The 56,735-nt window shown below is 60.6% G+C and carries 56 protein-coding genes, 5 tRNA genes and 1 other RNA gene (2 of these 62 only partly in view); 31 read left to right on the top strand and 31 right to left on the bottom strand.

Features of this window, described 5'->3' with window-relative positions; all coding sequences use genetic code 11:
• Together H6866_06450 and H6866_06445 are read right to left on the bottom strand one after the other, a co-directional pair.
• Window positions 1-815, bottom strand: partial view of an AMP-binding protein gene (locus tag H6866_06450; GenBank protein USO07072.1) — the 5' portion only. Its footprint begins 589 nt before the window's first position; the window shows 815 of its 1,404 coding nt (coding positions 1-815); the start codon lies at window positions 813-815; its stop codon lies off the left edge, out of view.
• Window positions 812-1,531 (bottom strand): thermostable hemolysin, encoded by a 720-nt coding sequence (locus H6866_06445; GenBank protein USO07071.1) that lies wholly within the window; start codon window positions 1,529-1,531, stop codon window positions 812-814. The genes H6866_06450 and H6866_06445 overlap by 4 nt, the downstream gene beginning before the upstream one ends.
• A gap of 148 nt (window positions 1,532-1,679) precedes the next feature.
• Between H6866_06445 and H6866_06440 the strand changes: the two genes are divergently transcribed.
• From H6866_06440 to H6866_06430, 3 genes are all read left to right on the top strand, one after another.
• The gene (locus tag H6866_06440) at window positions 1,680-2,321 is read left to right on the top strand and encodes a porin family protein (GenBank protein ID USO07070.1); all 642 of its coding nucleotides are present in this window, start codon (window positions 1,680-1,682) and stop codon (window positions 2,319-2,321) included.
• A gap of 283 nt (window positions 2,322-2,604) precedes the next feature.
• A complete protein-coding gene (locus H6866_06435) occupies window positions 2,605-3,372 on the top strand; it encodes a peptidoglycan-binding protein (protein ID USO07069.1) in 768 nt (255 codons plus the stop codon).
• A 10-nt stretch (window positions 3,373-3,382) separates the two neighbouring features.
• Window positions 3,383-3,655 (top strand): hypothetical protein, encoded by a 273-nt coding sequence (locus H6866_06430; GenBank protein ID USO07068.1) that lies wholly within the window; start codon window positions 3,383-3,385, stop codon window positions 3,653-3,655.
• 70 nt (window positions 3,656-3,725) lie between these two features.
• Here H6866_06430 and H6866_06425 read toward each other — a convergent pair.
• The 4 genes from H6866_06425 to H6866_06410 form a co-directional block, all read right to left on the bottom strand.
• Window positions 3,726-3,801, bottom strand: a tRNA-Trp gene (locus tag H6866_06425).
• 77 nt (window positions 3,802-3,878) lie between these two features.
• Window positions 3,879-4,925, bottom strand: coding sequence for a hypothetical protein (locus H6866_06420; GenBank protein USO07067.1), 1,047 nt, complete (start codon window positions 4,923-4,925; stop codon window positions 3,879-3,881).
• Between the two features lie 84 nt (window positions 4,926-5,009).
• Entirely contained in the window at window positions 5,010-6,200 is a 1,191-nt protein-coding gene (gene tuf / locus H6866_06415; protein USO07066.1) for an elongation factor Tu, read from the bottom strand.
• Between the two features lie 152 nt (window positions 6,201-6,352).
• Complete coding sequence (locus H6866_06410; protein USO07065.1) at window positions 6,353-7,024, bottom strand: hypothetical protein; 672 nt, start codon at window positions 7,022-7,024, stop codon at window positions 6,353-6,355.
• A gap of 290 nt (window positions 7,025-7,314) precedes the next feature.
• On the opposite strand from H6866_06410, the gene H6866_06405 reads away from it, so the two are divergent.
• Window positions 7,315-7,527 (top strand): cold-shock protein, encoded by a 213-nt coding sequence (locus tag H6866_06405; GenBank protein ID USO08615.1) that lies wholly within the window; start codon window positions 7,315-7,317, stop codon window positions 7,525-7,527.
• A 94-nt stretch (window positions 7,528-7,621) separates the two neighbouring features.
• Window positions 7,622-8,533: a YihY/virulence factor BrkB family protein gene (locus H6866_06400; protein USO07064.1), complete on the top strand. Its 912-nt coding sequence runs from the start codon at window positions 7,622-7,624 to the stop codon at window positions 8,531-8,533.
• Window positions 8,534-8,809: 276 nt separating this feature from the next.
• On the opposite strand, the gene H6866_06395 is transcribed toward H6866_06400, so the two are convergent.
• The 5 genes from H6866_06395 to H6866_06375 all read right to left on the bottom strand — a co-directional run bounded on the left by H6866_06395 (window position 8,810) and on the right by H6866_06375 (window position 12,407).
• A tRNA-Gly gene (locus tag H6866_06395) sits at window positions 8,810-8,883 on the bottom strand.
• A gap of 16 nt (window positions 8,884-8,899) precedes the next feature.
• The gene (locus H6866_06390) at window positions 8,900-9,715 is read right to left on the bottom strand and encodes an SAM-dependent chlorinase/fluorinase (GenBank protein USO07063.1); all 816 of its coding nucleotides are present in this window, start codon (window positions 9,713-9,715) and stop codon (window positions 8,900-8,902) included.
• Window positions 9,712-10,506 carry a polysaccharide deacetylase family protein gene (locus tag H6866_06385; GenBank protein ID USO07062.1) on the bottom strand — a complete coding sequence of 265 codons (795 nt, stop codon included), beginning with the start codon at window positions 10,504-10,506 and terminating at the stop codon, window positions 9,712-9,714. The genes H6866_06390 and H6866_06385 overlap by 4 nt, the downstream gene beginning before the upstream one ends.
• Before the next feature lies 1 nt (window position 10,507).
• Window positions 10,508-11,494, bottom strand: a complete 987-nt coding sequence (locus tag H6866_06380) for a glucokinase (GenBank protein ID USO07061.1) — start codon at window positions 11,492-11,494, stop codon at window positions 10,508-10,510.
• A complete protein-coding gene (locus tag H6866_06375; protein USO07060.1) occupies window positions 11,484-12,407 on the bottom strand; it encodes a cation diffusion facilitator family transporter in 924 nt (307 codons plus the stop codon). Before H6866_06375 ends, H6866_06380 begins: the two co-directional genes overlap by 11 nt.
• An 89-nt stretch (window positions 12,408-12,496) precedes the next feature.
• Here H6866_06375 and H6866_06370 point away from each other — a divergent pair.
• Window positions 12,497-12,582: transfer RNA gene (locus H6866_06370), tRNA-Tyr, on the top strand.
• A 196-nt stretch (window positions 12,583-12,778) separates the two neighbouring features.
• Here H6866_06370 and H6866_06365 read toward each other — a convergent pair.
• Window positions 12,779-13,129 (bottom strand): alkylphosphonate utilization protein, encoded by a 351-nt coding sequence (locus H6866_06365; GenBank protein USO07059.1) that lies wholly within the window; start codon window positions 13,127-13,129, stop codon window positions 12,779-12,781.
• A gap of 133 nt (window positions 13,130-13,262) precedes the next feature.
• Here H6866_06365 and rlmB point away from each other — a divergent pair, with 133 nt between their 5' ends.
• Entirely contained in the window at window positions 13,263-14,270 is a 1,008-nt protein-coding gene (rlmB, locus tag H6866_06360) for a 23S rRNA (guanosine(2251)-2'-O)-methyltransferase RlmB (protein ID USO07058.1), read from the top strand.
• A 54-nt stretch (window positions 14,271-14,324) separates the two neighbouring features.
• The gene (locus tag H6866_06355) at window positions 14,325-14,858 is read left to right on the top strand and encodes a hypothetical protein (GenBank protein USO07057.1); all 534 of its coding nucleotides are present in this window, start codon (window positions 14,325-14,327) and stop codon (window positions 14,856-14,858) included.
• On the opposite strand, the gene H6866_06350 is transcribed toward H6866_06355, so the two are convergent.
• Together H6866_06350 and H6866_06345 are read right to left on the bottom strand one after the other, a co-directional pair.
• Window positions 14,800-15,858: a hypothetical protein gene (locus H6866_06350; protein ID USO07056.1), complete on the bottom strand. Its 1,059-nt coding sequence runs from the start codon at window positions 15,856-15,858 to the stop codon at window positions 14,800-14,802. The genes H6866_06355 and H6866_06350 overlap by 59 nt on opposite strands.
• 264 nt (window positions 15,859-16,122) lie before the next feature.
• On the bottom strand, window positions 16,123-17,103 hold the full coding sequence (locus H6866_06345) for a magnesium transporter CorA family protein (GenBank protein ID USO07055.1): 981 nt from the start codon (window positions 17,101-17,103) through the stop codon (window positions 16,123-16,125).
• 12 nt (window positions 17,104-17,115) lie between these two features.
• On the opposite strand from H6866_06345, the gene polA reads away from it, so the two are divergent.
• From polA to H6866_06305, 8 genes are all read left to right on the top strand, one after another.
• Window positions 17,116-19,914, top strand: coding sequence for a DNA polymerase I (gene polA, locus H6866_06340; protein ID USO07054.1), 2,799 nt, complete (start codon window positions 17,116-17,118; stop codon window positions 19,912-19,914).
• A 121-nt stretch (window positions 19,915-20,035) separates the two neighbouring features.
• A complete protein-coding gene (gene gpt, locus H6866_06335) occupies window positions 20,036-20,545 on the top strand; it encodes a xanthine phosphoribosyltransferase (protein USO07053.1) in 510 nt (169 codons plus the stop codon).
• Between the two features lie 136 nt (window positions 20,546-20,681).
• A complete protein-coding gene (rpmI, locus tag H6866_06330; GenBank protein ID USO07052.1) occupies window positions 20,682-20,960 on the top strand; it encodes a 50S ribosomal protein L35 in 279 nt (92 codons plus the stop codon).
• Window positions 20,960-21,355, top strand: a complete 396-nt coding sequence (gene rplT / locus H6866_06325) for a 50S ribosomal protein L20 (GenBank protein ID USO07051.1) — start codon at window positions 20,960-20,962, stop codon at window positions 21,353-21,355. Before rpmI ends, rplT begins: the two co-directional genes overlap by 1 nt.
• A 78-nt stretch (window positions 21,356-21,433) precedes the next feature.
• Entirely contained in the window at window positions 21,434-22,516 is a 1,083-nt protein-coding gene (gene pheS / locus H6866_06320; protein USO07050.1) for a phenylalanine--tRNA ligase subunit alpha, read from the top strand.
• Complete coding sequence (locus H6866_06315; protein ID USO07049.1) at window positions 22,513-23,004, top strand: GNAT family N-acetyltransferase; 492 nt, start codon at window positions 22,513-22,515, stop codon at window positions 23,002-23,004. Before pheS ends, H6866_06315 begins: the two co-directional genes overlap by 4 nt.
• A complete protein-coding gene (locus tag H6866_06310; protein USO07048.1) occupies window positions 23,001-25,415 on the top strand; it encodes a phenylalanine--tRNA ligase subunit beta in 2,415 nt (804 codons plus the stop codon). The genes H6866_06315 and H6866_06310 overlap by 4 nt, the downstream gene beginning before the upstream one ends.
• Before the next feature lie 29 nt (window positions 25,416-25,444).
• A complete protein-coding gene (locus tag H6866_06305; protein USO07047.1) occupies window positions 25,445-26,521 on the top strand; it encodes a hypothetical protein in 1,077 nt (358 codons plus the stop codon).
• An 86-nt stretch (window positions 26,522-26,607) separates the two neighbouring features.
• Here H6866_06305 and H6866_06300 read toward each other — a convergent pair whose 3' ends face one another.
• The 7 genes from H6866_06300 to H6866_06270 all read right to left on the bottom strand — a co-directional run bounded on the left by H6866_06300 (window position 26,608) and on the right by H6866_06270 (window position 34,218).
• Window positions 26,608-28,248 carry a heparinase II/III family protein gene (locus tag H6866_06300; protein USO07046.1) on the bottom strand — a complete coding sequence of 547 codons (1,641 nt, stop codon included), beginning with the start codon at window positions 28,246-28,248 and terminating at the stop codon, window positions 26,608-26,610.
• Window positions 28,249-28,258: 10 nt separating this feature from the next.
• A complete protein-coding gene (locus H6866_06295; protein USO07045.1) occupies window positions 28,259-28,921 on the bottom strand; it encodes a ribulose-phosphate 3-epimerase in 663 nt (220 codons plus the stop codon).
• A 106-nt stretch (window positions 28,922-29,027) separates the two neighbouring features.
• Window positions 29,028-30,386: a methyltransferase domain-containing protein gene (locus tag H6866_06290; protein ID USO07044.1), complete on the bottom strand. Its 1,359-nt coding sequence runs from the start codon at window positions 30,384-30,386 to the stop codon at window positions 29,028-29,030.
• Window positions 30,361-31,242, bottom strand: coding sequence for a zinc metalloprotease HtpX (gene htpX / locus H6866_06285; GenBank protein ID USO07043.1), 882 nt, complete (start codon window positions 31,240-31,242; stop codon window positions 30,361-30,363). Before htpX ends, H6866_06290 begins: the two co-directional genes overlap by 26 nt.
• The gene (locus H6866_06280; GenBank protein ID USO08614.1) at window positions 31,242-31,559 is read right to left on the bottom strand and encodes a chorismate mutase; all 318 of its coding nucleotides are present in this window, start codon (window positions 31,557-31,559) and stop codon (window positions 31,242-31,244) included. Before H6866_06280 ends, htpX begins: the two co-directional genes overlap by 1 nt.
• A gap of 80 nt (window positions 31,560-31,639) precedes the next feature.
• Window positions 31,640-32,446, bottom strand: coding sequence for an exodeoxyribonuclease III (locus H6866_06275; protein ID USO08613.1), 807 nt, complete (start codon window positions 32,444-32,446; stop codon window positions 31,640-31,642).
• Window positions 32,447-32,460: 14 nt separating this feature from the next.
• Window positions 32,461-34,218 carry a DNA polymerase III subunit gamma/tau gene (locus tag H6866_06270; protein ID USO07042.1) on the bottom strand — a complete coding sequence of 586 codons (1,758 nt, stop codon included), beginning with the start codon at window positions 34,216-34,218 and terminating at the stop codon, window positions 32,461-32,463.
• Window positions 34,219-34,392: 174 nt separating this feature from the next.
• Here H6866_06270 and H6866_06265 point away from each other — a divergent pair, with 174 nt between their 5' ends.
• Both H6866_06265 and H6866_06260 read left to right on the top strand, forming a co-directional pair.
• Window positions 34,393-35,727, top strand: coding sequence for a hypothetical protein (locus H6866_06265; protein USO07041.1), 1,335 nt, complete (start codon window positions 34,393-34,395; stop codon window positions 35,725-35,727).
• Window positions 35,724-36,956 (top strand): hypothetical protein, encoded by a 1,233-nt coding sequence (locus H6866_06260; GenBank protein ID USO07040.1) that lies wholly within the window; start codon window positions 35,724-35,726, stop codon window positions 36,954-36,956. Before H6866_06265 ends, H6866_06260 begins: the two co-directional genes overlap by 4 nt.
• Before the next feature lie 5 nt (window positions 36,957-36,961).
• Here the strand turns inward: H6866_06260 and ffs are convergent.
• Both ffs and H6866_06250 read right to left on the bottom strand, forming a co-directional pair.
• Window positions 36,962-37,059, bottom strand: an RNA gene (gene ffs, locus H6866_06255) — signal recognition particle sRNA small type.
• A 10-nt stretch (window positions 37,060-37,069) separates the two neighbouring features.
• The gene (locus H6866_06250; GenBank protein USO07039.1) at window positions 37,070-37,297 is read right to left on the bottom strand and encodes a hypothetical protein; all 228 of its coding nucleotides are present in this window, start codon (window positions 37,295-37,297) and stop codon (window positions 37,070-37,072) included.
• 136 nt (window positions 37,298-37,433) lie between these two features.
• On the opposite strand from H6866_06250, the gene H6866_06245 reads away from it, so the two are divergent.
• The 3 genes from H6866_06245 to queA all read left to right on the top strand — a co-directional run bounded on the left by H6866_06245 (window position 37,434) and on the right by queA (window position 39,732).
• Window positions 37,434-37,508 (top strand) — tRNA-Thr (locus H6866_06245).
• 109 nt (window positions 37,509-37,617) lie between these two features.
• Window positions 37,618-38,706, top strand: a complete 1,089-nt coding sequence (locus H6866_06240; protein USO07038.1) for an AI-2E family transporter — start codon at window positions 37,618-37,620, stop codon at window positions 38,704-38,706.
• A gap of 3 nt (window positions 38,707-38,709) precedes the next feature.
• Window positions 38,710-39,732, top strand: a complete 1,023-nt coding sequence (gene queA, locus H6866_06235) for a tRNA preQ1(34) S-adenosylmethionine ribosyltransferase-isomerase QueA (GenBank protein USO07037.1) — start codon at window positions 38,710-38,712, stop codon at window positions 39,730-39,732.
• On the opposite strand, the gene H6866_06230 is transcribed toward queA, so the two are convergent.
• Together H6866_06230 and H6866_06225 are read right to left on the bottom strand one after the other, a co-directional pair.
• Window positions 39,729-40,481 (bottom strand): hypothetical protein, encoded by a 753-nt coding sequence (locus tag H6866_06230; GenBank protein ID USO07036.1) that lies wholly within the window; start codon window positions 40,479-40,481, stop codon window positions 39,729-39,731. The two genes, queA and H6866_06230, sit on opposite strands and share 4 nt — an antisense overlap.
• 55 nt (window positions 40,482-40,536) lie before the next feature.
• On the bottom strand, window positions 40,537-40,881 hold the full coding sequence (locus tag H6866_06225) for a hypothetical protein (protein ID USO07035.1): 345 nt from the start codon (window positions 40,879-40,881) through the stop codon (window positions 40,537-40,539).
• A gap of 130 nt (window positions 40,882-41,011) precedes the next feature.
• Here H6866_06225 and H6866_06220 point away from each other — a divergent pair, with 130 nt between their 5' ends.
• From H6866_06220 to H6866_06210, 3 genes are read left to right on the top strand one after another with little or no spacing between them, the layout of a single operon-like run.
• A complete protein-coding gene (locus H6866_06220) occupies window positions 41,012-41,665 on the top strand; it encodes a helix-turn-helix domain-containing protein (protein USO07034.1) in 654 nt (217 codons plus the stop codon).
• On the top strand, window positions 41,658-42,362 hold the full coding sequence (locus H6866_06215; protein ID USO07033.1) for a tRNA-dependent cyclodipeptide synthase: 705 nt from the start codon (window positions 41,658-41,660) through the stop codon (window positions 42,360-42,362). The genes H6866_06220 and H6866_06215 overlap by 8 nt, the downstream gene beginning before the upstream one ends.
• A 53-nt stretch (window positions 42,363-42,415) precedes the next feature.
• Window positions 42,416-43,342, top strand: coding sequence for an L-histidine N(alpha)-methyltransferase (locus tag H6866_06210; protein USO07032.1), 927 nt, complete (start codon window positions 42,416-42,418; stop codon window positions 43,340-43,342).
• On the opposite strand, the gene H6866_06205 is transcribed toward H6866_06210, so the two are convergent.
• The 3 genes from H6866_06205 to H6866_06195 form a co-directional block, all read right to left on the bottom strand.
• The gene (locus H6866_06205; protein USO07031.1) at window positions 43,339-44,394 is read right to left on the bottom strand and encodes an MBL fold metallo-hydrolase; all 1,056 of its coding nucleotides are present in this window, start codon (window positions 44,392-44,394) and stop codon (window positions 43,339-43,341) included. The genes H6866_06210 and H6866_06205 overlap by 4 nt on opposite strands.
• A gap of 80 nt (window positions 44,395-44,474) precedes the next feature.
• A tRNA-Arg gene (locus H6866_06200) sits at window positions 44,475-44,551 on the bottom strand.
• 60 nt (window positions 44,552-44,611) lie between these two features.
• On the bottom strand, window positions 44,612-45,391 hold the full coding sequence (locus H6866_06195; GenBank protein ID USO07030.1) for a SapC family protein: 780 nt from the start codon (window positions 45,389-45,391) through the stop codon (window positions 44,612-44,614).
• A gap of 50 nt (window positions 45,392-45,441) precedes the next feature.
• On the opposite strand from H6866_06195, the gene cysQ reads away from it, so the two are divergent.
• Window positions 45,442-46,239 (top strand): 3'(2'),5'-bisphosphate nucleotidase CysQ, encoded by a 798-nt coding sequence (gene cysQ, locus H6866_06190; protein USO07029.1) that lies wholly within the window; start codon window positions 45,442-45,444, stop codon window positions 46,237-46,239.
• Here cysQ and H6866_06185 read toward each other — a convergent pair.
• Window positions 46,229-48,199 (bottom strand): acetoacetate--CoA ligase, encoded by a 1,971-nt coding sequence (locus H6866_06185; protein ID USO07028.1) that lies wholly within the window; start codon window positions 48,197-48,199, stop codon window positions 46,229-46,231. The two genes, cysQ and H6866_06185, sit on opposite strands and share 11 nt — an antisense overlap.
• A 118-nt stretch (window positions 48,200-48,317) precedes the next feature.
• On the opposite strand from H6866_06185, the gene H6866_06180 reads away from it, so the two are divergent.
• From H6866_06180 to H6866_06155, 6 genes are all read left to right on the top strand, one after another.
• Window positions 48,318-49,346 (top strand): hypothetical protein, encoded by a 1,029-nt coding sequence (locus H6866_06180; protein USO07027.1) that lies wholly within the window; start codon window positions 48,318-48,320, stop codon window positions 49,344-49,346.
• Window positions 49,347-49,381: 35 nt separating this feature from the next.
• On the top strand, window positions 49,382-50,875 hold the full coding sequence (gene guaB / locus H6866_06175) for an IMP dehydrogenase (GenBank protein USO07026.1): 1,494 nt from the start codon (window positions 49,382-49,384) through the stop codon (window positions 50,873-50,875).
• Between the two features lie 190 nt (window positions 50,876-51,065).
• Window positions 51,066-51,659 (top strand): polyisoprenoid-binding protein, encoded by a 594-nt coding sequence (locus tag H6866_06170; protein ID USO07025.1) that lies wholly within the window; start codon window positions 51,066-51,068, stop codon window positions 51,657-51,659.
• Window positions 51,660-51,702: 43 nt separating this feature from the next.
• A complete protein-coding gene (locus H6866_06165; protein ID USO07024.1) occupies window positions 51,703-52,815 on the top strand; it encodes a YceI family protein in 1,113 nt (370 codons plus the stop codon).
• Window positions 52,816-52,891: 76 nt separating this feature from the next.
• Window positions 52,892-53,560: a glutathione S-transferase family protein gene (locus tag H6866_06160; GenBank protein ID USO07023.1), complete on the top strand. Its 669-nt coding sequence runs from the start codon at window positions 52,892-52,894 to the stop codon at window positions 53,558-53,560.
• A gap of 11 nt (window positions 53,561-53,571) precedes the next feature.
• On the top strand, window positions 53,572-54,525 hold the full coding sequence (locus H6866_06155; protein USO07022.1) for an SDR family oxidoreductase: 954 nt from the start codon (window positions 53,572-53,574) through the stop codon (window positions 54,523-54,525).
• A gap of 10 nt (window positions 54,526-54,535) precedes the next feature.
• Here the strand turns inward: H6866_06155 and H6866_06150 are convergent, their stop codons facing one another.
• The gene (locus H6866_06150; protein ID USO07021.1) at window positions 54,536-56,551 is read right to left on the bottom strand and encodes a hypothetical protein; all 2,016 of its coding nucleotides are present in this window, start codon (window positions 56,549-56,551) and stop codon (window positions 54,536-54,538) included.
• A gap of 53 nt (window positions 56,552-56,604) precedes the next feature.
• Window positions 56,605-56,735, bottom strand: the 3' end of a protein-coding gene (locus H6866_06145) for an exodeoxyribonuclease VII large subunit (protein USO07020.1). Its footprint extends 1,291 nt past the window's final position; 131 of the gene's 1,422 nt are visible here — the last part of the coding sequence; the start codon falls outside the window, past its right edge; the stop codon is at window positions 56,605-56,607.

Genomic DNA, 56,735 nt, shown 5'->3' with positions numbered 1-56,735 from the left:
AAACCATACCCTTCATAGGCGGGAAGACCCGCGGCGCGCGCGGCGACGATAAGGTCTTGCGCAATTTTCGACCCACCAACAGCGACAAAGCGAAGGAACGGCAAGGATCGCGGTGCCGCCCGCAATGTCGCCACGATTCCGCGCAGCAACTCCGGGACCAGAATCATCGTTGCAATATCGCGTTCGGCCAGCACATCCAGAAGTCTGGAAAAATCGGGCCTGAAAGGATTACTCATGCCGACCGTTTCCGGCGCCTCCACATAAAGTGCGGCGCCCGCAAGAATCCCCGCATAAACACCCGCGACGTTTTCAAGAAGGATAGACAATGGCATAACGCAAAGATGATTGCCGACGCCGATAGGCCCAACCATCTGCATAATGGATCGCGCCACCTGCTCCATTCCTTTTTCCGAAAGGCAAACACCTTTCGGCATCCCCGTCGTGCCGGACGTAAACGTGATCTTGGCCGTGCCTTCGGGCAGCGGCACGGCATGTTTTCCCGTTGGTTTCAACCCTTGGGCATCCAGCACATGATCAATTCCCGCAGCGGCAATGACGTAATCGACCTGATCCTTCGTAAAGAAGGGCGGCAGCGGCACGCAGACAATCCCGGCTTCGAGCGCCGCAAGATCCCAGAGCACCCACTCGACACCGTTGCCCAGATACAGGCCGAGGACACGTACGCGCGAAGCGGCCAGATGCGCGACCCGCGCCATTACTTCCGATACCAGCGCACGCGACGTATAGGCGCAACCCGCCCCAGCCAGCGCCAGCGCGTTCGCCTGCTGTTTGAGAGCACTTACAATCAGGCTCATGCCTGCACCCTGTGGTGCAGCCTTGTGTATAGCGTTTGCGACGCGTCCTTGTAGCTCATGCCGAGCGCGTCCTGAAGATGCCGCACGCTTTCATCAAGCGTACCGGCCAGAACCCTGGGGCTCGTTTCGTAATACGATCCCCATTTACGGCGTTCCTCCGCTTCCAGCGCCGAAGGGTCGGCCTCGCATAACACGGCAGGCTGCAAACCCATTTTGTGCAGGCGCCGGGTCAGCACGTCCGTACCCGTGATCACGGCGTGACGCACCCCGCGCGCGTTAAGAAACATCGAAAGCGCCGCGAACAAAAACAGCGAAGCGCCCTGCCCGCCCGAGGCAAGATTACCAATCTCGGCGACCTCGCCTCGTGCAACGGCATGACCGATGCGGGCTTCGAGAAGGCTTTCGACCGGCGCGCCGGTATAGCGTTCGAGAAAAAGCGGTTCCGTCTCAGCCATCCTGAATCCGCAGGCTGCCAGAATATAACCGTTTGCATCGCGGACACTCATCAGCGTCGGGTAGGTTACCGCGATATCCGCGCCGTAAGTCCTTTTGTAAACATCCGCGATAAATCCCTCGACGGCTTTGCGGGCAGGCGCGAAGCGAGAGCAGATATCGATGACCGAAGGATTAAGCGCCGCGAGACGCCCGGCAAGCCGCGCATCCAGACAAAGCTGTGCCGGCGCGCTTTCATGTTCCTGCATTGGGATAATCAGCATGTGAACGAATCCGCTTGTTGAACCTGTTCTCAGCATCAACGATCAAACTGAAGACGGCCTGAAGGCCCGCTTCAGCTTCGCTTCAGCGACGCGCGTCACAAAGAGGGCGGGATTTAAAACCTTTCAACCGTTTTCAAGGAGATTTTCAATGAGGTTCCTGAGTTTTACCGCCGCCGCATTGCTGGCCGTTCTGCCTTACGCCAGCATCGCCCACGCGGCCGATTCCTTCTATGTCGGCGCCAAGGGCGATATCGCCAACCCTTCCAATTCGAGCGTCAGCGGATCTTCCACCGGCAAAGTGAAATACGGATTCAGCAGCGGCGCAGGTATTGTGGGCGGCTGGCAACCCGAGGCCCTGAGCAGCGATACGGGCGACGTACGCTTTGAGGGGGAGGCCAGTTATCACGCCATGAAACTGAAGAATGTCCTGGCCAACACGAACCCGAGCGGCGACCTCAAGGCCATCGCGCTTATGGGCAATGCGTATTATGATTTTAATACAGGAACCGGTTTCAAACCCTATGTGGGGGCAGGTGTCGGACAAGGATTTGTGAAATTCCCGAAGGGCCAGGGTCTGGGCAACAGCGATTCGACCCAAAACGTTTTCGCCTATCAGGCCATGGCTGGCGTATCGTACACGCCAGAATCCATGCCTCAGACAGACTGGTCGCTCGGATATAAGTACATGGGCTTTGAAAAGCCGTCCTTTTCGGACGGCGCGGGCGGACATGTGAAGCTTGGCTCGCTGCATGAAAACGCGATCGAAGCAGGCATGCGTTACCACTTCTAAAGCGCACACGGCCACTGCCGGAGGCGGATGGAGGCAAGTTCCATCCGCCTTTTTCTTGCAAGCGGAGAGGAGTAAGCGATAGGGGAAGCGGCGTGCCGGGAGTGTTCTTAATTCTCCCCATGACGGGATGGGCGCCACATCAGAAAAATGGCAGGGGTTGCAGTCTTCCGATAACTGTTCTCGTGAAAGCGCCTTGACATCACGATAATAATATAGGATTATATTCATATTAAACACCACAGGTGCATCCGCGCCGTGGTGTTTTTTTGTCCGGAAAGAACCCATGAAAATTGAAATAAAACACCCTTTTGCCGCCAACAGCCCTGCGGATGAAATCGATGTGCGGCAAATCAAAAAAGCCCTTAACCGGCTGGGCTACTACAAACCATATGAAAAAACTGGAATCACGGGCATCCCGGATGCAGCTATCTTCAAAGCCCTTGAAGCCTTTCAGAAAGATCAAGGCCTCAAAGTGACCGGAACCATGAAGCCTGATGACGAAACCTCCAGAGCTTTAAGTAATGAAGCTGCCAAAACACCTGAGGGTGAATATATCTGGAGAACCGTTGGCGATGATAAAGTTCGTGCCAGCCATGCGGAACTGGATAAAACCAGACGCTCATGGGCGGATAACCCGGACCCCGGAGATGACTTCAATTGCCGCTGCTGGGCTGAGCCGGTTTCCACGGATGAGATTGACGACCCTCCTATAAGACCCGTTTATCCTGAACTGTTGCTGTTGCCATCATTACGTATTGGAAAAATAGCGCTTGGCCCAGTCATCCGTGTTTTGACCAAAATATTCCGTAGAGCGCCCAAATCAAACGGCAAGACTACAGACCATGGATCCATACGCAGCAAGCAAAGGAACATCTCTCAAAAGGACATCGATGACGCTATAGAAAGCGCGCAAAAATCAGGAAACGTAACAACCAAAACCGGCAAATACGGTACACTGCAGAAAGTCTATAAAGGTTCAAACGGTGTGGTTGTTGTGCTAGAAACCCAAGGACGGAATGCAGGTAAAGTCATTACCGTTTGGCGCAAATAAGGATTAAGCCATGACCACACAAACAAATGAGAATATCAATAACCTGCTTCAGGAAGCCGACATAGAAGGCCTGATCACCGCCGGAGCTCCCGCCGATGAGTACGATTCAGAAGCCGCAGCTATTTCACTGGCATTAAGAGAAATGGATAACGGTCAAATCAATGCAGACTCTATTACAGCTGTTATTGCAGCGATATGGGCAAAAAGTTTTCATCTGGATGAAAACGGCATTCATGCGCGTCTTCCGGCTATAAAAATTCTGGCGGAACGTATCACACGCTAGATTTAGTAAGATTGAAAAAACCGTCTTTACGGCGTTGGTTTCTCCGACCTTGATGGTATGGAAGACTAAATGGCAGGGGCAGAAGGGTTCGAACCCTCGACCTACGGTTTTGGAGACCGTCGCTCTACCAGCTGAGCTATACCCCTATTGTCCCAAGGACGGGCTTTGTTATAGGGAGTCTGATGGATTTTTCCAATCGAAAAATCGCGGGACGGCGGGGCTTTTATACCGTCAGGCTGCGGCGCAGGGCGTTGAGCGTGCTGTCCACGGCGAACGCACCGTTACGTTTTACGGCGGCGGCAACCGCGTTTTTACGCATCTGCTTGGGTGCGGCCTTCAGCACGTCATGCAGGGCATCCATTTCCGGGCGCGATTTGGAATGGGTCACTGGCACCGCCCGGCATCCTTCATATCCGTTCATTTCAAGCCAATTATTGGCAAAATCGAGAAAGCCGTTCAGGCGCTTGGCCAGAAAGGCGTCGATCACCTCGTGTACGCCGGCCTGGGTCAGTCCAGCACGATCCGGATATTTCTTGAGGTTGACAGGCCGGTGCCTGAGATAATCCTCAAGCCCGTAGATTTTCTTGACCTCGCCTTCCAGTTCCAGAATATCGCGTTTGTGCCCGGCCATCGAGATGCTGATACCGATATCCTTGGCACGCTCGTATTCGATGACGAACATCTGGCCCCAACGTTCGAACAGGATCGGAATGGTGATTTTCTGGCGGAAGGTTTCGGTCATCACGCCCGCGAAGCGCGATTGCCGCCCGTTGAAATCCGCCACCAGCTTTTTGCCGTATTTTCCCGGTACTTCGTGAAAAGGAACCAGCCCCGGCAAATCCTGTTTGATCTTGATTTCCATGCGGCGCAGAACGTGCGACCTCTTGCGCATCGGGCTTGCGATCTTGACCATGGTGAGCAGGTTCTCGACGCGGATCTCGGTATCAGCCGGGTGCCCCAGCGCGACGGTCTGAAACGTGCGGTAACGCTTGGCCCGGTCCTCGGCATTCAGCGGCGTCATGATTTTTTGTCCGTCGGCGCCGGTAATATAATGATCCTGAAAATTGTCGCGCCATTCGGCAAGTCTTTCGGCGCAATACGCGCTCCAAAGCGCATCAAGCGCCTGATAAGGCTGACCGGCGAACCCTTCGGGAAAAGTCAACGCGACCTTGACCTCGTTTTCCTCGTTGAAGGAAATGCGCACGTCGCCGCACACGGCGTGATGGAATTCGCGCGCGGCGGGCGGGGCGCTGTGGCGTGATTTGGGCATAGCCCTTTGTCTAGCGCAGCGCGTTTATTTTATGCAAATAAAAAAGCCGGGCGCGCAGCCCGGCTTTTTTACGTTCGGATGTCCTTAAGCGATGATTTTACCGACGACGCCGGCGCCGACCGTACGGCCGCCTTCGCGGATCGCGAAGCGAAGGCCTTCGGCCATGGCGATCGGGGCAATCAGCTCAACCGTGATCGTCACGTTGTCACCAGGCATCACCATCTCGGTCCCGCCGGGCAGCTCCACCGTACCCGTCACGTCCGTCGTGCGGAAGTAAAACTGCGGGCGGTACTTGTTGAAGAACGGCGTGTGGCGGCCACCCTCCTCTTTCGAGAGAATGTACGTCTCGGCCGTGAACTTCGTGTGCGGCGTGATCGATCCCGGCGCGCACAGAACCTGACCGCGCTCAACGTCTTCACGCTTCGTGCCGCGCAGCAGCGCACCGATGTTGTCACCAGCCTCGCCCTGATCCAGCAGCTTCCTAAACATCTCGACGCCCGTCAGAACCGTCTTCTGCGTCGGGCGCAGACCCACGATCTCCAGTTCGTCGCCGACCTTGCAGATACCTTGCTCCACACGGCCCGTCACCACCGTACCCCGGCCCGAAATCGAGAACACGTCCTCGACAGGCATCAGGAACGGCTTGTCCTTCGGACGCGCCGGCGTCGGGATGTATTCATCCACCGCCGCCATCAGCTTCAGAACCGCTTCCTTGCCCAGTTCAGGCTGCTTGTCTTCCAGCGCGCACACGGCCGAGCCGCGCACGATCGGAATCTTGTCGCCCGGGAAGTTGTACTTCGAAAGCAGCTCGCGCACTTCCATCTCAACCAGGTCAACCAGTTCCGGATCGTCCACCATGTCGCATTTGTTCAAAAACACCACAATCGCAGGAACGCCAACCTGACGCGCCAGCAAAATGTGTTCGCGCGTCTGCGGCATCGGGCCGTCCGCCGCCGACACAACCAAAATCGCGCCGTCCATCTGCGCCGCGCCCGTGATCATGTTCTTCACGTAGTCCGCGTGGCCAGGGCAGTCCACGTGCGCGTAGTGACGGTTCTGCGTCTGGTATTCAACGTGCGACGTCGAAATCGTGATCCCGCGCGCCTTCTCCTCCGGCGCCTTGTCAATATTGTCGTACGACGTGTACGTCGCTCCGCCCGTCTCCGCCAGAACCTTCGTGATCGCCGCCGTCAGCGACGTCTTACCATGGTCCACGTGGCCAATCGTTCCAATGTTTACGTGCGGCTTGTCGCGGGTGAATTTTTCCTTGGACATTGATTACTCCGTTTTCGCGTTGTTCGTTTTATGTTCGTTTATTCGCTGCCGTCATAAGCCAACCGCGCGAGCGCAATGATTAAAAATCGAGCCGTAATATAAGGGCCGGGGCACAAAACGCAAGCCAAGAATTCACGTTTTGCGGGCGACGTCTACAGACCGCTTGGCATTATGGGGCGCGCGGCCCGATCGAGCAGCCGACCTGCCGTGCGGCGCAGCCACGCGGCGACGACCTGGCCGTTTTCTTCCTGCTCCATTTGTTTGATCGCGCGAAGCAGCAAGTTGGGATGGTCGGTCGTGACCTTGATCTGTGGTTCGACCAGCGGCAAATGCCGGATTTGCAATACACAGCCCGGATCGTAGGATGAATGGGTCCAGTAATAGATATCGGCCGCCTTCGCCCGATCGCTCAACCCTTCAAGGCTGGCAAGCGCCGCGACGCGGGCGGACAGGTCGCGCGCCGATTGGTGAAGATGCGTATCGCACAGCGCCAGTGGCGCCCATGCGCTGACCAGCCTGACGTGATAGCCCGCCCCCTGAAGCCGGTCGATCAGCGCAAAGGTGGCGGCGGCATCCTGTAAATCCTGAATCATCAGGGACGAGCCCCGGTCAATGCCACGCTCCAGCAAAAGCGCATGTTGGTCCAGATCGCGGATTTCCAGCGTGGCCGCGCGCGCGTGTTCGGGCAGGCGTGCCGCGATGGCCCCGGCGATCCGGTCGTGCCCTGCGCCGGGCGCGCCGTGGAAAACCCAGGCTTTCAGATCTTGCGCGGTGGTATGTCCTGAACGGGCGCCGTGCAGGACGGACAGGGGGCTTTTTGTCATAGTCCGGAATATCGTTCAGCCCAGCCATTCTGTCAAGCGCCGGACAAGTGCGCCGGGATGCCGCGCCCCCTGCCGTCCCAACATATCTTGACCGGCGGACGGGAGTGTGATTGATTTATCCCGATTTACGGGGGTCGTGAGACCCGTCGTTCGCTATTGCCTTTGTTTTTCAATCGTAAAAACGCTGGGCCATGGTGGATGCGAGTTCGGTTACGCCTATCGGTACCAAAGCTTCCCCGAATGTCCGGCCACCGGGCCCGATTGCCCGGCATTTAACCAATGAGGAAACAATGGCTACTGGTAGTGTAAAATGGTTCAACAACGACAAAGGTTACGGCTTCATCATCCCCGATGAAGGTGGTGCCGATATTTTCGTGCACATCTCGGCTGTTGAGCGTGCCGGCTGGCGTACGCTGGCCGAAGGACAAAAACTGTCCTACGAGCTGCAGGCCAATCCGAAAAACGGCAAAATGTCGGCCGTGAATCTCGGCGCTTCGGAATAAGCGCGCGATACGCACGGAATTTTCGGGGCGGAGCTGCCATGCGGCTCCGCCCCTTTCCGTTTTTATTCCTTTTTTCGTTACGGGGTCGCATCTGATGCGCCGCATCGGCACGTTTTTCAGACACTGGATCACCATCGCGCGGATGAGTTCGGGCGAGCTTGCGGCGATGACCCTGCCGCCATGGGTTTTGACCGCGCTGCATGTCCGCAACGAGGTCAAACAAGACTATATCGGACTGGTCGCGGCGGGGGTCGCGTTTTATTTCCTGCTGGCCGCGTTTCCGGCGCTGGCGGCCGCGGTATCCATATTCGGGCTGGTTGTCGACCCGGTATTGATCACCGACCAGATCAACATGATGAACCACATCCTGCCCGGTGCGGTCGTCGAAACACTGACGCAGCAGATCACGCACCTGACCGCGTCGACCGACCGCTCGCTGAGCATCAGCCTCGCGCTCAGCGTGCTTATTACGCTCTATTCCGCGACGCGCGGCACCTCGGCGCTGATCAAGGGATTCAACATCGCCTATAACTGCGCGGAAACGCGCGGCCTTATCCGTCTTACGCTTCTTTCATACGGCCTTACCTTCCTGATGCTCGGCTATCTGCTGGCGTCGCTTTTGCTGGTCGCGGGGCTGCCCGCGGCGATCCAAATTCTCCACGTGCCGGACGACATCGCGGACAAACTGCAATGGCTGCGCTGGGCGATGCTGTTCGGCGCGGCGCTGATCGGGCTTGAGGTCTTGTATACGTTCGGCCCGTGCCGACGGCGGCGCGGCTTCGGCATCAGCGCGGGCGGCATTGCCGCCACGGCGATGTGGGTCGCAGGGTCGGGTGCGTTCTCCTTGTTCGTGTCGCATTTCCCCAGCTACAACCAGACCTATGGCTCGCTCGGCGCGGTGGCCGTCTTGATGATCTGGTTCTGGGTAAGCGCCCTTACCATCCTGATCGGCGCCGAAATCAACGGCGCGCTGGAAGCGCGGACCACGAAAAAGCCGAGCGGGTGATGGGAATCGAACCCCGCCCGCGCCAATGGCGCGCGGGCCACGTTATGTTTGTGGGTTCGATTTTCGAAAGATTGTCCAATCGGATGGAGCGGGTGATGGGAATCGAACCCCGCCCGCGCCAATGGCGCGCGGGCCACGTTATGTTTGTGGGTTCGATTTTCGAAAGATTGTCCAATCGGATGGAGCGGGTGATGGGAATCGAACCCCGTCCGCGCCAATGGCGCGCGGAACACGTTACGTTTGTGGGTTCGATTTTCGAAAGATTGTCCAATCGGATGGAGCGGGTGATGGGAATCGAACCCACGTAGCCAGCTTGGAAGGCTGGAGCTTTACCATTAAGCTACACCCGCATCGGCATGTGTTGTATCAGGAAGCCGGACGCCATTCAATAACCGCGCCGCCGGACGGGTTGCCAAACGCGGCGGCGGCATTGCCGCCGCGGCAGACGATTTCGGTCAGGGGGCGGCCGTTCCAGCCGCTCGACCCCGGCGAAACGCAAAATTCCCCGTCACGCACCGCGAAAATCCCGTCGGCCACGCGCGCACGCAGTGTGTGGCCGTTGACGCTGACCAACACGTCCTGCCCCTGATGCGGCGCAAGCGCCGCGCGATCGAGCGTCGTCTTCATGTTTCCGTAGCCGTCCGTGTAACAGACGCGCGCGGGCGGCACATCAGGCACGCTTGCGCGGATATCATCACCCATATCGGCGTAATCGCCGCGCGCCACGCGCGCGAAGGCGGGCGGAAACACATCGCGGGAACGGAATTGCGAGCCTTCGGCCGATACGCGCAGGCCGCGCAGCATCTCGGCCGCGTCACGCACGAAGGAAAGCGAGTAACCGGAATTGACCGCGACGATTTCGACCCCGTTCGGCAGTTTCGCATAGGCCAGCCCCTCGCCAGCGTTGCGGGCGCGAGGGTTCGGGTCATCCTTGCGCGGGGCGGTGTTGACGTAAAGTTTGTGACGCGCGCCAAGCGGCGAGTTCAAACCGATCTGCGCAGTCACGAAGCCGGTCGCCATGGTATCGAAGGCCGGGACCGCAACAGTTTCGACCAAAAAACTTCCGTCATTCAGTTCGGCATAGAGTCTTTCGCGCACCTCGGCAAAGGCCAGATCATGCAGGCCGCCGTAATCGGCGATAATGGTGACAAGGGTGTGGCGGGATTTATTCGGGTCGGTCATGACATCTCCATGAATTGCAGGCCGCGATCAAGCATGTGATCGACCAGCGCAACCACCGTATCGTGAATTTCCGCCTGATCGTGGGCAAGGATTATATGCGCGCTGTCATCGCGGGCAAGATACGGGTCGGCGTCGATGCGCGCCTTCAGGTCCGATACATCCGAAACGCCGAATTTGCCGCGATGCCGCTCGGTCACCGCCCAGTCGGAGGTCGAAAAAGTGAACATCGCATCGATCGCATCGTGCATTTCCGTCTGCGCAAAAAACGCATGGGTCACGCCCGGCGCGGGCAGGCTTGCGAAACCATGATCCGACAAAAACGCCTGAAGCCGGTTTTTGGTTTCGATGCCTGCATGCGTCGGCGTTGACGCGGGGTCGTTGCCCAGCCCTTCGCGGATCATGCCGGATACGATTACGCGCAGATCGGGCGCAAGGCGCTGGGGTTCCACAAACCACGCGCCCATGCCCCGGTCCATATAGGCGAAGCGGTGATAGCGGCCGGGGCGCACGACGCCGGCGTTTGCATAGGCCGCGTCGATCAAGGCGTCGGTGCGCAAAACACCCTGCGTCACGGCATCGTAACCCAGAACACTTGCGCGTTTGTGTTCATAGCCGTGCGAGCCGACCAAGAAGCCATGCCGGATCGCACGGATGACCGGTTCCGGGTTTTGTTCAAGCAGGTCGCCACGGCAGAACAGGATCGCGGGCACGCCGCGCGCGGCAAGCGCATCGACCAGATCGTCGGTGCGCGGCGAAGGGGAATCGTCGATGGTCAAATAAGCCGTGCGCATGTCATCCGGAAACCCCGCCGCGCGCGCAGACCGCAAGGCCGTAAAGCGGGGTGTGTTCGCGCGCCGCGATATAAAGCGGCAGGGATTCGAGCGCGCGCGCCACAACCGGCACCATCGCCTGATGCAGGTTGCGGGTAAAGGCCGCGGCATCGAACAGGCCGCCTGCGTTCAGGCGCTCGACCATGCCGCCGCACAGATAGATACCGCCATAGGCGGCGGCGGCGTTGCACAGAATATGCGCGTGCAGCCCCAGAAATTCGCAAAACAGGGATGTCGATTCACGTACCAGCGGGTCGGACCCGGCCTGTGCGAGCAGGTCGTTCGCCGCCGTAACGCATGGCGTCTTGCCGTCGATTTCCGCCAAGGCCCGATAAACCCGCAGCAACCCCGCGCCGGAAAGAATATCCTCGATGATCATTGTGCGGGCCGGGTCCACGCCCGCGCGGACATGGTCGAGCACCGCGCGCTGGCGATCGGTCACCGCGGCGGGTGGAAAATGCGCGCCAAAGGTTTCACGCACCGCGCCGTTCGTGTGTGACACATAGGCATGACCCGTGCCGGTGCCGACACCGATGACCACGGAATCGGAATCCATTCGCGGCACGCCCGCGCGCAAAAGTTGGAAAGCATCGCCATTGTCCGCCAGCACCGCGCAGGCGGCGGCCTTGAGGTCGTTATGCGCGATCAACTGTGCAAGCGAGAAATCGCGCGCGACGTCCTCCAGACGGAAGGACCACGGGCGCTCGGCCTTGTAATCCAGCGCCAGCGCGCCGTCGGCGACATGGCCGGTATGGGCCAGATAAAAGGTCGCACCGCGCCAGTTACGCCCGGTGCGCACCGCGTAATCGCGCATCGCCGCATCAATGCCCGGCCATTCGCGCACGGCATAGACGACCAGTTGTTCCGGCCCGGCATCGCCCAAAAGCGCAAGCCGCAAATGGGTCGCGCCGAAATCGCCCAGAAGGACGATCCTGTTTTCAGCGCGCATGGAACCCCTCCAGCTTGCGGTGGCGGGAATCGGTAATATCGCCGCCCTTGGGATCGACATGGATCATCACCTCGGCATCCGGCCAGCTGGCAAGCAGGTTGTTTTCAACCGCGTGGGCAATTTCGTGCGCGGCCAGCATGCTCAGGCCCGGATCGACCTCGATATCCACCGCGACCATGATGCGCGCGCCTGAGCGCCGGGTGCGCAGATCATGCAGCCCCTCGACGCCCGGCGTCGCGCGGATGACGTCGAACATGCGGGTGCGGGTGTCGTCGGCCAGTTCGCGATCAAGCAGCATGTCGATCGCGCGCAGGCCGATGTCGCGCGCGGTATACAAAAGCCAGCCCGCCACCACCAGCGCGACCAGTGGGTCAAGCCACAGCCAGCCCAGCCAGCGCCCGGCCAGCAGCGATGCAATGACCCCCAGATTGGCGACGATGTCGCCGGTGTAGTGCGCGGCATCCGCCTCCACCGCCAGGGAATGGCTTTTTTTCACGGCATAGGCCTGATAGCGGGTCAGCGCGACGGTCAACAGCGTACCCGCGACCAGCACCGCGACGCCAAGATCGATCGCGCCCACGGCGCGCGGCTGGTCGAACATGCGAATCGCCTCGAGAATCACGAAAGCGCAGGCTCCCAGAATGAACGCCGCCTGCGTCAGCGCGGCCACGCCCTCGATCTTGCCGTGGCCATAGCGGTGGTCCGTATCGGCGGGGCGGTGGGCATAGCGCAGCGCCAGCATGTTGGTAAACGACATCAGCGCGTCGATCATCGAATCGACCAGACTTGCCAGCAGAGCGGCGGACCCGCCGACCAGCCAGGCCCCCGCCTTGGCCACGACCAGCAAAACCGACACCGCCACCGCCGCGATGGCGGCGTTACGGGCCAGTCTTTGGGATTTCACGGACGTCATCGGGTATTTTTAGCACGAACCCGCCGGGTTTGGTATTGACATCCGCCCCCCAAATCCCGTTTGTTAGGGCCGCGTTACCCTAGACGTGTGGAGGGGTGGCAGAGCGGTCAATTGCACCAGACTGTAAATTTGGCGTCTTCGGACTACGAAGGTTCAAATCCTTCCCCCTCCACCATTTTATCTCGCGCCGGTTCGCTGCGCTCACGGCTCCGATAGGGCGGCCTTTCGGCCGGTCGCGCAGGCGCGCTCCTGAAAATTTTCGGTTTTATCTCGCGCCGGTTCGCTGCGCTCACGGCTCCGATAGGGCGGCCTTTCGGCCGGTCGCGCAGGCGCGCGCCAACCCTGATATTTCTTGCCGCGTTTTTTAAGCCCTATTCAGCGACTTTTTTGACGAATTCGGATTTCAGGCCCATGGCACCGAAGCCAGGAATATTGCAATCGATGTCGTGATCGCCGTCGACCAGACGGATGTTCTTGACCTTGGTGCCGACCTTGACGCTGGAGGACGCGCCCTTGACCTTGAGGTCCTTGATCACGGTCACGGTGTCGCCGTCCTTGAGCGGCGTGCCGTTGGCATCGCGGACGATTTTTTCTTCGGGTGCCGCGTCCTGACTTGCATCGCCAGGCGCCCATTCATGCGCACATTCCGGGCAAACATACAGACCACGGTCCTCGTACGTATAGGTGCAGGCACATTTCGGGCAGGCCGGGATATCGCTCATGCGCGTCATCAAACAGGATGGCGCCGGCCAAGGCAAGCGCAATCGCCAACGGGTCCATCACGGCGGGGCTGGCGCCACCCGCCCGGAGTCCGCTATAAGAGGCCGGAACAATCTTATCCGGCGCGGGCGCGACATGAAAAAACCTTTCAAATCCAAAAAACCTTTCGGCAAGCCGGACGCCACGGGACGGCGCGGCGGGCGAACGGCGCACCGCCAGCAAACCGGGCAGAAACCCATCAGGGCCGAGCCGGGAAATGGCCCAAAAACCGCCCCGCGTAAAGATCAGCGAACCGATCGGCGAAACGATCAACGGAGTGATCAACGGGGCGATCAACAGAGTGATCGACAAACTGATCGACAGACTGATCGACGAGGCGACCAGCGAGCCAATCAACGTCTGGCACCCGCGCGCTTGTCGGGTCACGTGCTGTGGGGGTTTCACGCGGTGCGGGCGGCATGGGAAAATCCGGCGCGGCGCGTGCTGCGCCTTCTGGTCAGCGCAAGCGCGGTGGCCGGGTTCGATGCGGCGGCGCCCGAAGGCGCAAGGCGCCCGCAGGCAGAGATCATCGACAAGGCCGCGTTCGAGCGCATGCTGCCCCCCGGCGCAGTGCACCAAGGCATCGCGGCGGTGGTCGAGCCTTTGCCGGTGCGCGACGCGCACGACCTGATCGCCGGGCTGGCGCCAGACGGGGCGGCGGTCATCCTGATCCTTGACCAGGTCACGGACCCGCACAATGTCGGCGCGATTTTGCGTTCGGCCGCGGCCTTCGGGGCGCATGGTGTGATTTTGCAGGACCGGCACGCACCCGACCTGACAGGCGTTCTGGCCAAGACCGCGTCGGGCGCGGCGGACGTGATTCCAGTGGCGCTGGAAACCAATCTGAACCGCGCGATCGAGCTTTTGCAGGAACACGGATTTTTCGTGATGGGGCTGGACGAGCGCGGAACCGATATCGCCCGCATCCCGGCGCAAAAGCGCGTGGCGCTGGTGCTGGGCGCGGAGGGGTCCGGGCTGCGGCCCAACGTGGCCAAACATTGCGATACGTTGGCCAGCCTGCCGACGCGCGGGACAATCCGGTCGCTTAACGTATCGAACGCCGCCGCGGTCGCGCTTTACGCGTTCCTGCGCGCCATCGATTGACTCGGCCGCCTGTTTCTATAATATCACGATCTTCCATAAGATAGAGATTGTGTCATGAAGCTATCCTTCGCAAATGCCTGCCGTGAATTCGAACCGATCGTCGTGCAGCCGGGTACGGCGCTTCCGCGCGGTCCGGCCATGGCGTTCGTCGCCGCCAGGGTTGAAGGACCCCTAGCCTTATTGGTCAACCTTCACGGCGAGCCCCTGTCGGTGGATTACACGAATTTTTGCACTGCTTACCAACCCTATGTCCCGCGGGACGTTCCCGGGTGGGAAAGCGCGGATGGCTGGCGCCTGTATGCTTGCGCGCACGCGGTTCTGACGCGGCGTAAAAACAATCTTCCCGATCTGCGTGCCGGCCTGCCGCTTAACCAAATCGCCGTTCTGGCCAATGACACCCGTATGAAAGCGCGCCGCGCCGCTGAGATTTTCCGCAGCACGCTCGATCAACCCAGCCAGTTCAAGCTGCAACTTTGCATCAATGAAGTCGCACGAATGCCTGCACACGCGCAGGCGTGGCCTACGGATTTCATGGCCGGATATCAAGCGCTGGACCACGCACCACACCCAACGGTTTTTGGCGCCTAGATCCAAAGGGCAGATCGACGTCCAGAATTTGGGGTTTCCACCCCGGTTCCCATTTTCCGGCGGCGTCTGGCGCACGACGCGACAACGCGCCGCGCAGTTCCGCACCCATCCATGCGGCAACAGGCGTCCCGGCCATCGCATTCGCAGCCTCATACAGCCATGCGCAAAACCGCATATCGCGCGCGGCGCTGACCTGGACGTGACATGCATAGGCTTGCGTCAAATAACGCCAAGCCACAGGGTCGTCTTCGCACCCGAACCAACGCCGAAACGCTTGCGGCGTTTCGGGCATACGCGCCGAGCTGATAAAATCACCCGCCCACTGCGCGAAGACCGCGCATAAACCCGGCGGCAGCGCATGATTGCCGTTCGCTATATCCGTACGCAGACCCGCGTAAAGACGCGCCATGCGCGCAGGGTCGTAAAATGTATCCAACAAGTTTTCACGAAACCAAGCCTGAACGCCCAGCGCCTCATCCAGATACGTGCGCGTCGCATACCGTCTGTCGATCAACGCGGGACCGATCATGGCACCAGGAAACGGCCAAGTGAACGCACCGATCAGGCGGGCATCCATCCATGCAGCCTTCAAGGCGGTATTCGCCCCATTTAGGGCGGCCGCGTCACAAAAAATTTCCTTTTCGGCCGGCCATCCATCCTGAGCGGCGTTTAGATGCGCCCATTCGTGACGCAGCATCGCATCATGCACGGATTGCGGGGGAATTTCATTCCACGTAAAACATGCCGACCCCGCCATCTGGCCCAGATGATACGCGGCCGTCTGAATAGCCGGCAGGACCATCAACGCGACGTCGTAACGACCGGCGCCGAGCGATCGGAAATAACGGATCTGAGAACCGCGAAGCTCTTCTTGCGCGAGCGTTCTTTCAAAAAAGCCGTCCAGCTCCCAATCCCATGTCCTTGGATCCGGATTATCACCGCCGACCAGCGCCCTAAATGCTTTCGCGGGTGGCCCGGCTTGAGCATGATCCCACAACACGATATCGAGATCGGTTACGACCGCAATTCTGTTTACGTGGGATCCGGCCGGCAACATACCGGGTAGAATTCCCGCAAAACGAGCAGCGACATAAGGCGTGACGTATACATTCCCGCCGGCCCGCGCCAAGAAAAGGCGGCCGTCCTGCTGCTCCGACGAAGCAGCAACCCTGTGCTGGGCAGCCATCCACTCCCTTACAAGAATAGCGTCGCGTTTTCCGTCCATTCCATGGCTATAGCAGCTACGCTCAAAATTACGCCAGTTTTACAACCAGCGGCGGTGCTTGAAATACAGGTACGGCACGACCGCCGAAGCGAGCATCATCATCAGCGCCATCAGATAGCCGTGCTCCATCGCCAGTTCGGGCATGTGGCGGAAGTTCATGCCGTAGATGCTGGCGACCAGAGTCGGCGGCAGGAAGGCCACCGCCGCGACCGAAAAAATCTTGATGATCGCGTTCTGTTCGATGCTGATCAGGCCAAGGCTGGCATCGAGCAGGAAGGTGATGTTGTTGCCGATGAAACTGGCCTGATCGGTCAGCGAGGTAATGTCGCGGTCGACGGAGCGTAGTTGTTCCTTAAGCGCCTTGTTTTTGAGGATTGGGTCGGCAAGCCCCAGAAAGCGCACGACGCGGCCCAGCGAAACCAGTGAATCGCGGATCTTCGACATCAGGTTCTGGTGCATGGCGATTTCCTTAAGCGCCTCACCCAGTTTCTCGCCCGACGCCATGTTCTGGGGGTTGTCCGCGCGGGCCGCGAATATGTCGGCGGACAGGCGGTCGATTTCCAGATTCGTTCCCTCCATGATCTCGGCGGCACGATCCACGATCGCCTCAAGCAGGCTGGTCAACAGGCTCGCCCCGTCTTCGTACAGATGCGGATGGCGCGTGACATAGGCCGAAAAAATATCGAAGGCGCGCGGCTCGGTATAGCGCACGGTGATCAGGCGGCCGTTATGCAGAATGAAGCCGATGGCCGCAGCCTCGGCCAGTCCGGCCTCGGAACGCGAAACGACGGTCGCGGTCATGAAAATCGCCCCATCCTCCTTATACAGGCGGCTTGAAGGCTCGATGCTTTTCAGCTCCTCGCGCAAAGGAATGTCGATGCCGAGCTGGCTTTCATAGGATTGCTCCTCCTCCGGCGTGGGACGGAGAAGGTCAAGCCAGATGACATCGTCCTCCAGCAGCACCGGGCTGTTGTCGATGTCGAGGACGTTGGTCGAACGGGTTGAATAAATATGCGCCATACTTTTAACTCTATGCCGATGACCAAGCCCTCACAAGACACGCTGTATCTGGTGGACGCGTCGGGATTCATTTTCCGCGCCTTCCATGCCCTGCCCCCGTTGACCGTCGGGGCCGGATTGCCCGCCGCCGGGACGCCGGTGGGCGCGGTTGTCGGATTCGTCAACATGATGCTGCGGCTGTTGCGCGATCTTGAGGCGAAACATGTGGGCGTGGTGTTCGACGCCGCACGGCGCAATTTCCGCAACGACATCTATCCCGAATACAAGGCCAACCGGGACGAAACCCCGCCGGACCTGATCCCGCAATTTCCGTTAATCCGCGAAGCGACGCGCGCCTTCGGCTTCGTGCCTCTGGAGCAAGAGGGGTACGAGGCCGACGATCTGATCGCCGCTTACGCGCGGGCGGGGCGAGAGGCAGGGTTGCACGTCGTCATCGTGTCTTCGGACAAGGACCTGATGCAACTGGTCCGCGACCGTGTTTCGATGTTCGACCCGATCAAACAAAAGCCGCTGGGGGCGGCGGAGGTCCTGGAAAAATTCGGGGTCGCACCGGAAAAAGTCGTCGACGTACAGGCGCTTTGCGGCGACGCCACCGACAACGTGCCGGGCGTACGCGGCATCGGCGTCAAGACAGCGGCGGAGCTGATCAACCAGTTCGGCACGCTTGAAACCCTGCTTGAATCGCTCAACCAGATCAAACAACCCAAGCGGCGCGAAACCTTGATCGAGAACGCCGAGCTTGCGCGAATCTCCAAGAAACTTGTGCGGCTCGATGATGCCGCGCCATTGCCGCAGCCTATTGAAAACCTTGGGTCCGGGGCGATCGATTCATCCGCGCTGGTCCAGTTCTTGTCTTCGTATGGATTTAAATCGGCGCTGGCGCGACTGGGGAAACCTTCTTCGCCCGCACCTGTTCAGACAATACCGGAACAGGCGCAAGATCCCGTTTCCGGCCTGTCCGGACGCGGAACGTACAGTGCAGTCACAGATGCGCGTACACTTGCAGACTGGGTCGCAATTTCCGTCACGCGCGGTGTCGTCGCGGTGGATACCGAAACGACATCCCTTACACCCGCGAAGGCGGAACTGGTCGGCATTTCCCTGTCCTGCGAGGCGGGCAGCGGCATCTATGTCCCGGTCGGGCACCGCGCGCCGGGCGGCAATCTTCTGGACGGAATTCTGGCAGGGCCGGGCAAGACAATCATGCAGATGACACCCGCGGACGCGCTGGCGATCCTGCGGCCTTTGCTGGAAGACCCCGCGGTGCTTAAGGTCGGGCACAACATCAAATACGACCTGCAGATGTTCGCGGCGCACGGCGTCAATGTCGCGCCTATCGACGATACGATGCTGATTTCCTATGTCCTTGACGGATCGAGCCACGGACACGGCATGGACGAATTGGCCAGCCTGCATCTGGGGCACCAGACGATTCATTACGAGGATGTCTGCGGCAAGGGCGCAAAGCAGATCAGCTTTGCCGAGGTGCCGATCGCGCGCGCCACCGAATACGCGGCGGAGGACGCTGACATTACCTTGCGGTTGCATGCGCTGCTCAAGCCACGGCTGGCGCGCGAACACATGGTTTCGGTCTATGAAACGATGGACCGGCCGCTGGTGCCCGTGATCGCGCGGATGGAGGAAGCAGGCATTAAAATCGACACGCATATGCTGGCGCGCCTCAGTCAGGATTTCGGCACCCAGATCGCGCAGCTTGAAAGCGATATCCATCAACTGGCCGGGCACCCGTTCAACGTCGCATCGCCCAGACAGCTGGGCATCGTGCTGTTCGACGAAATGGGACTCGAGGGCGGCGGCAAGACAAAGGGCGGCGACTGGTCCACCACAGCCGACATTCTGGAGGAGCTTGCGGCGCAGGGGCACGCGATCGTGCAAAAGGTACTGGATTACCGGCAGCTCGCGAAGCTTAAATCCACCTATACCGATGCGCTGCAAGCCGAAATCAATAAACGTACGGGGCGCGTACACACATCTTTCGCACTCGCGCACACATCGACCGGGCGGCTGGCATCTTCGGACCCGAACCTTCAAAACATCCCGATCCGCACCGATAACGGAAAAAAGATCCGCGAGGCCTTCGTCGCGCGGGAGGGGTACCGTCTGATCTCGGTCGATTACAGCCAGATCGAGCTGCGGCTTGCCGCCAGCATGGCCGAGGTCCCCGCGCTCAAACAGGCCTTCATCGAGGGCGCGGACATCCACGCGCTGACCGCCAGTCAGGTGTTCGAGGTGCCGCTTGAGCAAATGACGCCCGACATACGCCGCCGCGCCAAGGCGATCAATTTTGGCATCATCTACGGCATTTCGGGCTGGGGGCTGGCACGACAGCTTGGTATCGAGCCTGCGCAGGCACAAGCCTTCATCAAGGCGTATTTCACGCGGTTCCCCGAATTGCCCGCCTATATGGAGCGGATCAAGGAAGAAGCGCGGCGGCAGGGTTTCGTGCGCACGCTGTTCGGGCGCAAATGCTTCATCGACGGGATCAACGACAAGGGCGCGCGCCGCGCCTTCGCCGAGCGGCAGGCGATCAACGCGCCGTTACAGGGCACCGCCGCCGACATCATGAAGCGCGCGATGGTGCGCGTCGAAAGGATGCTGGCGGAAAGCAATCTGGAATGCCGGATGCTGTTGCAGGTGCATGACGAACTGGTGTTCGAGGCGCGGACGGATCAGGCCGAGGACGCCGCGAACGCGATCAGGCAGGTGATGGAAAGCCGCGCGGTCGCGGATATCGGCCTGCCGCTGATCGCCGAGGCGGGTATCGGCGACACGTGGGGTCGGGCGCATTAGGGGGTCGGGCGCATTAGGGGGCCGGGCGCATTAACTCTTAAAACCGCGCCCCCTAAAACCGCACATTGACCGTTTTTTCCGCTTGGGGCAGATAAGGGCAGAGATTCAGGAGATCATTCGCATGTCGTATTCCAAGGACTTTCCCGTTTCGTGGGACGAAATCCACCGCAACAGCAAGCTTCTGGCTTGGCGGCTGCTGGAAAATGGTGCGCCGGAGGGCGGCGCGTGGAAGGGCATCGCCGCGGTCACGCGCGGCGGGCTGGTGCCCGCGTGCATCATCGCGCGCGAAATGGACATCCGCCTGATCGAGACGGTCTGCGTCGCGTCCTACGCGCATCAGGACCAGGGCACGGCCAAGGTGCTTAAGCCCCTCGACGCGCTTGGCGACGGGGCGGGATGGATTGTCGTCGATGATCTGGTCGATACCGGCAACACGTTCCGGCTGATCCGCCAGACGCTGCCGCGCGCGCAGTATGTGGCGGTATACGCCAAGCCGCAGGGAATCCCCACCTGCGATACCTGGATCACCGAGGTCAGCCAGGACACGTGGATTTACTTCCCCTGGGATCTGGAGATGCAGTTCCGCAGCCCGCTGGCTGATTTGCATAAAAAAGATATGGGCCCGCGTTAGGGGCCCACACCAAGGGGCCCGCGCTAAAAAACTTGCGCGAAGGCCGGAAACCTGATTAAACATGCCGTTCCCGGCGACCTGGTTAAAAGGCATACCAGCAGCCGTTTTTGAAACCCCCAACATATGGGAGCGAAAAATGCCGAAAATGAAGACCAAATCGGGCGCGAAAAAGCGCTTCAAGGTCACGGCCAAAGGCAAGGTCAAGTTCAAACAGGCCCATGCCCGCCACCGCCTGATCTCCAAACCCAAGAAAATGAAACGCAAGGCCCGCGGCACCGCCGTCATGTTCCATTCGGACGGCGTCAAAGTGCTCAACTATTTCCTGCCCTACAGCCTGAAAAAGCGCTTCAAGGGCAAGAAAAAACCCGCCCAGGCCAACGATAACGCCGCGCAGTCGGCAAAGGCAGGTGCATAATGGCACGCGTCAAAGCAGGCCCGCGCAACCACGCGCGCAAACGCAAGATCATCAAGCTGGCCAAAGGCAATTACGGCCGCAAGAAAAACTGTTTCCGCATTGCTGTCGAAACGGTCGAAAAAGGGCTGCAATACGCCTATCGCGACCGCCGCAACAAAAAGCGTACCTTCCGCGCGCTTTGGATCCAGCGCATCAATGCCGCCGTGCGCGAGCATGGCATGACCTACGCCCAGTTCATCAACGGCCTGAAACTGGCCAATATCGAATTGGACCGCAAGGTTCTGGCCGATATCGCGGTGCGCGACGCCGAAACGTTCAAAGGCATCTTTGAAAAGGCCAAAAAAGCCCTGACGGATGCGCAGAACAACGCCGCGAAAAACAATAAAGCCGCTTAAGTTCGGCCTTCAGTTAGACTAAAGTCAGGGCGCACCGGATCAAAACGGCGCGCCCTTTTTACACCCGAAGGAAAAAGCATGAGTGCCGTCGCCAAACTTCAATCCGACATCGAAACCCGTATTACGGCCGCGAACGATCTTGAAGCGCTGGAAAAGATCCGCGTCGAGGCGCTGGGCAAAAAGGGTGCGATCACCGCGTTGATGCAAAATCTGGGTTCGATGCAACCCGACGAGCGCAAGGCCTTTGGCGCCGAGGTCAACGCGCTCAAGGACAATGTCACACGCCTGCTGGAGGACCGTTTTTCCGCCCTGAAGGGCGAGGCGATGACGTCGCGGCTGGCCGCCGAACGGCAGGACATGACCTTGCCCGTTACGACCGGCACAGGCGGCAGGATCCATCCGATTTCGCAGACCGTGGACGAGATGATCGCCATTTTCGCCGACATGGGTTTTACGGTCGCGGAAGGCCCGGACATCGAGGACGATTTCCACAATTTCACCGCGCTCAACTTCCCGCCCGAACACCCGGCACGGGCGATGCACGATACATTCTATCTGCCCGATGCGCTTGAAGGAAAAGACCGCAAGCGCCTGCTGCGCACGCATACCAGCCCGGTGCAGGTGCGCACGATGATGAAACAGAAGCCGCCGATCCGGATCATCATTCCCGGCCGGACCTATCGTTCGGATTACGACATGACGCATACGCCGATGTTCCACCAGCTGGAAGGGCTGGTCATCGACAAGGCCACGCATATGGGGCACCTGAAGGGCTGCTTGATCGATTTCTGCAAGGCGTTCTTCGGCATTGAAGACCTGCCCACGCGCTTCAGGCCCAGCTTTTTCCCCTTTACCGAACCCAGCGCGGAAATGGATATCGGTTGCGACCGTTCCAAGGGCGAACTGAAAATCGGACAGGGTAAGGATTGGCTGGAAATCCTCGGCTGCGGCATGGTGCATCCCAACGTGCTGAAAAACTGCGGCATAGATCCCGACGAATATCAGGGCTTCGCCTTCGGCATGGGGATCGAGCGGGTGGCAATGCTTAAATACGGCATTCCGGATCTGCGCACCTTCTTCGAGGGCGATACGCGCTGGCTCGACCATTACGGGTTCGACCCGCTGGACCGCCCCAACCTTGCCACGGGATTAAGCAAATGACCGTAAACCCCGCACTGCGCAGCCGCGTGCGTATCGTGCCGATGACCCGTGAACATACGGTGGGCTGGCGCACGCTGTGGCATATGAATGTCGGCAACGCGCTGGAAAAGCCCGTCATCGACTATACCGAACGCATGATCCTGGACGCGCAGGCGCCGTTATTCGCGCTGCTTGCGATTACCGAGGACGGCGAGATTGCCGGGCTTTTGCACGGTGTCGTGCACCCGGTCGCGGGGTCGATGAATCCGATCTGCTATATGCAGGACCTGTACGTGCACCCGGCACGGCGGCGGCAGGGCATCGCCGCTAGGCTGATCGAATCGCTGGCCGCGATGGGCAGGGTGCAGAAATGGGACCGCATCTACTGGCTGACCGACAAAGCCAACACCGAAGCGCAGGCGCTTTACCGCAACAAGGCGATCGCACTGGATTTCACCTTTCACATCCTGCCTTTGGGGATGCTCGATAAAATAGGAGTCGCATCATGAAGTTCACCCTGTCCTGGCTGAAGGAACATCTCGACACCACGGCCGACCTGGATTCCATCGTCACGACGCTGACCGCGATCGGGCTGGAGGTCGAGTCGGTCGAAGACAAGGCCGCGATCTATGCGCCGTTCAAGACCGCGAAAGTTGTTTCGGCGGAAAAACATCCGGACGCCGACCGCCTGCGCGTGCTGATGGTCGACGCGGGCGATGGCAAGCCGGTGCAGGTGGTGTGCGGCGCGCCCAACGCCCGCGCCGGCATGACCGGCGTGTTTGCGCCCGAGGGCAGCTACATTCCCGGCCTCGATACGATTCTTAAAAAAGGCGTCATACGCGGCGTCGAATCCTGCGGGATGATGGTGTCGGAACGCGAAATGAAGCTTTCCGATGAACACACGGGCATCATCGACCTGCCCGCAGAAACGGCGGCGGGGCTTCCCATGGCGCCTTTGTTCGGGCTCGACGATCCGGTGATCGAGATCAACCTGACACCCAACCGCGCCGATTGCGCCGGGGTGCGCGGCATCGCGCGCGACCTTGCGGCCAAAGGCATCGGCACGCTCAAACCCCTCGACCAAAAAGCCGTCACGGGCCAGTTCGACTCGCCGATCAAGGTCGACATTCAGGCGCGGGACGCCTGCCCGCTGTTCATTGGGCGGATGGTGCGCGGCGTTGCCAACGGCCCATCGCCGGAATGGTTGCAGACACGGCTAAAAGCCATCGGCCTTCGGCCCATTTCGGCACTGGTCGACATCACCAATTATTTCACCATCGGCCTTAACCGCCCGTTGCACGTATTTGACGCCGACAAGATCAAGGGCAATATCCATGTCCGTCTGTCCCGGGCCGGGGAAACGCTGGACGCACTGAACGACAAATCCTACACGCTTGGCGATGGCATGACCGTGGTGTGCGACGATTCCGGCGTGCTGGGCCTTGGCGGCATCATCGGCGGCACGTCGACAGGTTGCTCGGAAAACACGGTCAACGTGTATGTCGAAGCCGCATATTTCAACCCGATCCGCACCGCGACGACCGGTCGCGCGCTGCAAATCCATTCGGACGCGCGCTACCGTTTCGAGCGCGGCATCGACCCGGATTTCACCGCACAGGGCATGGAACTGGCCACCGCCATGATTCTGGATTTGTGCGGCGGCGTGCCCGGCAGTTGCATCGCCGCCGGCGCGGTCCCGCCGGCAAAGCCCGCGCTTGCCTTCAACCCCGACCGGACCGAACGGCTTTCCGGCATCCATCTTTCGCATCAGGAACAGCATCATATTCTGGCCGCGCTTGGCTTCGGGGCGGACGCGCACAAAATTCCATGGACCGTCACCATTCCCAGCTGGCGTCCGGACATTGAGGGCAACGCCGACCTGATCGAGGAGATCACCCGCATCCACGGCTTCGATTCGATCAAGCCCGTATCGATGACGCGCGACAGCATCGCGCAAGCAGGCATTCTTGCGCCCGATTTTCGGCGGCGGCAGGACGCGCGGCGCGCGCTGGCGGCGCGCGGTCTGAAGGAAGCGGTCACATGGTCGTTCATGCAAAGCGGCCAAGCCGCGGGATTCGAGGCGAAGCCTTTTTCGGATGACACGCGCGCGGGGCTTACGCTGAGCAACGCGATTTCCAGCGAAATGGACCGGATGCGTCCGTCGATCCTGCCCAATCTTTTGCAGGCGGCACAACGCAACGCCGATCGCGGCTTTCCCAACGCCGCGCTGTTCGAGATCGGCCCGGTGTTCACCGGCACCGAGCCGGGGCAACAGGCCTTCGTCGCTACCGGCATCAGACACGGCGCGCTGGGCGCGCGACACTGGCAATCGAAGGATTCCAGCCGTGCCGTCGGCGCCTATGACGCCAAGGCCGATGCCATGGCCGCGCTGGAAGCCTGCGGCATGAACGCTCAGAAAATCCAGATCACCAACGATGCGCCCGGCTATTACCATCCGGGCCGGTCGGCGACATTGCGTCAGGGCGCTTGCGTCCTTGGCTGGTTCGGCGAGTTGCACCCCGCCGCGCTGGAGATGCTGGACGTCAAGAGCCCGGCGAGCGGGTTCGAATTATTCCTTGATTCCGTGCCCTATCCCAAGCGTACGGGCAGCGCGAGGCCGTTGCTCAAACCTTCGCCGCTGCAGCCAATCGTACGCGATTTCGCGTTCGTGGTCGGCGCGGATGTAAGCGCCGAGACAATCATAAAGCTTGCCACCGGCGCCGCGCGCGACCTGGTCGACCGGGTCGAGGTGTTCGATGTCTATGCCGGCAAGGGCATCCCGTCGGGATCGAAATCGATCGCGATCAGTGTTATCCTGCAGCCGCGCGAGAAAACATTGACCGACGCCGAAATCGAAAACGTGGGCGCGGGCATCGTCAAGGCGGTCGCCGACAAGACCGGCGCGGCCTTGCGCGGCTAAGCACACAGAACGCAGGGGGACGGATAGCTTTGAAGAACGTTTATTTCCAGCTTTCGGGGCGGCCCGATTTCCTGCACGCCGTGGACAGCGCGGAATCCGCCGCGCATCTGGCGGCGGTACAAAGCGAGCGACCAGCCCTGCCGGAAACACCACCATCCCCGTGGATCGCCGCGCAGATCGACGAGGCGCGGTTGGTTATGCTGGACACCGCCGCGGGGCGCGAAACGCTGGCCGGCCTTATGGGCGAAACACCGCTTTACCGGCTTGCGCTTGAGCTTCTGATCGACCGGATCCTGCTTGCGGCGCAGAAGGACGATAGCCGCATGAAGGGCGTGCGGCAGGCCTTCGCCCCAGAAGACGCGCCCGAGGCTATCACCGATACGATGGCGGAACGGCACACTTTCGAGGGCACGTTGCATTTCCCGATCATCGCAACGCGATCGGACGCGCAGCTTATCGACCTTTACTTGCGCCTGTTCGGAGCCGCCTGCCCGGAACACCGCGACGTGCACGACCATCTGGCCGCGATGCTGGGCGGTTATCCGGGACGGCTGAGCGCGAAGTATGACGGATTGTTGTGGCGCGGCGCGGGATGGGTGCGGCTGGACCGGCTGATCTATGAAGGGGAGCGGCTCGATTACGATCCGGACATCACGTTTGAATCGTATGTGGCCCGTGGACGCGCCGCGGCTGAATCGCTGGCGACCGCCGACCCCGAATCGCTTCTGGCCGCGTGGGTTCATGCCGAACGGGTGCAGCGTGAATTGTGCCGCGACATCGATTGTGTACTTAAATTGCCGGATATAAGGCGTTTGCCGCGTTGGGTGCGATCGGACGTCTTCCGCATCCTTGAACGCGAGGCGATGAAGCAGGTCTTTGCCGAGGCACTGGCCCGCGGCATGGCCGAGTGGCCGGGGCTTCGCCATGCGCGCATTCTGGCGGAGCCGATCGAGGCGAACGCACGCGGCGAGGTCGCGCCCCTGATCCAGCAACTGCTGAACCAGACCCTAAGCGCCGATGCACGCTATGCGGGTGCGGCCGATGCATTCGCCCTGCAGGCCGAGCGCAGATGGTCGGAAGCGCGCAAGCTGATCGGCAAAAAATAGAGTCTTTTCAAGATTTTCGCGCGCCTTGCCGAAATTTCGATTCCGGCGGCGCTTTATGGTCGCTCACGCGCCGCAGAGAGTCGGCATTACGCTTCCTCGCGCAGGGCCCAGTTGATTCGCGTATCCGCCCCTTCGGTCGCGCCCGCGACCACCAGTTGCTGGGTCTTGCGCGGAGTCGCGCCGGAGCCGCAATAAACGCTGGCATCAAGCGTCAAAGCCGCGTTTCCGGCAAAGGTGAATCGCCATCCGGCCCCGGACGGCAGACGCAAAAGCGCGGCACGGCCATCCTGAATCAGCGAGGCCTGGACCCGCGGATGCAGGTGAAAGCGAATCGCGTATTGCACGGGCCGCGCAGGTGCGACGTCGGCGGTCAGCCAATCCTCGCCCGTCAATTCGCCGCCATCGGGCGCAAGCGTCATGCGCCGCGTATGAATCAGGCCATTGAGGGGGGCATAGCCGTCATGCGCCATGGTCAGCATCACCCCCCCGCCCGCAAGGTCGCGGCGGACATCGATGCGCGCGGGCGCACGCCCGATATGACCGTCGCGGCCGATTTCAAAGGCGTTGCGGTCATCGAGGGTGAGTCCGGAATGCGCCGCGGTGGCGCGCAGATGATCGGCCCAGACGGGATCGACCGGGTGGGTGCCGCAATGCACGATCATCCGGTCGCGCCCGACGCACATTTCAAAGGCCAGCGGGCTGGCATGATGGTGGCGGTCATGCGGGTGGGACGGGGGCAGGCCGCAATCGACCAACACGGCGGTGCGTTCGCGGACCAATGATTCGAATCCGCTGCTTTCCAACTGGCTGGGCGCCTTGCGGATACGTACCGCGCTGACGCGCTGGACGGTATCAAGATGCGCGGCGTCGTCTTCCTGCCCGCCGTGCAGACAGCTGAATCTACCGTCGGGCAGGCGGAAAAACCGGATGGCGTGGATGATCCTGTCGATCGCCGCCTGAAGCACGGTAGGGGCGGGCACGCCGGCGCGGACCAGCGCGGCGCGAATTTCGATCAGAAGTTTTGCGGCCTCCAGCGCCGTGGCGGGCGCGCGCGTGACATGCATCCCCTCGCCGTCCAGTTCGTGCATGATCCAGTGGTCGCACCAGCCCAGCGCGTGTTCCAGCCGGTCTTGTCCGCCATCCAACGCGAGGCCCGTGAAAATCTGGGCGCGGATCACCAAAAGCGCGTCCAGCCCGGCGATGCGTGCGGGGTCGACGCGGTCAAGATGCCGGACCTGCCGGATCAGAGAATCGTAGAAAGCGTGTAGAAAATGGTCGTCGCCACTGGCGCAGAAAAAATCATACCCCATCAGCCAGTTGGCCAGTCGCGCGGCGGTCACCGGGAAATCCCAGACGCCTTCCTGCCAGCGGGACTGAAGCCCAAGCCATTCCTGCATCATCTGGCGGCCCAGACGGCGGGCGTTGTCGCCGCCCAGCGCGCGCAGATCACGCAGCCATTCAAACCCGTGCACCGCCGCGCCGTGCACCGGATCATAGGTAGAAAAAGCATGTGAATCCAAGGGGATCTGGCGACCAAAACGCTCCAGCACCCGGTTCGCGACCCAGCGGCCACGGCCCGCGTCGCCCGCCCAAGGATCGGGCGGCAGGACGATCAACCGGTCGGGAATGCCGCCGCCCGCGAGACTCCAGCTATAAAGCGGGCGGGTCAGGGCGCGCAACGCGCCATGCGCGCGGGAAGGATCGAACAGGTTGGCGAGCAACGTCATGACATCACCCCTAACTGCGCAAGGCCCTGATGGCCTTGGCATACCCGTCGGGTCCACCCTTGAACACGGCGGTGCCCGCCACCAGCACGTCGGCGCCGGCGGAAACGACCTTTTTCGCGGTTTCGGGGGTGATGCCGCCGTCGACCTCCAGATCCACGGCGCGGCCCGTGGCGTCGATGCGGGCACGGATATCGGCGATCTTGTCCTCAAGCGGGATATAGGTCTGGCCGCCGAAGCCGGGGTTGACCGTCATTACCAGCACCAGATCGACCAGATCGATGACGTGATCAAGGATGCGCGCGGGCGTCGCGGGGTTGAGCGCGACCCCGGCTTTTTTACCCAATGCGCGAATGGTCTGGAGCGAACGGTGAAGATGCGGCCCCGATTCGGGGTGGATGGTGATAATATCGGCGCCCGCGGCGGCGAAGGCCTCAAGGAACGGATCGGCGGGCGCGATCATCAAATGGACGTCCATCACCTTCGCGGTATGGGGGCGCAGGGATTTGACCACAGCGGGACCGATGGTCAGGTTGGGAACGAAATGCCCATCCATCACGTCAATATGGATATAGTCGGCGCCTGCAGCATCGATGGCGCGGACCTCCTCCCCCAGTTTTGCGAAATCGGCGGAAAGAATCGACGGCGCGATCCTGATGGACGAGGGTGAAGGCATAGTTTTTTGAAATAAAAGAGATTTTTGGCGTAAGCTCAACCATCGGCACAGCCTATTGCCAGTATAGGGATTCGACTTGCGCTTCGCAATGCAAGCGCACTGATTTTTATGATTTTTTCATCGGCGCGATGTAAAAGCCGTCCATACCGCCCCCACCGGCCAGATAGGCCGGGTTGGTGCGGAATCCTAAACCATCGCGTGCAGACACAAGAAACGGACGCACAGAGTCCGGTATTTCGTGTATCAGCTTGAAATCCTTGTGATGATTCAGGAATGCGGCGACCTGATCCTCACCCTCGTCGCATTCCATGGAGCAGGTGACATAGAGCATGATACCGCCGGGCGCGAGCCAATCCGGCGCGCGCCACAGTAGTTCACGCTGGATCAGGGTCATGCGCGCAACCTGATTTTCATCATGAATCCAAGGGAGTTCAGGGTGACGCCTTAAAGTTCCGGTTGCGGCGCACGGCGCGTCGAGCAGCACGGCATCAAAACCGCGCATCGGCGCATGGGCCGTATCCTTCATCTGCCAGTTGCGCGCATCCGCGACCACGGTTTCGACGCGTGCTGCCAGTTGGGTGCGTGCCAGATTGTCTGCAAGGCGCGCGATGCGTGACGCGGAAACGTCTAGCGCAACGACCCGCGCACCCGCCGCAGCGAGCTGCATGGTTTTGCCGCCCGGCGCGGCACAGACATCCAGAACGACTTTGCCCGCTACATCGCCTAACATTCTGACAGGCAAGGAAGAAGCAATATCCTGAACCCACCATGCGCCCGTCTGGAATCCGGGCCATGCAGTGATCTGACCCGGCCCGTGCCGCACCCGAACCGCACCGTCAAGCAGCACCTCGCCACCCAGTTCCTGCGCCCATTGAAGTGATTTCTGAGCGTCGTGGATGGTCAGGTCCACGGGGGCCTCCTGCCGCATCGCGGTCGCGACCTTGTCCGCGACCTGTTTGCCGTAATTCTTAACCCAGCGTCCCGCCAACCATTGCGGCAATTGATCAAGTGCCGCGACTGCGGGGATGCGCCGCGCATCATGCTCACGCTGAACCGATCTAAGCACTGCATTTACAAGGGATTTTCTGGACGACAGGTTCATTGCGCCTGTTGCTGACACTGTGGCATGAAGCGCGGCATGGGGCGCAACATTAAGGTCAATCAACTGTGCCGCCCCCACCCGTAGCAGCTGGTGAAGGCGTGGCGGGGTCGGGCCGGATTCGCGCTTCATCACTCGGCGCAAGATCGCGTCAATGGCCGGCAAATTCCTGAAAACACTGGCACAAATTGCGTGGGTCAAGCGCCGATCATCGTCGTTCAGGCGGTTTTTGGCGACGATCCGGGTCAGAGCCTCATCCAATGGCAGGCGCCGCGTAAACATCAGATCAAGCAGTTGCGCCGCCGCAAGACGCGGGGCAACCCCCTGGACAGGCTTGGGTTTATCCGCCATGTGCGACGCGCGCATCCTGCACCGCATCCATCGCCGCCGCCATGGCACGCAGGCGGCGGACCCGTTCCTCGGTCGAAGGGTGGGTGCGGAACAGGGAATCGATGCGGTTAAGGTGCAATGGATTGATAATGAACATATGCGCCGTGGCCGGGTTGGTTTCAGCCCGAATATTGGCGGTTATCCGGCTTGCGCCCGCGATTTTTTCCAGCGCATCAGCGAGCCAGCCAGGTCGCCCGCAAATTTCCGCGCCCAGCCGGTCGGCCTCAAACTCGCGCGAGCGGCTGATCGCCATCTGGACCAGTGCCGCCGCCATTGGCGCGAAAATCATCACCAGCAGGCCCGCCAGCGGGTGGCGGCGGCCCTGCGCATCCACGGGGGTAAGGAAAACCGCGAAATTGGCCAGCCAGCCGATCGCGCCCGCCAAAGTCGCGGTCACCGTCATGGTCAAGGTGTCGCGGTGCTTCACATGAGCCAGTTCATGCGCGACCACGCCTGCGATTTCCGCCATTTGCAGGCGGCGCAGCAGGCCCGTCGATACCGCGACCGCGGCCTGTGCCGGGCTGCGGCCCGTGGCGAAGGCGTTGGGCTGGTCGCTTTCAAACACATAAACACGCGGCGGCGGCAGGCCGGCATTGCCCGCCAGCTGGGTTACCAGCGCGGTCAGGCCGGGGGCGGATTCCTCGTCAGCGGGGCGGGCGCGGTAATAACGCAGGGCCATGGAATCGCTGTTCCACCACGCGAACAGATTCATCACCGCCGCGATGCCCAGCGCGATCATCGCCCCATGGCTACCGCCGACCATGCCGCCCACCGCCATGAACAGGGCGGTCATCGCGGCCATCAGCATCACGGTGCGCAAGGTTCCGGCCATTATTCGCCATCCCCCGGCTTGGATTCTTTCATCTTTTTGCCGATTTCCGTTTCCAGAATATGGGCATGATCGATAATCCGGGTATAAAGGTCACGCAGCAATTCACCGTCCAGCCCCTGTTTCGCGGCCAGCGCCGCCACCCGCGCCTTGACCTGCTCGGCCCGGGCGGACTGGACCACCGGCAGGCCGTGACGCGCCTTCCACTCACCCACGGCGCGCACAATGCCGAAACGTTCGCACAGCAGGGCAACGATGCGTTCGTCCAGCGCGTCGATCTGCGCGCGATACGTATCCAAAGAAGAGTCGGGTTTATTCATCCACAGACTTATACCCAAGCCTGCGCGTTCGGGCAAATCGGTCTTGAGGCCCATGCCCCCTATTTTTTCGGAAATATTCCTCAGGCCGCGTCGAGATCGAGGTCGAGCAGCACCGGCACATGGTCGCTGGTCTGTTGCCAGTCGCGCGCATCTTTCAAAATCGTATGATCGCGCAACACGTTTTTCAGCGCCGGGGTCACCCAGACATGATCGAGGCGGCGGCCCCGATTCGAAGCCTTCCAGTCGCGGTTGCGATAAGACCACCAAGTGTAAAGTTTTTGATCCGCGGGTACAAAACTGCGGATCGCGTCGACGAAGCCCAGCGAGGCCTGCATCGCGCCAAGTTTTTCGACCTCGACCGGGGTGTGCGATACGACGTCGAGCAATTGCCGGTGCGACCAGACATCGTGTTCAAGCGGCGCGATGTTGAAATCGCCCAGCGCGATCAACGCGTCTGTACGTGCGTACGATTGCTTGAAAAACGCCGCCGTTTCATCGACAAAAGCAAGTTTGTGCGCGAATTTTTCATTCATCTGAACATCAGGTATATCGCCGCCTGCTGGAACGTACAGGTTATGAATGTGCAGCGGTTTGCGTGCGTTTTTGATCGCGATTTCCACCGCCGCGTGGCGGCAATCGGATTTGCCGACGCGATCCCAGTTCCGGGTCGCGGTGAATGGCGTGCGCGAGAGAATGGCGACGCCGTTATATCCCTTCATGCCGTGAACATGCATATGCGCAAAGCCGCAGGCGCGAAACGCGTCGGCGGGAAAAAGTTCGTCCGGCGTCTTGGTTTCCTGAAGGCAGACAATATCCGGCGCCAGCGCCTCGATCGCGCGGCGCACCAGATCATGGCGCAGGCGCACGGAATTGATGTTCCATGTCATCACGCGCACGGCGTTCAATCCTTGATAATGCGGTGTAGCTCGGCGCCCGGAAAGACCGAGAGAACGGCGCGCACATGCGGAGATTCGAGAACGGCGGCGCGTTCGGATTCGCGCGCGGCGTTTTTCTTCTCAAGCAAGGTGGCATCGCCCTCGGCGGTGGAAAGTGCGATCATCCAGCGCCGCCCGGTCCATTCATTCAGCAGCGTGCCCAGACGCTGCGCCAGATTGGCGGGCGCACCCGGCGCGGGACGGAATTCAAAACGCCCGATTTCATAGCGCACGGGATGGGTGTGGTTGATCAACTGGCTGGCGAGCAGCATTTCGCCCCTGTCTTCGCACAACGCGACCAGCGCCTCGAAATTTTCAGGTTGCGGCAGGGGCGATTCCGCATCCTGCACCATGGCCGCAACGGGGTCATGCCGCGCCAGAGCCAGCGCGGCACCGCCGCCCGCAACCGCGCGCAGCATCGGCCCCGGACCCGCCGCGTCCGTCGTTTGAGGCACGCGCACGGCAGGCGTACGTTCATTCGCGCCCGCGCCTTGCGGCACGTACGATGCCGCACCGGCCTGCCCCGATTGCAGATCGCGGATCAAACGCGCGGGATCCGGCAGATCGGCGGCGTAGATCAGGCGCATCACCGCCATATGCGCGGCGGCGCGGGTGTCGGGGGCGTATTGCGCCTCCTGCAAACCCTTGAGCAGAATCGACCAGGCACGCTGCAGCGCGGGCATCGGCAGGTCGCGCGCCAGCGTACGGCAGGTTTCGATCTCGGCCAACGGCAGGCCGGTGTTCCTGAACGCGTCCTCGCGCCCTTCCAGCGCCTTGAGCAAAGTAAGGTCGTGCGCGATTTCAAGTAGGTCCTGCAGCACCACCAGCAGGTCCGCGCCGGCCTGATGCTGGCGTTCCATCACCGCCAGCGCCTGCGCCGGTTCGCCGCGCATCGCGCTTGCGAACAGAGTCAGCGACAAAGCGCGGTCGGCCAGACCCAGCATGCGCGCCACATCGTCCGCCGCAACCGTCCCTTGTCCCAATGCGATGGCCTGATCGAGCAGGCTCAACCCATCGCGGACGGAGCCGTCGGCGGCGCGCGCGATGATATCAATCGCGGCAGGTTCGGCGTTCACGCCTTCGCGTCCGCAGATCGTGGTGAAATAGGGCGCAAGCACATCCGGTTCGACGCGGCGCAGGTCGAAACGCTGGCAGCGCGAAAGCACCGTCACCGGCACCTTGCGGATCTCGGTCGTCGCGAAGATGAATTTGACGTGGGGGGGCGGCTCCTCCAGCGTCTTGAGCAGGGCGTTGAACGCCTGCTTTGAAAGCATGTGGACTTCGTCGATGATGTAGATTTTATAGCGCGCGGAAACCGGAGCATAGCGCACACCATCTAGGATTTCACGGACATCGTCGACCCCGGTGCGCGAGGCCGCGTCCATTTCCATGACGTCGGGGTGCCGGTCCTCGGCGATCGCGCGGCAAATCGCGCAATCGTCGGTCTGACCCGCGGTCGGGCCCGCCGTGCCGTCTGGGCCGGTGTAATTCAGCGCCTTGGCGATGATGCGCGCGGTCGTCGTCTTACCCACGCCGCGCACGCCCGTGAGCATGAACGCATGCGCGATACGGCCCGAGGTAATGGCGTTGGTCAGGGTGCGGACCAGCGCATCCTGGCCGACCAGTTCCGAGAAATTACGCGGACGGTATTTGCGCGCCAGCACGCGGTAGGGCTGGCCGGCAGGCTGTTCCGCCGACGATGCGGCCGATTCGGGATTTGTCATACGATTTTTGTAACGGCTTTGGCCCGGTGCCGCAACCCGGTGCCGCAACAGGGCGCCGCAACAGGGCGCGGATTGTTATACCGGGAATAAGGCGCTGGACCGCTTCAGGGATGATTTGACCTTATGGATACGAGTGTTTATGACATATCCTCTTAAGCCATTACGAAAAACATCATGCCCGCCACCGTCCCCGTATCTTCCGATGTCCGCGCCCTGCCCCAACCGCTTGCCGATTGGCAACCCGGGCAGATGGCGGAGAATACCGAAACCGGCCAATGGTTCATTTTCGCGGGGGCCGAATACAAAAGTGTCGCCGGTCATGACATGCTGGCGGTGTGGCAGCGTTTTCTTGGCAATGCACAATCCGGCGGCACCAAGCTGGTGCGCTTTAAGAAAGTTTCCGCGCTTAAACCGCTGGATAAGGCACGGGCCGTGCGCGTGCTTGATGAAGCCCACGCACATTTAAAAGATCCTGCGAAAACAGAAATCGGCAAATGGCAAAAAAGCAAATTTGACCAAATGGTCGCGGGCCTTAGCCAAAGGCTGGAACAGGGTACGATCAAGGATATCGTCCATGTACTGGCGCGGACTTCCGCTTTTTTGCGCAAGGCGCAGGAAAACGCAGAAAAGCAGGGTCATTCATTAACCCTGTACACGCATTTCGAGAAGGCGCTTTGGATGTACGCGCATTGGTGCGCGGCGGCAAAAGACGTGCTGGCGAAAGTCGCATACCGGGAGATGGAGCAAATCCTTCTGGTCGATCTGCTTGCCACCAAAACGGCCCCGCAAGAAAATGCCGCGTCCGGCGATTCTACTGATGACGACCTTGGCGGCGGTTTTAAAGATCAAGATTCTGACATATCCGGCGATCTGGCGGCTGCGGCCGAGAATGAGGCCGAAGAACCGGACATCGACGACAGCGGGGAGTCCGAAACCGACGATAGCGCGCCGGAGCCGGATTTGATTGAAAAAGAGCCTGACGAAACGCCCGCGCCCGGCGACGCGGACGATACCCGGCCCGATTCAGAAGCGACGGACGCGAAAGAGCCCTTATCTTCCGGGACGGATGAGCGGCCGGACGAAAGCCCTGATGAAAGCCCTGCTGAAACCTGCGAGGAAGAGCCCGATACAGATCCGGGCGAAGAACCCGCCGCACCTGACGCCGACGCGACCGATTCCGGTTTGGTGGACGCGTTGCCGCGCGTGGATAAAAAGCTGCGCGCGCGTGAATTAAAAATGGCATCACCCATGCCCGGCCTTCAGGCGATATTCGAGACCGCCGCGGATCGGCTTGATGCACCCACGTTCGAGGTCGTCAGCGGTCTGTTTTTGCGGCGCGGCCCAATGCGCCTGAAGCCCGAGGCGCTAGCACATAACATGCAGTGCGATCTGGCGGACATTTTCACCCTTGCCCGCGACGGGCAGGCCCAATTGCTGGACGCATGCCCCGATAAAACCGATCTGATCCGCGGGTGGAAAATTCCCGCTCCGAAGGGGGTTAAACCATGAGCGCAAGAGAATATCCCGACGTCGATTTGAAGTGGATTTACATTTCCGGCAAGCCGGGCGGGTTTGGCGCGACACCGCGTTACGCGGTGGAAGGCATAAAAATGCGGGTGGATCGTGCGACCCTGAATGCCGCCGCCTATCTGGCCGGTCATTCCAGTCCGGTCCCGCGCGCCGACCTGGTCCAGCATCTGGGCGGCGAACATTATCTGGGCATCGCGCTGGGCCAATTGCGGACGGCGCTGGGCCTGTTGCACGGTCAGGAAGCCGCAAAGCATATATTGGCGGCGGATCCAAAATCGGATTCCATCGCGCTTCATCCGTGGGGCGAGTCGCTGTTTGAAACCATGCGCAATGCCGCACGCGCAGGCGGCAACGGCACGACGCATCCGCGCGGTGCAGCCGTCATCAATCCCGACCGGCCCCTTGTCGCGTCACAACCCGTGCGTACCACGCATGTATCAGGCAGAGCCGCCAGAACGGAGCCCGTGGCCCGCATCGGCATGCGCACGAGTATGCGCGCACTGCCGGTTGACAGGCCCAGTTTGAACCCACGCCCCGCCAGCCCGCCGGAACAGGCAGCGCCCAAATCCGCGCCCGCACAAACGGGAGATGGACCCAAATCGGTCAGCGCGCTTCTGGCGTCGATCGCCAAGCAAACACCGGTTTCCAAGCCGGTGCCCACATTGGCGCCAGAACCGAAACAGGAAGCAAGGCCAGAGCCACTGCCGGAAGTCATTGTCAAACCGGCGCCCGCGCCCACAAAACGGCCAGCGCGACAACCTGCACGCCCGAAAACCGCAGAGGCGGAACCCACGCACCCCACAGACAACACGATTACGATCACAGGAAAGAGCGGGCGTACCGTGATCGATATGCAGGGTTATACGTTCAGCGTCGACGCATCCGCCAAGACGCCCGTCTGCGAACTCGCCGGCCCCAAGGGAAACCAAACGATCACCGCCAGACAAGCCAAGGTTTTATGCGTTGTGTTCAACGCGAGGGGCCAAGGCGTGACCGGTAGAACGCTGGGAGGCATGTTCTTCAAAAGCAGCAAGCAGCCCAGCAGCACCGCGTTCGCCACCATCCACGCCTTGCGGGAGGCTTTTTCCAAAGCGCTGGGCAATCGTGCCAAGGCCGAGGCCGTGATCAAAACCCTGCCTGGCGGCGGCGGATTTTCTTACGCCGCGCCGCGGCCCAACGGTATCGATCAAATCGTGCTGGATTTTTAATTCGGTGTAGGAAACCGGAGAGCGACCCGAAGCAAAATCGTTACGGCTGCTTCCTTTCGGACCTGACCGGATTGGCGACGCATTCGCCCGCCCCCGGTTTCCCGGAAGAAGGGTTAGGGCATCCGGCGCGAAAACGCAACGTCGTTGTGTAAAACGCGCCGCAAAAATACGCCCAAGCGCCCTAAAATGTGGGCTTTTTTACGATTCGGCGCGACGCCTTCGTCCTGCGCGGACAGGCCCATGTGACAATCCACCGGCAGGACCGCAAAGGCGGGACGCGGCTTTTCAGGCTGGCGCGCGGCGCTGGCCGCCCTTGAAAAATCCGGATGCATCCCGGTCATACCAACCCCTCCATGGCGCAACCTTGTTTTTGCGTTGTTGCATCGGAGCGCAAAAAACCTTAAGAGAATACGCGTTGTAAAGTCACGCTGCAGCGCCAGAAGACTTTGCCACAAACTGTTTTGCAGGTTTTTCAGGGCCGTTGTAGCTCAGGGGTAGAGCATCGCATTCGTAATGCGAGGGTCGTAGGTTCAAATCCTATCAACGGCACCATTTTTTCTTTTACACATCTGGTTTGCTGGCGTGCTTTTTGGCGGCTTTCGCCGGTGGGTGATCTGTGCTTTCCTATCGGCTTGATCGCATTTTAAGAACAGGAAAGCCCGTGGCCGTACGTTTCGACCTTGAAAGCATCAACCGCGAAACGGTGTACCGCACGCTTGTCATCGTCGCGGGCGTCGTGCTGATCCTGTGGGGGTGCCTGGTCGTGCTGCGGCCCTTCATTCCGGCGTTCCTGCTTGCGATCATCTTTACCCTTTCCACCTGGCCCGCCTTTATCTGGCTCAAGGCACGGCTGAACGGGCGGCGCACGCTGGCCGCGTTCATCATGACGCTGGCACTGGCGCTGTGTTTCCTTGTCCCCATCGTGTTTCTGGGGTCGAGCGTGGCCGAGAATTTCGGGCGGCTTTATACGCTGGTGCTTGCGCCCGTCCTCAATTCCCCCGGCGACATGCCGCAATGGGCGCGCGACCTGCCAATGATCGGGCCACATCTGGAAACCGTGTGGACGCAGTATATCGCCCAGCCGTTGCAGGACGGCGCGACGCTCAAGGACCATGTCGCGCCAAAACTGATCGCCGTAGGCCGCGCGATCGGGCAGGGCGTGCTGGATCTTTCGCTTGGCGTGCTGATCGCATTTTTCTTTTTCCGGCACGGCGTCACGGTGGCGCAGCGCGTCAACACGCTGCTGGCCAAGTTCGCAGGCGCGCGGGCGCAGCACATGTTGACCATCTGTAAAAAAACCGTGATCGGGGTGGTTTACGGGATTCTCGGCACCGCGGTGGCGCAAGGCGCGCTGGCCGGGATCGGCCTGTGGCTTGCGGACGTGCCAGGCGCAGCGTTTCTGGGGCTGATCACCATCGTCCTGTCCTTCGTACCAATGGGTCCGCCGCTGATCTGGGTGCCCGCAACGTTCTGGTTGTACACGCACGGGCAAACCGGCGTCGCCATCTTCATGGCGGTGTGGGGCGTTCTTGTCATTTCCGGGGTGGACAACGTCGTGCGACCCTATTTCATCTCGCTGGGGTCCAATCTGCCTTTGCCGCTGGTGCTGCTGGGCGTGTTCGGCGGGTTGATCGCGTTCGGGTTCATCGGCCTGTTCATTGGGCCGACCTTGCTTGCGCTGGCGTGGACGCTGATCGTCGAATGGTCGCATTCTGACCGGCGCGTGGCCGAAGACGCCGAGGCGGCATAAACGATGCGCGTCGATCTGTTCGATTTCGACCTGCCCGAAGGCTGCATCGCGAAAACACCCGCAAGCCCGCGCGATTCCGCACGGCTTTTGCGCGTGACGCCGGATGCGCTTGCGGATATGGGTGTGCGCGACATTCCCGCGCTGCTTAAACCCGGCGATGTCATGGTGTTCAACGATACGCGGGTCATCCCCGCGCGGCTGCACGGGCGGCGCGGTGAAATCGCGGTCGAATGCCTGCTGCATCAGGCAGTGGATGCGCAAAGCTGGCTGTGTTTCGCGCGGCCCGCGAAACGCCTGAAACCCGGACAAACCATCGTTTTTGCGCCGGATTTCGCCGCGCGCGTGGGCGAACGCACCCCGGACGGGCAGGTGCTTTTGACCTTCGATTGCCCCGACCTATTCGCGATGCTGGAGCGTTACGGCGAAATGCCGTTGCCGCCCTATATGCACCGGCGGGCGGGCGCATCGGACCGCACGGATTATCAGACCGCCTATGCGCGGCATCCGGGGTCGGTCGCGGCACCGACGGCGGGGCTGCATTTCACGCCGAAGCTTCTGGCCGCGATCGACGCCGCTGGCGCACGGCGCGTGCATGTGACGCTGCATGTCGGAGCGGGCACGTTCCTGCCGGTCAAGGCCGATGACACGGACGACCATGTGATGCACGCGGAATGGGCACATGTCAGCGAGGAGGCCGCCGCCGCGATCAACGCCGCGCGGCAGGCGGGCGGGCGCGTGGTCGCGGTGGGTACGACCAGTTTACGGACATTGGAATCCATGGCGGATGAAAACGGGGTTCTTCAGGCCGGACGACGCGAAACCCGGCTGTTCATCACGCCGGGTTATCGTTTCAGATGCGTCGACGTGCTGATGACCAATTTCCACCTGCCGCGTTCGACCTTGTTGATGCTGGTATCGGCCTTCGCTGGGCGGGAGCGGATGCTTGCCGCCTATCGCCACGCAATCGCGGACGGATACCGGTTTTATTCATACGGCGATGCGTGCTGGCTGGAACCTGCCGCCTAGGGCGCCGAAGGCACAAGCGTGGCGGGTCCGCATGCCGGTGCAGATGCGGTCTGATCTTCGCACACACCAACTTCGTTCCTGCGGTCGCGCGCCTTCAGAAAAGCCGTGTGCAGGTCGAATCGCCGCAAATCGTGCTGCATACCCGCCTGACGAAAGGCGCGTTCGTAATCGTCTTTTCCGCGTAGCAGGAGCGTCAGCATTTGCCTGACGATATCCTGCAACGGAAATTCCGGAAACACGGGCGCAAGGCCATAGCACACCTCCTGACGCAGGACGCTGCCCTTCAGGGGGCCGCGCGGTCCGCGTCCGCCTTCGCCGTATTCGGATTTCATGCCGCGCAGCAATGCCCGCCCGATCATTTCCATGGTGTCGGCATCGTCGATACAACCCAAAAGTCGCACGGATTCACCCAGAAACATTGCGTGCGCGGGGAGCAGATCGACGCGCTCGGTACGGAGCTGGATATCCGAGGTCATGCCGTGGATGCCCATCGTGTAAAAATCCTCGTACGGCACGACCGGACCTTGCTGATTTTCAAACTGGTCGGCGCTGGTCGACAGGCGCGCCAGAAAAAGACCGGTTGCGCAGTCCGTGTTTTTTACACCCTCGACGCCAAGGACCAAACTTGTCCTAGAATAAAGGATCAGCGTGCCATCCCTGGCACTGATGCTTGGTATATTGGCGCGGATGATGGTGCCGGTGCGCAGGGCTTCAAGACCGGTCGGTGCGGTATCGGGGGAATAGGTCATGGATATTTTTTAGGGAAATGCCATGACGTCTGTCAAATATGGTGAAACAACGCGATCAGCGGCGCAGGTTGTGCTGATACGCCTCCCACGCGCTGTGATAGGCGGCGGTGGCGATGCGGTAATCATGCCAGGCCAGCGCGATGTCCATGCTGTGGCCGTGAATTTCGGCGGTGACGATCTGGCGCGCCGGCAGAGCCGCGTAACGCTGGCGCAATTGTTCGGCGCCACGGCGGCTGCGGATGGCGTCGCGCACCATACCGCGCAGGTCGAACATGCGTTCGGCCAGAAACTTTACGTCATACCATTGCGGCGTGTCCGCGTTGGCGACAATGGCGACCGCAGATAACGGGGCGTTCTGGTTGGCTACGGCGATGCTGCGGATCGTGCCGGCCGCTTTCATCCCGGTTTGAATTTTTGCGTACATACTTCCTCTAGTCCCGTCTGGGTTTCGAAAGGTTATACAGCGGATTGGTTAAAAAAGCATTAAAAATAATTGTTGCAATTACAAGAATGGTTATTATAACTACTCTATGGACTTTGCAGGGCAAATTCGGGCCGCACGCGCCTTTTTAAACCTGACGCAGGAGCAGCTTGCGGCGCAGGCGGACCTGTCCTTGCAGGGGATGCAGAAGGTCGAGCGCGGCGAAAGCCAGCCGACCGCGCGCACCCAGCGCAAGATCAGGGCCGCGCTGGAGCAGCGCGGGGTGACATTCACCGATGGCGGTATCCAGTATTCAGAATTCCCGATTTATTTTTTGCGTGGTGAGACGCACGAAGACGCTTATTTACAGCTTCTCAACGATGCGTACGCCCATCTTAAGGAGCAGAAGAACAAAGAATTGCTGATCATGTACGCGGATGACAGCGTATCGCCGCCATCGGTCAACAATTTCTATCGCATGATGCGCGCGGACGGCATCCGGATGCGCCAACTGGTGGAAGCCGGAAACACATACATTATCGGCCCGCTTGATGAATACCGGTATATCCCCAAACCCTATTTCATCAACCGCGTCACATTGATTTACGGCGACCGGATCGCGTGGGAATCCGGCGACGTGCTTAAAACCATCGTCCGCGTCGATCCTGTCGGGACCGAAATCCAACGCAATACTTTCAATCTTTTGTGGAGCGTGCTGGACAAGCCGGTCACGACCACAGCCAAGGAGCATTTCAATGACTGAGCCATCCTATACCGTAAAGGTCAAAAGCGGCGCCGGATGGCGCGCCTTCGATACCGCGCGCCTCCAGATCAGCGTCGGGCAGGCCTATCACGAAGGCGAAAAATTTGCGGCCACCATAGATTGGGTTCGGGACCGGTTCAAAAAGGTCATCATCTGCGTCAACGACACGCTGCAACGGCACAATTTGCGTTTCGAGCACGGTATGCCGGAATCCACCGCGCTGCGCCTGACACAAGACCACGGCATGGCATGGGTTGCCCGCAACATGCCGGTAATCGAGACCTTGAAGGATTTTGAAATCCATCATTGGGATTCATGGCGCGCATTGCCCGAATACGCCGGGCAATTCGCGGAAATCCAATCCCTTTACGAAAACAAGCCCGATGTGCGCGATGCCATAGAGGCAGAGGTTATCGAATTCTGGGCGCGCCGAACCAAGCGGCTGGGCGTGAACGAGGATTACCGCCTGCCGTCTTTCCGCAAACACGCAATCGATTACCTGATCGAAGAGACAGCGGCGTTCTTCCTGATGTTCAAGCGCAATACCGCAACCGATGTCTATCCCGGTTCGGTCCTTATTCCCTGTCTGCTTGGACAAACATATTGCCCGGAAATCAAACCCGGCCTGTTGGGCGCGCGGGCGTTTACGCGCATCGACTTTTCACGGCGCGAACATGACGCGCGCAAGGCGGTGTAGCTCTGGCACGCGATCTGACCCGTTTATTTCCATCCACGCCCGATGCCCCGGTTTTGCAATTCGAGCGGGATATCGCCGACCTGCTGTCCGGACGGCGGCAGGGACATATGGCGCAATGGGAGGGATGGGCCAGCCGCCACGTATCGCCGAAAGCCGATATACCGGACGCGCATTATCTTCTGCGTGCCGAGATCGGCACGATCAACCGCGCGGCGCATCAATCCGCGATCGAAACGGCGCTGCGCAGCATCGACACGGTGGTCGAGCTGGGGCCGGGAAGCCCGGAAAGCATCGCGGGCAAGACCCTGCCCTTCCTTGCCCATGCGCGCCGCTATATCGCGGTGGACCAAGCCGCGCATCAGGCCTATGGCGCGGCGGAGCAGGTCTTGCGCGCGACGCGGCTGGAGACCGAAGCCGTGATATCCGATTATTACAACCCGCCGATTCCCAAACAGGGGCGCGGGCGTACCGCCTTCGTCATGTGGGGCGGGGCGATCGGCAACATCGCCGGACGCGCGGGGAGCGACCCCCTGCCCGGTCTTTTGTCCGAACTTGGGGCGCTGGCCGCCAACTGCAATCCGGGCGATGTCGTGTTCGCGGGCATCGATACCGAGGACGACCTCGCAAAATTGAACGCCGCGTATAATTGCGCGCTGCTTTCGCGCAAATTCCTGAGCGTGCTTTTCGCCGCTAAAAAATTCGGCCTGACATCCGGCGATTTCCGCCCCGAAAGCTGGAGCCATAAATCGGTCTGGCACAAGGCCGCGCGGCAATGCGCGCATTATCTGATCGCAGGGGAAGACCAGGATTTCGCCATCGGGTCGGAGCGCCTGCGCATCCATGCCGGCTATTCTGTGATCACCAATAACAGTTACAAATTCACGCAAGATGCCATCCGCATGGCCGCGCGTACGGCCGGTTTTTCGCGCGTGGTCGTCACCGACGACCGACCGATGGCGCTTTTGATGGCGACGCGCTAGATACGATATTCCAACCCCATGCCGAACGGCGGCAAATGAAATCGTGCCGCCGCCTGTGCGTCCCCGGCCAGCGCCGCGCGTAAATCATCGGCGGGCGCATCGATGCCTTCGTCCGTCAGCTGAATGGTTCCGAAATGCATGCCCAGTGTCCGCGGCGCGCCTAGATCGCGCCACGCGGCCACCGCGTCCGCCGGGTTCATGTGGACATTGCCCATGAACCAGCGCGGTTCATACGCGCCCACGGGCAGCAGAGCCAGTGCAGGAACCCCGTGTTTTTCCCGGATCGCGCGAAAATGCGCACCGTCGCCATAGGCGGTATCGCCCGCGAAATAGACCATGCCCGCCGGGGTCGCGATCACGAACGCGCCCCACAGGGCACGGCGGCGGTCATACAGCCCGCGCGCAGACCAGTGCAGCGCCGGTTCCAGCGTCACGCGCACGCTGCCCGGTTGCGAATTCAGTTCGGCATCCTGTCCCCAGTCGAGCGCGCGGATACCGGGCAGGCCGATGATCCTGTCATTGCCCAGCGGGGTGACGATCAACGGTTCGTCGCGACGATAAAGACGCCCAAGCGCCGGACGGTCGAGATGGTCGTAATGGTTGTGCGACACCAGCACGAGGTCGATGCGCGGCAGATCGGCAAACGGGATTGCAAGCGGGCGCACGCGGCGCGGGCCCATAAAAGGCAACGGGCTTGCGCGGCTTGATAAAAACGGGTCGGTCAGGATGTTCACCCCCGCCGCCTGAATAAGGAAGGTCGCCTGACCGATATAGGTCACACGGATTGTGCCGGACGCGTCGACACGTTCGGGCGGCGGCGCGGATGGTTGCGGCGGATATCTATGGGGCCGGGCATCCGGCCACTTCGCGCGTCTGCCCGTCAGACGCCAGCGGATCAGGTCGGCGCGGCTTTTGTCGGTGGGGAATCCGGGATTGAAAAAGCGTTTGCCGTCAAAATGCGCTGTTTCCGGCCCACGGTAATAGACGCGGCCCAGACCGGCCGCGTAAAGCAGGGCAAAGGCAAGCGCCAGTAAAAAGAAAACGGTCCACATGCGGCGTTATATATATGGCGCGCCGGTTCGAACAAAGTTCGAACCTATCGTCATGTAGGGCGGCCCATTCCCGAAGGTAATGGCGCGCCCGAGAGGATTCGAACCTCTGACCTCGTCCTCCGGAGGGACGCGCTCTATCCAGCTGAGCTACGGGCGCCTTGTAGGTGGTGCGTGGGTGGCATTCAAACCATGCGCGGAGGTTTGTGTCAAAGCCTTGTTACGGCCGTTCGTTGATGCGGCGGGTCAGCGTGCCCCAATGCAGGCCGGAAAACAGGTGCGCGTACACCCCGGCCAGCCATCCCTTGTCGCGCCATTCGACCAAGGTCTTTTCAGACAGTTGGTTGAATTTTTCCTCGTCGACGATACGGAAGCCGGAAAAGCTGACGCGGCGGCCGTTGTTCAGGGTCATTTCGGCCGAGCGTTCGACCAGCAGGCCGGAATCCGCCAACACCCGCGCAAAGGCTTCGGTCTGTTTCGCCGCGACATGGAAGGAACGGCAGAATTCCATGGCGTTCTTGGCCGGCTGGGCTGGCTGGCCCTTGTCATCGAACAGGCGGTCCTGCGTGCCGCGCTGCATGGTTTGGGGCGTATCGTCGATACACAGGGAAAGCTGCCTGCCATCCGGGCTTTCAGAAAGGATAAACGGATAACGACGGACATAGGCCGGGATATACGCGTTTTCCGCCCATTGTCCGGCTTGGTCGACGAACAGGTTTTCCCCCTCGCGCACACCGACGATCGCGACCGGCGTCGCCGCGGCATCGCGCGAGAATGCGATGGGATAATGATGCGCCACCTGCGGAAATTCGACGAGGTTGATCGGCACCGCCGTGACCTTTGCGGCAAAATCGTAGGTCATGGCCTTCGGGATCACGACATCGGCATGCGCGCGCGCGTCGAGCAGCGTCGGGCGAACGTAAAAGAGCGGCAAAGGCTGCGCCGGGGCGGTCCCGGTTTCGGCTGAGGAAGATGTGGCGGGCGATTTCGGCGGCGTCATGTTCGTTTCCTGTACTTGTCTATAGCCAGAAAATAGGCCAAAACCGGCGAATGGACAACCCGAGCGGGGATACAAAACTGCACGAAGCCCTGATCCGCGCCGCACAGGCGGCGGGAGAGCGGATCATGGAGGATTTCGGCCAAAAGCCGGAGATCATCCACAAGCGCGACGGCAGCCCGGTCACGGCAAGCGACGATGCCGCCGAGGCGCTGATTCTGGGCGCGCTTGGCGCGCTCAGCCCCCTGCCCGTCGTGGCGGAGGAGGCGATGCACGCCCGACCCGCGCCGGAATTCCCTGAAGGCGCCTCGTTCTGGCTGGTCGACGCGCTGGACGGGACGCGGGAATTCATCAGCGGCGGCCAGAATTTCAGCGTCAACATCGCGTTGATCGAACGCGGCCAGCCGACATTCGGCGTCATCCACGCCCCGGCGCACGGCATCACGTGGCATGCCGCGCGCGGCGCGGGGGCACACCGCATCGAAAACGGACACACGCAGCGCGTGCGGATGCGCGAGGCCGATGCGCACAACCTTGCCATACTGGGCGGGGTGCAATCGAGCGCGGCCGTGGTGCTGGAGCCGATTATCGGCGCGCATAAAATCGGTAACCGCGCGCAGATGAGTTCGTCGATCAAATTCTGCCTTCTGGCGCAGGGACAGGCGGATCTTTATCCCCGTCTTGGCCGGACTTACGAATGGGACACGGCGGCGGGGGACATCATCCTGCGCGAGTCGGGCGGCGCGGTGATCGCGCTTACCGACCATCTGCCGCTGGCTTACGGCAAGCGCGCGGCGGGGTTCGCCAATCCGGGTTTCGTCGCAGGGACGCGCAAATCCCTCAGGCTTTAAGCGCAGGCAGGTCGCGGTAAAGATCCAGCGCCTCGGGGTTGGCCAGCGCCTCGACATTCTTCACCTTCCGCCCGTGCACGACGTCGCGCACCGCCAGTTCGGTGATCTTGCCCGATTTGGTGCGCGGAATATCGGCCACCGCGATGATCTTCGCCGGGACGTGGCGGGGGCTGGCCCCTTTTTTGATCGTCTCGCGGATGCGTTTTTCCAAGCCATCGTCCAGCGCCGCGCCCGCGCGCAGACGGACAAACAGGATAATGCGCTGGTCGCCTTCCCACATCTGGCCGATGGCGATCGATTCCAACACTTCGGGCACCTGTTCGACCTGACGGTAAATCTCGGCCGTGCCGATGCGCACGCCGCCGGGTTTCAACGTCGCGTCGGAGCGTCCATGGATGATCCAGCCGCCATGCACGGTGCGTTCGACCCAATCGCCATGGCACCAGATATTCGGAAAACGTTCGAAATATGCCGCGCGATATTTTTTGTCGTCCGCATCGTTCCAGAAACAGACGGGCATTGAAGGAAACGGCACGGTGCAGACCAGTTCCCCCTGCCCCGCGCCGGGCGGGATGGGTTTGCCGTCGTCGTCGAACGCGTCCATCGCGTATCCCAGTCCCGCGCCCTGGATCTCGCCGCGCCAGACGGGAGAGATGTTATTGCCGATGACGAAGCAGGACACGATGTCCGTGCCACCGGAGATGGAGGCAAGATGCAGGTCGGTTTTGATCGCATCGTAAATGTAATCGAAGCTTTCATGCACCAGAGGCGAACCCGTGGAGGTGAGCGTACGCAAGGTTGCCAGTTTATGCGTATCTTTTGGGCGCAAATCCGCCTTTTTGATCGCGTCGATATATTTGGCGGCGGTGCCGAACAGGGTCATGTTTTCGGCATCCGCGTAATCCCACAGGACGTTGCCGTCGGGATAAAAAGGCGAGCCGTCATAGGTGAGCAGCGTCGCGCCCGACGCCAGCGCGGAAACCTGCCAATTCCACATCATCCAGCCGCAGGTGGTGAAATAAAAGACGCGATCGTCCTTTTTGATATCGCACTGAAGCTGGTGTTCCTTCATGTGCTGGAGCAACGTGCCGCCCGCGCCGTGAACGATGCATTTGGGCGCGCCGGTGGTTCCCGACGAATACATGATCACCAAAGGATGGTTGAAGGCAAAGCGCGGAAATGGAATATCGCCCGGAATCATCGCATCGCAAACCGCGTCGAAATTGCGCGTCGCTGGCATGCCCGCCAGATCGGGTTCATCCCTAATTTGCGGGATGATCAGCGTGTGTTCCAGGCCCGCGATCAACGGCTGGATTTCGCGCAACTTGGGCAGGCAGTCGATGATTTTGCCGTTGTACCAGTAGCCGTCGACGGCGATCAGCACTTTGGGCGCGATCTGGCCGAAACGGTCGACGACGCCCTGCACCCCGAAATCGGGCGAGGCGGAGGACCAGATCGCGCCGATCGAGGACGCCGCCAGCAGGCCGATCACCGCCTCGGGCATGTGGCTGACGAAGCCCGCAACACGGTCGCCCGGCCCCACGCCCAGATCCAGCAACACCTGACGCAGTTGTGATACGCGATCGTACAGCGCGCGGTGCGAAAGACGGCGTTCGGCCTTGTCCTCGGCGCGGTAGACGATGGCGTCGGCATCGTCGCGGCGGCGGAGCAGGTTTTCAGCGTAGTTGATTTTACCATCCGGGAAAAAGCGCGAGCCGATCATCTCTGGCGTCGCATCCAGAACGCGCGGCCCTTTGTCGCCGATCACGCCCATGAAATCCCAGGCCAGCTCCCAGAAGGCGGCGGGCGCCCTGATAGACCAGTTCCAAAGCGCGGCGTAATCGGGCAGCGTGTGGCCCGCAGCCGTTTCGGCATGTTTTCTGAATGCCTCAAGCCGGGAGGCCGCAACAGTGGCGGGGGACGGGGACCAGAGCGGGGATGTGTCGGCGGCGTAAGTCATGGCGCGAACCAGTGTACCTTCTGCGCCGGGTGACGCAAAGGCGCGGCGTTTTTTAGCACATCGTCATCCCCGCCACTTTAATTGACATATTGTTTATTGTTCTGCTAGGAACATATTTATGCGCGGCGACAAAGACACCACAGCACAAGGGGTAACGCAGGGGACGGGGATGCTTATCGCCGCCAAGCCTTCGGAACCCGGTCCGGTTGCATACAGCCCACCTGTCCCACAGGTCGTGCCGCCATCATGTCCGGCCAGTCTTGAAGACGCGCCGGAAATCGAGGCGCTGGGGATTTTGCGGGGTTACGAGCGGGCAGTCCGCGACCATGCGTATGATTTCGCCAGCGGCGCCAAGCGCACCGAAGATTTGAACGTGCTGCACGGCATCGGTACACGGACACCCCTGTTTTTGAACGATGCCGCCCGTCTGGCCTTTCAGATTCAGGCCGGCGCAAAAAATTACGATGCCATCGAAGCCATGGAGGACGAACGTCTTCACCGGCTTCATGCGACGCTGCAAACCGATCTGGCCATCGCCACACGGCGTTGGGCGCGCCTGAACGCTTATGAACGGATCGATTTCGCAAGCCTAGTGATGCAAAGCCAAGCCCTGGCATTCGGCACCAGAATGCCAGATGAAATCGTCGCATTCAGCCTTTCGAAAGCCGAACACAAGGCGCGTTTCGCATATTTTCAATCCCCCGTTTTTCCGCAGGCCTGCACCCTGCGCGGACCGATCGACCCGCGCAGCGGCATCCGGACCCGAGGCGGCATCGCGGTCGCGTTCAATCTTCACGCCGATGCAGGAAATTACCTTGAAGACCCGGTTGAAGCCGTGGCCACAGGCGTGCATGAACAGGGACACGTACAGCATACCGATCTGTTCCGGGTGATATTGAAGCAGGGGCACCCGTATCTGGACTTCAAGCCCGGGCTGGAAATACAGCGCAGCAAATGGGAAACCGATTCGCCGCTGAGCGATATTTTTTACCGCGCCGCGCTGCATGAACGGCACGCGCACGCCATCGACCAGAAATTCCGAAGACTGATGCGCGGGCAGAAGGCGTGGCCGGAACGTTTTATTTTCGCGCGCGCCATGACGGACCTGAACCAGCCCGCAAGAATCCCCTTGCCAGCCACCCCGTAAGGGGCATAGATTGCCCACGCAAAGGAGAGATTTCCATGCCCTTTGCGTCCAAAACCCCACAACGTAAATCCATCCGCGAGGCGCTGACCTTCGACGATGTGCTTCTGGTGCCTGCGGCATCGGAAGTCCAACCGCATGCCGTCGACGTGTCGACGCGGCTGACGCGCTCGATCGCGCTGAACATTCCGCTTTTGTCGGCAGCGATGGATACGGTGACCGAAAGCATGATGGCCATCGCCATGGCGCAGGCAGGGGGTCTTGGCATCGTGCACCGCAACCTTACCGTTGGCGCGCAGGTCGAGGAGGTGCGCAAGGTCAAACGTTACGAATCCGGCATGGTGGTCAATCCCATCACCATCGGCCCGGACGCAACGCTGGCCGAGGCATTCGACCTGATGCGCAAATACGGCATTTCAGGTATTCCAGTGGTCGAACAGTCGCGCAAGCTGGTGGGCATTCTGACCAACCGCGACGTGCGCTTCGCCAGCAATCTGGACCAACCGGTGCGCGAATTGATGACCGCCGAAGGTCTTGTCACCGTGCGCAACCGCGTCGACAAGGAGGAGGCCAAGCGCCTTTTGCACCAGCACCGCATCGAAAAGCTGTTGGTCGTCGACGATCAAGACCGCTGCATCGGTCTGGTCACGGTCAAAGATATCGAAAAATCGACACAAAACCCCAATGCGTGCAAGGACACGCAGGGCCGCCTGCGCGTGGGCGCGGCAGTGGGCACCGGTGATAACGGTTACGAGCGCGCACAAGCGCTGGCCGACGCCGAGGTCGACGTCATCATCGTCGACACCGCGCACGGGCATTCACGGGCGGTTCTGGACACGGTCACGCGCATTCGGCGCATCCAGTCGAATTCGGTCGACGTAATCGCGGGCAACGTCGCCACCGCAGACGCGGCGAAGGCACTGATCGATGCCGGAGCAGACGCGGTCAAGGTCGGCATCGGGCCGGGATCGATATGCACCACGCGCGTGGTCGCGGGCGTCGGCGTGCCGCAACTGACCGCGATCATGGACGTAGCCGACGCATGTCAGGCCGCGGATATCCCGGTCATCGCGGATGGCGGCATCCGTTTTTCAGGCGATCTGGCCAAGGCGGTCGCCGCCGGCGCGGATGTCGTTATGCTGGGGTCGATGTTCGCCGGCACCGACGAAGCGCCGGGTGAAATGGTGCTGTACCAAGGACGCTCGTACAAGACGTACAGGGGGATGGGATCCGTCGGTGCGATGACCCAGGGTTCGGCGGACCGCTATTTTCAAGGGCAGGTCAAGGAAACCCAGAAACTCGTGCCGGAAGGTATCGAAGGCCGGGTGCCATACAAAGGTCCGATGGGTGCGGTCGTACACCAGTTAACCGGCGGGCTGCGGGCTGCGATGGGGTATACAGGTTCCAAAACCATCGCCGAGATGAAGGCCAATGCGCAGTTCGTACGCATGACCGGGGCCGGATATCGCGAATCCCACGTCCATGACGTACAGATCACGCGCGAGGCCCCGAATTACCGCCAGGAAAGCTGATCTTCCGTTTCGTGAAAGCTGCCTAATACAAGGTTTTTACGGCGGTCGGCGTGATGGCTGGCCGACCCATATGTTTTATATTTGTGACAAAATTCATGGAGCGGCGTGGTTTTATAAAGCCCCCCCTTGCGCAGAATGCGGCAGCGACTAGATTGGTAAATAGCCATAGCCACATGAGGGGATGCCATCCATGTTTAATCGTTTTCTTCTGACTGTCGCCGCATTGATGGGGGTGTGCGTCACGCCCGCTTTTGCCGGGGCCAAAACCTATGACTTCAACAAGCCACACACGCAGATTTTGTTCTTCGTCGATCACATGGGATTTTCACATTCCAGCGGACGATTTCTCGATTTCGACGGCTCGCTGACATACGACCCCGAAAAACCGGCGGAGTCCAGCACTCAAGTCACGATCAAGACCGACTCGCTGGAAATGAACGATGCCAAATGGAACGAGCACCTGAAAAGCCCGGATTTCTTCAACGTCGCGCAATATCCGACCATGAATTTTGCCAGCACCAAGGTCGAGCCGGTGGACGCGACCCATGCCAAAATAACCGGCGATCTGACGATGCTGGGCCAGACCCATCCGGTGACACTCGACGTCACCTTGAACAAATGCGGAGAGCAGGCGATGACCAAGCAGGAAACCTGCGGGTTCGACGCGACGGGTAGCCTGAAACGCACAGAATGGGGCATGGACAAATTCGTGCCTATGGTCGGCGACGACGTGAAGCTGATGATCACCGTCGAAGCACCGGTGCAGTCGGGCGCAAATCAGTAAACACAAAAATGCCAAGCGAGCGGGCGAGCGGGGGTTTTCTTTCATGCAGATGCGCAACACGGCGGATAAATACGGGGCGGTCGCACGCATCCTGCACTGGCTGATCGCGGCATTGGTGGTCGCGATGCTGCTGATGGGTGTGGTGATGGAGGATCTGAGCGGTCCCACCAAATTCGAGGTGATGAGCCTTCACAAGGCAACCGGCATCACGATTCTGGCGCTGATGCTGGTGCGGCTTGGCTGGCGGCTGATCAATCACGGCATGCCGATGCAGAACCCTGCGCACGCCAAGTGGGAACGGATGTTGTCCACTGCCGTACACTGGGCGCTATACGTGCTTTTGATTGCGATGCCGTTGAGCGGATGGATTCTGGTGGACGCCGCGAATTCAACCATCAACTGGTATGGGTTTTTCCCGCTTCCGCACATCGTGGGGCCGGACAAGGAATTGCGCCACCTGATGGCGGAAACGCACGAAACGATCGCAACCCTGATCTGGATCACGCTGGGGCTGCATGTCGCAGGCGCACTCAAGCACCATTTCATCGACAAGGACGCAACGATGCGCCGGATGCTGCCGGCGTTCATACTGGGCCTTATGTTACTGGGCGGGACAGCACATGCCGCCGACACGCCCTACACATGGGCCATCGATCACGGCAAAAGCCATCTGACCTTCGAGGCGACGCAGGAAGGCAGCGCATTCACCGGCACGTTCACGGCGTTCGACGGGACCATCGTTTTCGACCCCACGCACCCGGAAAGCGGACGGGCGCAGATCGCCATCGACCTTAACAGCGCGGATTCCGAAAACGACGAGCGCGATTCGACCCTCAAGGGCCGCGACTGGTTCGACACCACGACGGCGCCGACAGCGAGCTACAAAATCGAAAAGTTCATCAAAGGCGACAAGGACGGCGATTACACGGCGGTGGGCCAACTGGTCCTGCGCGGCGTTGAAAAACCCGTAAGTCTTCCTTTTCACCTGACGATGCAGGAAAAAGACGGCGGCATTTATGGCCGTTTCGTCGGTGAAACGCAGATCAACCGGCTGAATTTCGGGGTGGGCGACGGGCAATGGGCCGATCCCAAAATGGTGGGCGATACCGTCACCGTACGCATCGATCTGTCCGCCACCACGCAAAAGCCCAAATAAACCATTCCGCGCCAACGCGTTACCCCGCAATTTCCACACTGTTAATAGTGCGTCCGGTCGGGTATGATCGGGGTCCATGCGCACGCTTTACCACCTCTGGCTGCACCCGTTTTCGCGTAAGGTCCGCGTGGCCCTGGCGGAAAAAGGGCTCGATTTCAGCCTGAAGCTTGAAAAAATATGGGAGCGGCGCACCGAATTCCTGGCTATCAACCCGGCGGGCGACGTACCCGTGATGGTGGAGGAGGACGGCACCGTCCTAAGCAATTCCAACGTCATTTGCGAATACCTCGAAGAAGTCTACGACCATACCGACCTGCTTGGCCCGGACGCGTTGCAACGGGCGGAAACGCGGCGGCTGATCGGATGGTTCGACGTCAAGTTCAACCGCGAGGTCACGGAAAACCTTGTCGGCGAAAAAATCATGAAGCGGTTTTTAAAACTGGGGGAGCCGCACGGCCCTTCGATCCGCGCCGGGCACGCCAACATCCACTACCATCTCGATTATATTTCGTACCTGATGGAAAAGCGCCGCTGGCTTGCGGGGGACCGGTTCTCGCTTGCCGATATCTGCGCGGGCGCGCATCTTTCGGCCATTGATTATATCGGCGACGTGCCGTGGGACGAACATCCGGGCGCAAAGGCATGGTATATGCGCCTGAAGCAGCGGCCGTCCTTCCGTCCACTGCTTGAGGACATGGTGCCCGGCTTCGCGCCCGCGCCGCACTACACCCGCACCGATCATTAAGGCACGACCCCGTGACCAACCAAACCGCCCCCGCCCGCAAAAAACTTTTCTGCTTCGGCTATGGTTATGTCGCGCAAGCGCTGGCCGGCGCGCTTATGGCCGCGGAACCCGGTGCATGGACCATCGCGGGCACGACGCGCGACCTTGAAAAGCTGCGCGCGCTCAAGGCCCGGGGCATACAAACCTATCTGTTCGACGACGATCACCCGCTGGACGACCCGTTCACCGCGCTGGAAGGGACGACGCATATTCTTTTATCCGTGCCGCCCAACGATGCGGGCGATCCGGTCTTTCAATTCCATGCCGACGACATCGCCGCGCTTGACGGTCTTGCATGGACAGGGCTTTTATCCAGCACGGCGGTATACGGCGATCGCGACGGCGGCTGGGTCGACGAGGAATCGGAAATACGCCCCACCAACAAGCGCGGCAGCCGCCGCGCGCTTGCGGAATCGCAATGGTTGAGCCTGTACGCATCAGACCGGCTTCCCGTTCATGTCTTTCGGCTTGCCGGCATTTATGGCCCCGGGCGCAGCGCGATCGACGCCGTGCACGCGGGCATGACGCGGCGGATCGACAAACCGGGACACGCCTTCAACCGCGTGCATGTCGACGATGTGGTCGGCACGCTGATCGCATCGATGGCGCGCCCGCATCCGGGGCACGCCTATAACGTGTCCGACGACCTGCCCGCGCCAAGCCACGAGCTGATCGCGCTGGCCTGCGAGATCATGAGGCTGCCCGTGCCGCCGCTGATCCCGTTCAGCGAGGTGGATCAGGCCCCGATGGCGCGGAGTTTTTATCTGGACAACAAGCGGGTCAAAAACGGGCTGATCAAGTCGGAACTTGGCGTCACCCTGAAATACCCGGATTACCGCAGCGGGCTGAAAGCCTGTTACGAGGCCGAACGGCAAAACCGCATGCCGATGGATTTTTTCCGCCGCAACGAAGGCGGACAGGTCTAAGGCCGGGACGTCAGAGCGGCGTAAGGCCGCGTTTGCGCAAATACGGCTCAAGCTGTAATTCGGCGGATCCTGTCATCGCCTTAAGCAGTTTTTCCGGCGCCACGGATGCGCCGGCGCGCAGGACCACGTCGCGGAAGATGCCGGTCAGCTTGCGGTCATAAGCGCCATCCTGTTCAAACCGCGCGAATACCGCCGCGCTCATGATGTCCGCCCACACATAGCTGTAATATCCGGCAGGATAGGACGAGGCGATGATATGATTGAAAGACGGCAACACACAGACGCGCGGCATGTCAAAAGCCGCATAAGGGGTCTGCACGGTTCTTTCCCATGCATGCCAATCCATCGGTGCGGATGCACCGGGTGGCATTGTATAAAGTGCAAGATCGATCGCGTTGAAACCCATCTGCCGCAATACAATCGGTGCCTGATAATGACGCTCGCGCGCATTCAGCCGTGCAATCACATCATTCGAAAGCGGTGCACCCGTTTGATGATGGCGCAGATACAGCGCGGCGACTTCCGGCAAAAGATGGTAATTTTCGGAGAGCATCGAGGGCAGTTCAATGAAATCCCATACAGTCTTGAAGGCGGAGAGCGATACATAGGGCGCGCGCGATACAATCGTGTGCATCGCATGCCCTGTTTCATGGAAAAGAACCTGAACCTGGGCAAGATCAAGCAGGATCGGCGCATTGTCTTCCGGCTTTGAATAATTGCAGGCCAGAACCATGACCGGCAGGCGTTCACGCCCGTCGGCATCCACGTGATAAGATTGAAAATCCATCGCCCAGCCGTTGTCGCGTTTTTCACCGGGTCTGGCGAAAATATCCATGATCAAGTAGCCGACGGGGTGGCCGTCCCGCCCGCGCATTTCATAGGCGCGCGCATCCGGCGTGAACACCGGCAGATCGGGACGTTCGACCATGTCGTAGTCGTAGAAATTCTTGATATGGGCGCGCAATGCCCCCAGTACGTTATCAAGGACGGTGTGTTGCTTGATTTCCTGAAAATCCAGGGCGAATTCCCGTTCGATCAGCTTGCGCCGGTAATAGGGCAGATCCCATGGCTCAAGTTTCGCAATACCGTCTTCCATGGCGATCGCGGCGTAGGCTTTCATCTCCTGCCGCATCGCGTCGCGCGCGGCCACACCGACCTGGCTTACAATCCCGGCGACCTGCTCGGACGATTTCGCCATACGCAAACCCGCCAGCCTGAAGGCGAAATAATGCGGAAAGTCCAAAAGGCCGGCCTGCGCCGCGCGCAATTCGACGATTTCCTTCAAAAGCGGGAAATTTCCACCTTCCCCATCATGCGCGGCACGGTTCATATAGGCCGTGTACATGGCCTGACGCAGGTCGCGGTTTTGTGAAAACGTCATCACCGCTTCATAGGTCTGCATGTTCAGCAAAAAGACATGCGCGCCCGGCTTTTCGCGTTTCAAACCCTCGGCCAGCGCGGCACGCACGGCACTTTCCGGCAGGCCCGATATGTCGCAATCCGTTTCGACAACCACGGCCCCGGTTATCGCCGATCTGACGATGTTTTGGGTAAATCGCGGCTTGAGTTCGGAAAGGCGCGCTTCATTCGCGGCGTATTGCGCGCGCGATGCGTCATCAAGACCGACGCCGTTCATGAAAAACAAATGTCGGAAGCGTTCGACTAGCGCGATTTGCGCATCGCCTTGCATATCCGTAACCTGCGTCAGCCGGTCATAGACGTCGCGATTTTGAAAAACCGCGACTTCAAAGGCGTTAATGGTTTTCTGGATTTCGCGGCCCGCTTCAACGAAGCCGGGCTTGCCGATATTGTTAAGGAAGATGTAAGCCCATGACTCGAACGTCGCCAGCGGCCGTAAAACATATTCCAGCGCAAGCGCGGTATTTTCAAAATCCGGCGCGCACGGATCAGATGCCAGCGCCATGATGCGTTGCCGCGCATCCACAAGCATATCTGCGCAATCACGGCGTAATGCTTCAGGATCTAAGGCGGAGAAATCGGGATAGCCGTGCGGAAGATTGGTCATAAGGATGGACCGTAAACGGTCGTCCACAATATGTCAAAATTACCTGCCGTTTCCTATTCATCCATTCTGGCCTTGCGTTCGCCGTCGGCGAAGGTCAGCGATACGGGCTGGCCCGCGCGCAGGCCAGCCGCCGTGGGTATGACATGTCCCGAAGCATCGCGGACCAGTGCGAAACCACGGGCGA

The sequence above is a fragment of the Rhodospirillales bacterium genome, from assembly GCA_023898805.1.
GTDB lineage: Bacteria > Pseudomonadota > Alphaproteobacteria > Micavibrionales > UBA1664 > UBA6145.
This window is presented reverse-complemented; position numbering and strand designations above follow the sequence as displayed.

Coding starts and splice junctions, on each gene's coding strand:
- H6866_06390 (USO07063.1), bottom strand. CDS start 9,715: ATGACCGACCCGAATAAATCCCGCCACACCCTTGTCACCATTATCGCC.
- queA (USO07037.1), top strand. CDS start 38,710: ATGCGCGTCGATCTGTTCGATTTCGACCTGCCCGAAGGCTGCATCGCG.
- H6866_06290 (USO07044.1), bottom strand. CDS start 30,386: ATGCGCGCGTCGCACATGGCGGATAAACCCAAGCCTGTCCAGGGGGTT.
- H6866_06400 (USO07064.1), top strand. CDS start 7,622: ATGCGCCGCATCGGCACGTTTTTCAGACACTGGATCACCATCGCGCGG.
- polA (USO07054.1), top strand. CDS start 17,116: ATGCCGATGACCAAGCCCTCACAAGACACGCTGTATCTGGTGGACGCG.
- rlmB (USO07058.1), top strand. CDS start 13,263: ATGAAAAAACCTTTCAAATCCAAAAAACCTTTCGGCAAGCCGGACGCC.
- H6866_06230 (USO07036.1), bottom strand. CDS start 40,481: ATGACCTATTCCCCCGATACCGCACCGACCGGTCTTGAAGCCCTGCGC.
- guaB (USO07026.1), top strand. CDS start 49,382: ATGCCCTTTGCGTCCAAAACCCCACAACGTAAATCCATCCGCGAGGCG.
- H6866_06275 (USO08613.1), bottom strand. CDS start 32,446: ATGACATGGAACATCAATTCCGTGCGCCTGCGCCATGATCTGGTGCGC.
- H6866_06430 (USO07068.1), top strand. CDS start 3,383: ATGACCACACAAACAAATGAGAATATCAATAACCTGCTTCAGGAAGCC.
- cysQ (USO07029.1), top strand. CDS start 45,442: ATGGACAACCCGAGCGGGGATACAAAACTGCACGAAGCCCTGATCCGC.
- H6866_06365 (USO07059.1), bottom strand. CDS start 13,129: ATGAGCGATATCCCGGCCTGCCCGAAATGTGCCTGCACCTATACGTAC.
- tuf (USO07066.1), bottom strand. CDS start 6,200: ATGTCCAAGGAAAAATTCACCCGCGACAAGCCGCACGTAAACATTGGA.
- H6866_06380 (USO07061.1), bottom strand. CDS start 11,494: ATGCGCGCTGAAAACAGGATCGTCCTTCTGGGCGATTTCGGCGCGACC.
- pheS (USO07050.1), top strand. CDS start 21,434: ATGAGTGCCGTCGCCAAACTTCAATCCGACATCGAAACCCGTATTACG.
- H6866_06280 (USO08614.1), bottom strand. CDS start 31,559: ATGAATAAACCCGACTCTTCTTTGGATACGTATCGCGCGCAGATCGAC.
- H6866_06160 (USO07023.1), top strand. CDS start 52,892: ATGCGCACGCTTTACCACCTCTGGCTGCACCCGTTTTCGCGTAAGGTC.
- H6866_06215 (USO07033.1), top strand. CDS start 41,658: ATGACTGAGCCATCCTATACCGTAAAGGTCAAAAGCGGCGCCGGATGG.
- H6866_06310 (USO07048.1), top strand. CDS start 23,001: ATGAAGTTCACCCTGTCCTGGCTGAAGGAACATCTCGACACCACGGCC.
- H6866_06250 (USO07039.1), bottom strand. CDS start 37,297: ATGACCGGGATGCATCCGGATTTTTCAAGGGCGGCCAGCGCCGCGCGC.
- H6866_06300 (USO07046.1), bottom strand. CDS start 28,248: ATGACGTTGCTCGCCAACCTGTTCGATCCTTCCCGCGCGCATGGCGCG.
- H6866_06355 (USO07057.1), top strand. CDS start 14,325: ATGAAGCTATCCTTCGCAAATGCCTGCCGTGAATTCGAACCGATCGTC.
- H6866_06445 (USO07071.1), bottom strand. CDS start 1,531: ATGCTGATTATCCCAATGCAGGAACATGAAAGCGCGCCGGCACAGCTT.
- H6866_06205 (USO07031.1), bottom strand. CDS start 44,394: ATGTGGACCGTTTTCTTTTTACTGGCGCTTGCCTTTGCCCTGCTTTAC.
- H6866_06420 (USO07067.1), bottom strand. CDS start 4,925: ATGCCCAAATCACGCCACAGCGCCCCGCCCGCCGCGCGCGAATTCCAT.
- H6866_06405 (USO08615.1), top strand. CDS start 7,315: ATGGCTACTGGTAGTGTAAAATGGTTCAACAACGACAAAGGTTACGGC.
- H6866_06385 (USO07062.1), bottom strand. CDS start 10,506: ATGCGCACGGCTTATTTGACCATCGACGATTCCCCTTCGCCGCGCACC.
- H6866_06165 (USO07024.1), top strand. CDS start 51,703: ATGCAGATGCGCAACACGGCGGATAAATACGGGGCGGTCGCACGCATC.
- gpt (USO07053.1), top strand. CDS start 20,036: ATGTCGTATTCCAAGGACTTTCCCGTTTCGTGGGACGAAATCCACCGC.
- H6866_06295 (USO07045.1), bottom strand. CDS start 28,921: ATGCCTTCACCCTCGTCCATCAGGATCGCGCCGTCGATTCTTTCCGCC.
- H6866_06270 (USO07042.1), bottom strand. CDS start 34,218: ATGACAAATCCCGAATCGGCCGCATCGTCGGCGGAACAGCCTGCCGGC.
- H6866_06225 (USO07035.1), bottom strand. CDS start 40,881: ATGAAAGCGGCCGGCACGATCCGCAGCATCGCCGTAGCCAACCAGAAC.
- H6866_06170 (USO07025.1), top strand. CDS start 51,066: ATGTTTAATCGTTTTCTTCTGACTGTCGCCGCATTGATGGGGGTGTGC.
- H6866_06260 (USO07040.1), top strand. CDS start 35,724: ATGAGCGCAAGAGAATATCCCGACGTCGATTTGAAGTGGATTTACATT.
- H6866_06180 (USO07027.1), top strand. CDS start 48,318: ATGCGCGGCGACAAAGACACCACAGCACAAGGGGTAACGCAGGGGACG.
- H6866_06265 (USO07041.1), top strand. CDS start 34,393: ATGCCCGCCACCGTCCCCGTATCTTCCGATGTCCGCGCCCTGCCCCAA.
- H6866_06345 (USO07055.1), bottom strand. CDS start 17,103: ATGGCGCATATTTATTCAACCCGTTCGACCAACGTCCTCGACATCGAC.
- rpmI (USO07052.1), top strand. CDS start 20,682: ATGCCGAAAATGAAGACCAAATCGGGCGCGAAAAAGCGCTTCAAGGTC.
- H6866_06315 (USO07049.1), top strand. CDS start 22,513: ATGACCGTAAACCCCGCACTGCGCAGCCGCGTGCGTATCGTGCCGATG.
- H6866_06440 (USO07070.1), top strand. CDS start 1,680: ATGAGGTTCCTGAGTTTTACCGCCGCCGCATTGCTGGCCGTTCTGCCT.
- H6866_06185 (USO07028.1), bottom strand. CDS start 48,199: ATGACTTACGCCGCCGACACATCCCCGCTCTGGTCCCCGTCCCCCGCC.
- H6866_06150 (USO07021.1), bottom strand. CDS start 56,551: ATGACCAATCTTCCGCACGGCTATCCCGATTTCTCCGCCTTAGATCCT.
- rplT (USO07051.1), top strand. CDS start 20,960: ATGGCACGCGTCAAAGCAGGCCCGCGCAACCACGCGCGCAAACGCAAG.
- H6866_06220 (USO07034.1), top strand. CDS start 41,012: ATGGACTTTGCAGGGCAAATTCGGGCCGCACGCGCCTTTTTAAACCTG.
- H6866_06375 (USO07060.1), bottom strand. CDS start 12,407: ATGACGTCCGTGAAATCCCAAAGACTGGCCCGTAACGCCGCCATCGCG.
- H6866_06435 (USO07069.1), top strand. CDS start 2,605: ATGAAAATTGAAATAAAACACCCTTTTGCCGCCAACAGCCCTGCGGAT.
- htpX (USO07043.1), bottom strand. CDS start 31,242: ATGGCCGGAACCTTGCGCACCGTGATGCTGATGGCCGCGATGACCGCC.
- H6866_06195 (USO07030.1), bottom strand. CDS start 45,391: ATGACGCCGCCGAAATCGCCCGCCACATCTTCCTCAGCCGAAACCGGG.
- H6866_06410 (USO07065.1), bottom strand. CDS start 7,024: ATGACAAAAAGCCCCCTGTCCGTCCTGCACGGCGCCCGTTCAGGACAT.